Annotated in this window: 50 protein-coding genes, 1 tRNA gene and 4 pseudogenes; 25 read left to right on the top strand and 30 right to left on the bottom strand. The window is 38.5% G+C overall.

Annotation, left to right across the window (positions count from 1 at the left end):
• Positions 1–79 precede the first annotated feature (79 nt).
• The 13 genes and pseudogenes from DV63_RS13285 to DV63_RS13340 all read right to left on the bottom strand — a co-directional run bounded on the left by DV63_RS13285 (position 80) and on the right by DV63_RS13340 (position 11,097).
• Positions 80–997 carry an outer membrane beta-barrel protein gene (locus DV63_RS13285; protein ID WP_000532552.1) on the bottom strand — a complete coding sequence of 306 codons (918 nt, stop codon included), beginning with the start codon at positions 995–997 and terminating at the stop codon, positions 80–82.
• Entirely contained in the window at positions 967–1,953 is a 987-nt protein-coding gene (locus DV63_RS13290) for a tRNA dihydrouridine synthase (protein ID WP_000346187.1), read from the bottom strand. Before DV63_RS13290 ends, DV63_RS13285 begins: the two co-directional genes overlap by 31 nt.
• A 76-nt stretch (positions 1,954–2,029) precedes the next feature.
• Entirely contained in the window at positions 2,030–3,073 is a 1,044-nt protein-coding gene (gene tilS / locus DV63_RS13295; RefSeq protein ID WP_000481238.1) for a tRNA lysidine(34) synthetase TilS, read from the bottom strand.
• A gap of 22 nt (positions 3,074–3,095) precedes the next feature.
• A pseudogene (locus tag DV63_RS13300) lies at positions 3,096–4,164 on the bottom strand (HP0729 family protein).
• 8 nt (positions 4,165–4,172) lie between these two features.
• A complete protein-coding gene (locus DV63_RS13305; protein WP_000491696.1) occupies positions 4,173–4,478 on the bottom strand; it encodes a hypothetical protein in 306 nt (101 codons plus the stop codon).
• A gap of 93 nt (positions 4,479–4,571) precedes the next feature.
• Complete coding sequence (locus tag DV63_RS13310; protein ID WP_001006078.1) at positions 4,572–6,272, bottom strand: LeoA/HP0731 family dynamin-like GTPase; 1,701 nt, start codon at positions 6,270–6,272, stop codon at positions 4,572–4,574.
• Complete coding sequence (locus DV63_RS18705) at positions 6,269–6,499, bottom strand: hypothetical protein (protein WP_017179690.1); 231 nt, start codon at positions 6,497–6,499, stop codon at positions 6,269–6,271. Before DV63_RS18705 ends, DV63_RS13310 begins: the two co-directional genes overlap by 4 nt.
• A gap of 34 nt (positions 6,500–6,533) precedes the next feature.
• On the bottom strand, positions 6,534–7,142 hold the full coding sequence (locus tag DV63_RS18710) for a hypothetical protein (protein WP_017179689.1): 609 nt from the start codon (positions 7,140–7,142) through the stop codon (positions 6,534–6,536).
• Between the two features lie 67 nt (positions 7,143–7,209).
• A complete protein-coding gene (locus DV63_RS18715; RefSeq protein ID WP_017179688.1) occupies positions 7,210–7,365 on the bottom strand; it encodes a hypothetical protein in 156 nt (51 codons plus the stop codon).
• Between the two features lie 65 nt (positions 7,366–7,430).
• Positions 7,431–8,099, bottom strand: coding sequence for an AAA family ATPase (locus DV63_RS18720; RefSeq protein WP_423750045.1), 669 nt, complete (start codon positions 8,097–8,099; stop codon positions 7,431–7,433).
• 97 nt (positions 8,100–8,196) lie between these two features.
• Complete coding sequence (gene rimO / locus DV63_RS13330) at positions 8,197–9,516, bottom strand: 30S ribosomal protein S12 methylthiotransferase RimO (RefSeq protein ID WP_001165888.1); 1,320 nt, start codon at positions 9,514–9,516, stop codon at positions 8,197–8,199.
• A 1-nt stretch (position 9,517) separates the two neighbouring features.
• Entirely contained in the window at positions 9,518–9,979 is a 462-nt protein-coding gene (locus DV63_RS13335) for a phosphoribosyltransferase (protein WP_000559473.1), read from the bottom strand.
• Positions 9,980–9,987: 8 nt separating this feature from the next.
• On the bottom strand, positions 9,988–11,097 hold the full coding sequence (locus DV63_RS13340) for a pyridoxal-phosphate-dependent aminotransferase family protein (RefSeq protein ID WP_031202397.1): 1,110 nt from the start codon (positions 11,095–11,097) through the stop codon (positions 9,988–9,990).
• A 148-nt stretch (positions 11,098–11,245) separates the two neighbouring features.
• Between DV63_RS13340 and DV63_RS13345 the strand changes: the two genes are divergently transcribed.
• From DV63_RS13345 to DV63_RS13370, 6 genes are all read left to right on the top strand, one after another.
• Positions 11,246–11,722 (top strand): phosphatidylglycerophosphatase A family protein, encoded by a 477-nt coding sequence (locus DV63_RS13345; protein ID WP_000357104.1) that lies wholly within the window; start codon positions 11,246–11,248, stop codon positions 11,720–11,722.
• Positions 11,723–11,842: 120 nt separating this feature from the next.
• Positions 11,843–12,886: a D-alanine--D-alanine ligase gene (locus tag DV63_RS13350; protein ID WP_020982420.1), complete on the top strand. Its 1,044-nt coding sequence runs from the start codon at positions 11,843–11,845 to the stop codon at positions 12,884–12,886.
• A complete protein-coding gene (gene estV, locus DV63_RS13355) occupies positions 12,886–13,611 on the top strand; it encodes a lipase EstV (protein ID WP_001129399.1) in 726 nt (241 codons plus the stop codon). Before DV63_RS13350 ends, estV begins: the two co-directional genes overlap by 1 nt.
• Positions 13,598–15,079 (top strand): Mur ligase family protein, encoded by a 1,482-nt coding sequence (locus tag DV63_RS13360; RefSeq protein WP_001191340.1) that lies wholly within the window; start codon positions 13,598–13,600, stop codon positions 15,077–15,079. The genes estV and DV63_RS13360 overlap by 14 nt, the downstream gene beginning before the upstream one ends.
• Before the next feature lie 9 nt (positions 15,080–15,088).
• Positions 15,089–15,574, top strand: coding sequence for an HIT family protein (locus DV63_RS13365; protein ID WP_001164391.1), 486 nt, complete (start codon positions 15,089–15,091; stop codon positions 15,572–15,574).
• A 64-nt stretch (positions 15,575–15,638) separates the two neighbouring features.
• Complete coding sequence (locus DV63_RS13370) at positions 15,639–16,595, top strand: ribose-phosphate pyrophosphokinase (RefSeq protein WP_000647446.1); 957 nt, start codon at positions 15,639–15,641, stop codon at positions 16,593–16,595.
• Positions 16,596–16,635: 40 nt separating this feature from the next.
• On the opposite strand, the gene DV63_RS13375 is transcribed toward DV63_RS13370, so the two are convergent.
• The 4 genes and pseudogenes from DV63_RS13375 to DV63_RS18650 all read right to left on the bottom strand — a co-directional run.
• Positions 16,636–16,712: transfer RNA gene (locus DV63_RS13375), tRNA-Ile, on the bottom strand.
• The gene (locus tag DV63_RS17975) at positions 16,674–17,819 is read right to left on the bottom strand and encodes an FtsW/RodA/SpoVE family cell cycle protein (protein WP_080220040.1); all 1,146 of its coding nucleotides are present in this window, start codon (positions 17,817–17,819) and stop codon (positions 16,674–16,676) included. Before DV63_RS17975 ends, DV63_RS13375 begins: the two co-directional genes overlap by 39 nt.
• A gap of 23 nt (positions 17,820–17,842) precedes the next feature.
• Positions 17,843–18,619, bottom strand: a complete 777-nt coding sequence (locus DV63_RS18725; RefSeq protein WP_371981960.1) for a YcjF family protein — start codon at positions 18,617–18,619, stop codon at positions 17,843–17,845.
• Positions 18,605–19,048: pseudogene (locus DV63_RS18650) on the bottom strand (GTPase); the annotation flags it as partial. The gene DV63_RS18725 and the pseudogene DV63_RS18650, both read right to left, overlap by 15 nt.
• A 140-nt stretch (positions 19,049–19,188) precedes the next feature.
• Here DV63_RS18650 and DV63_RS13385 point away from each other — a divergent pair.
• From DV63_RS13385 to DV63_RS13455, 15 genes are all read left to right on the top strand, one after another.
• Complete coding sequence (locus tag DV63_RS13385; protein ID WP_001127134.1) at positions 19,189–20,172, top strand: RluA family pseudouridine synthase; 984 nt, start codon at positions 19,189–19,191, stop codon at positions 20,170–20,172.
• Complete coding sequence (locus DV63_RS13390) at positions 20,135–21,382, top strand: fibronectin type III domain-containing protein (protein ID WP_000731322.1); 1,248 nt, start codon at positions 20,135–20,137, stop codon at positions 21,380–21,382. The genes DV63_RS13385 and DV63_RS13390 overlap by 38 nt, the downstream gene beginning before the upstream one ends.
• A 10-nt stretch (positions 21,383–21,392) precedes the next feature.
• Positions 21,393–22,571 (top strand): tRNA (guanosine(46)-N7)-methyltransferase TrmB, encoded by a 1,179-nt coding sequence (gene trmB, locus DV63_RS13395; RefSeq protein WP_001119987.1) that lies wholly within the window; start codon positions 21,393–21,395, stop codon positions 22,569–22,571.
• Positions 22,571–23,242: an ABC transporter ATP-binding protein gene (locus DV63_RS13400; protein WP_000111086.1), complete on the top strand. Its 672-nt coding sequence runs from the start codon at positions 22,571–22,573 to the stop codon at positions 23,240–23,242. Before trmB ends, DV63_RS13400 begins: the two co-directional genes overlap by 1 nt.
• Positions 23,229–24,035, top strand: a complete 807-nt coding sequence (locus DV63_RS13405) for an FtsX-like permease family protein (protein ID WP_001094150.1) — start codon at positions 23,229–23,231, stop codon at positions 24,033–24,035. Before DV63_RS13400 ends, DV63_RS13405 begins: the two co-directional genes overlap by 14 nt.
• Positions 24,028–25,230, top strand: a complete 1,203-nt coding sequence (locus DV63_RS13410) for a murein hydrolase activator EnvC family protein (RefSeq protein ID WP_000549256.1) — start codon at positions 24,028–24,030, stop codon at positions 25,228–25,230. The genes DV63_RS13405 and DV63_RS13410 overlap by 8 nt, the downstream gene beginning before the upstream one ends.
• Positions 25,231–25,328: 98 nt before the next feature.
• On the top strand, positions 25,329–25,688 hold the full coding sequence (flaG, locus tag DV63_RS13415) for a flagella length regulator FlaG (protein WP_000245957.1): 360 nt from the start codon (positions 25,329–25,331) through the stop codon (positions 25,686–25,688).
• A gap of 16 nt (positions 25,689–25,704) precedes the next feature.
• Positions 25,705–27,762 (top strand): flagellar filament capping protein FliD, encoded by a 2,058-nt coding sequence (gene fliD / locus DV63_RS13420; protein ID WP_017179773.1) that lies wholly within the window; start codon positions 25,705–25,707, stop codon positions 27,760–27,762.
• Positions 27,763–27,803: 41 nt separating this feature from the next.
• Positions 27,804–28,184, top strand: coding sequence for a flagellar export chaperone FliS (fliS, locus tag DV63_RS13425; RefSeq protein ID WP_001199081.1), 381 nt, complete (start codon positions 27,804–27,806; stop codon positions 28,182–28,184).
• Positions 28,171–28,410 (top strand): hypothetical protein, encoded by a 240-nt coding sequence (locus DV63_RS13430; protein ID WP_001087773.1) that lies wholly within the window; start codon positions 28,171–28,173, stop codon positions 28,408–28,410. The genes fliS and DV63_RS13430 overlap by 14 nt, the downstream gene beginning before the upstream one ends.
• A gap of 52 nt (positions 28,411–28,462) precedes the next feature.
• The gene (locus tag DV63_RS13435) at positions 28,463–29,122 is read left to right on the top strand and encodes a tRNA threonylcarbamoyladenosine dehydratase (protein ID WP_001294148.1); all 660 of its coding nucleotides are present in this window, start codon (positions 28,463–28,465) and stop codon (positions 29,120–29,122) included.
• A gap of 28 nt (positions 29,123–29,150) precedes the next feature.
• Positions 29,151–29,300: a hypothetical protein gene (locus DV63_RS13440; RefSeq protein ID WP_000656219.1), complete on the top strand. Its 150-nt coding sequence runs from the start codon at positions 29,151–29,153 to the stop codon at positions 29,298–29,300.
• A gap of 3 nt (positions 29,301–29,303) precedes the next feature.
• On the top strand, positions 29,304–30,182 hold the full coding sequence (locus DV63_RS13445; protein WP_000562722.1) for a carbon-nitrogen hydrolase: 879 nt from the start codon (positions 29,304–29,306) through the stop codon (positions 30,180–30,182).
• Positions 30,183–30,308: 126 nt separating this feature from the next.
• Entirely contained in the window at positions 30,309–31,622 is a 1,314-nt protein-coding gene (locus DV63_RS13450) for a Na+/H+ antiporter family protein (protein ID WP_000892578.1), read from the top strand.
• Positions 31,622–32,938 carry an MATE family efflux transporter gene (locus tag DV63_RS13455; protein WP_274517907.1) on the top strand — a complete coding sequence of 439 codons (1,317 nt, stop codon included), beginning with the start codon at positions 31,622–31,624 and terminating at the stop codon, positions 32,936–32,938. Before DV63_RS13450 ends, DV63_RS13455 begins: the two co-directional genes overlap by 1 nt.
• 6 nt (positions 32,939–32,944) lie before the next feature.
• On the opposite strand, the gene rny is transcribed toward DV63_RS13455, so the two are convergent.
• Positions 32,945–34,456, bottom strand: a complete 1,512-nt coding sequence (gene rny / locus DV63_RS13460; protein WP_031202414.1) for a ribonuclease Y — start codon at positions 34,454–34,456, stop codon at positions 32,945–32,947.
• On the bottom strand, positions 34,434–35,108 hold the full coding sequence (locus DV63_RS13465) for a 5-formyltetrahydrofolate cyclo-ligase (protein WP_080220039.1): 675 nt from the start codon (positions 35,106–35,108) through the stop codon (positions 34,434–34,436). Before DV63_RS13465 ends, rny begins: the two co-directional genes overlap by 23 nt.
• A 97-nt stretch (positions 35,109–35,205) precedes the next feature.
• On the opposite strand from DV63_RS13465, the gene DV63_RS13470 reads away from it, so the two are divergent.
• Both DV63_RS13470 and ftsY read left to right on the top strand, forming a co-directional pair.
• Entirely contained in the window at positions 35,206–35,763 is a 558-nt protein-coding gene (locus tag DV63_RS13470; protein WP_001220463.1) for a hypothetical protein, read from the top strand.
• Positions 35,764–35,769: 6 nt separating this feature from the next.
• Entirely contained in the window at positions 35,770–36,651 is an 882-nt protein-coding gene (gene ftsY / locus DV63_RS13475; RefSeq protein WP_000481558.1) for a signal recognition particle-docking protein FtsY, read from the top strand.
• A 215-nt stretch (positions 36,652–36,866) separates the two neighbouring features.
• On the opposite strand, the gene DV63_RS13480 is transcribed toward ftsY, so the two are convergent.
• The 4 genes and pseudogenes from DV63_RS13480 to moaA all read right to left on the bottom strand — a co-directional run bounded on the left by DV63_RS13480 (position 36,867) and on the right by moaA (position 39,485).
• Positions 36,867–37,475, bottom strand: coding sequence for an NYN domain-containing protein (locus DV63_RS13480; protein ID WP_001016947.1), 609 nt, complete (start codon positions 37,473–37,475; stop codon positions 36,867–36,869).
• A 447-nt stretch (positions 37,476–37,922) separates the two neighbouring features.
• Positions 37,923–38,159: pseudogene (locus DV63_RS13485) on the bottom strand (YkgJ family cysteine cluster protein); the annotation flags it as partial.
• Entirely contained in the window at positions 38,140–38,280 is a 141-nt protein-coding gene (locus DV63_RS17980; protein WP_238554912.1) for a hypothetical protein, read from the bottom strand. The pseudogene DV63_RS13485 and the gene DV63_RS17980, both read right to left, overlap by 20 nt.
• A 253-nt stretch (positions 38,281–38,533) precedes the next feature.
• Positions 38,534–39,485 (bottom strand): annotated as a pseudogene (moaA, locus tag DV63_RS13495) (GTP 3',8-cyclase MoaA).
• Between the two features lie 86 nt (positions 39,486–39,571).
• Here moaA and mobA point away from each other — a divergent pair.
• Together mobA and flhB are read left to right on the top strand one after the other, a co-directional pair.
• Positions 39,572–40,177 carry a molybdenum cofactor guanylyltransferase MobA gene (gene mobA, locus DV63_RS13500; RefSeq protein WP_000795257.1) on the top strand — a complete coding sequence of 202 codons (606 nt, stop codon included), beginning with the start codon at positions 39,572–39,574 and terminating at the stop codon, positions 40,175–40,177.
• Positions 40,170–41,246 (top strand): flagellar biosynthesis protein FlhB, encoded by a 1,077-nt coding sequence (flhB, locus tag DV63_RS13505; protein WP_000796891.1) that lies wholly within the window; start codon positions 40,170–40,172, stop codon positions 41,244–41,246. The genes mobA and flhB overlap by 8 nt, the downstream gene beginning before the upstream one ends.
• Before the next feature lie 54 nt (positions 41,247–41,300).
• On the opposite strand, the gene DV63_RS13510 is transcribed toward flhB, so the two are convergent.
• From DV63_RS13510 to DV63_RS13540, 7 genes are all read right to left on the bottom strand, one after another.
• A complete protein-coding gene (locus DV63_RS13510) occupies positions 41,301–42,038 on the bottom strand; it encodes a hypothetical protein (protein WP_001012405.1) in 738 nt (245 codons plus the stop codon).
• 18 nt (positions 42,039–42,056) lie between these two features.
• Positions 42,057–43,493, bottom strand: coding sequence for an N-acetylmuramoyl-L-alanine amidase family protein (locus tag DV63_RS13515; RefSeq protein WP_020982422.1), 1,437 nt, complete (start codon positions 43,491–43,493; stop codon positions 42,057–42,059).
• 6 nt (positions 43,494–43,499) lie between these two features.
• The gene (fabX, locus tag DV63_RS13520) at positions 43,500–44,591 is read right to left on the bottom strand and encodes a decanoate oxidase/trans-2-decenoyl-[acyl-carrier protein] isomerase FabX (protein ID WP_000255230.1); all 1,092 of its coding nucleotides are present in this window, start codon (positions 44,589–44,591) and stop codon (positions 43,500–43,502) included.
• A gap of 16 nt (positions 44,592–44,607) precedes the next feature.
• The gene (gene tyrS / locus DV63_RS13525) at positions 44,608–45,816 is read right to left on the bottom strand and encodes a tyrosine--tRNA ligase (protein WP_000436098.1); all 1,209 of its coding nucleotides are present in this window, start codon (positions 45,814–45,816) and stop codon (positions 44,608–44,610) included.
• Positions 45,817–45,839: 23 nt separating this feature from the next.
• The gene (locus DV63_RS13530) at positions 45,840–48,167 is read right to left on the bottom strand and encodes a RelA/SpoT family protein (protein ID WP_001002269.1); all 2,328 of its coding nucleotides are present in this window, start codon (positions 48,165–48,167) and stop codon (positions 45,840–45,842) included.
• Positions 48,154–48,378: a DNA-directed RNA polymerase subunit omega gene (locus DV63_RS13535; RefSeq protein WP_000712202.1), complete on the bottom strand. Its 225-nt coding sequence runs from the start codon at positions 48,376–48,378 to the stop codon at positions 48,154–48,156. The genes DV63_RS13530 and DV63_RS13535 overlap by 14 nt, the downstream gene beginning before the upstream one ends.
• A 41-nt stretch (positions 48,379–48,419) precedes the next feature.
• The coding region (locus DV63_RS13540; RefSeq protein ID WP_020981435.1) for an amino acid kinase family protein at positions 48,420–48,703 on the bottom strand (284 nt) is incomplete at its 5' end.

Consider the following 48,703-nt stretch of genomic DNA (forward strand, 5'->3'; position numbering starts at 1 on the left):
TCTTTGAAATGTTGATTTTTGTAACGATAAAATGATCTTTTGAATTTTATCATCAGTGTTTAATGGGAAAAAAGCCAAACTAAAACAAGAACGCATAACTGACAAAAACTTCTTTATTCCTAAAAACGCTGAAGTTTTGTCGGATCGTTTGTTGTTGCCACACATTGCTAGAGCCAAAGTTTTTCCAACTTTGCGCGCTCAAGCTGTAATAAGGGATTTTTAACCCCACATTGAAGCGGTTGCGCTTGCCTATATACAAAGAACCCCCAAAATTCACAAAAAACCCCCCACCCGCTGCAAAAAATTTATCATCTTGATAGGTGTTTTGGTTTTGATATTGAGAACTCCACAATATTGCGTATTCCACCCCACCCCCACCAAACACGCCTATTTTAAAAAACAGCATTTTTTCTGTTTTTAAAGCGAGTTTTAAAAGGGTGTCTATAGGGAGATTAACAAACATGTTCACGTTCAAACCAAACGCCATGAAATGCCCGTTATTGAATAGGAAGTTTTGGGGGTTTGGGGTTTTTTGCAAATTCAAAGAGCCTTGAGTGTTTGAAGCAGGATCGTAGGTTTTAATCGCGCTTGGGTTATAATTTGTTTGGGATAAAAGGGTATCACCCCCCACTTTTTGACCCAATTGCGCTTTAGCGTATTCTATATCCCCCCACACCCTTAATCCTAAAATATGGTATTTATCAATAGCTATTTCATCGCCTATTTGCCCGGTATAAGACAGGTTTTTACCCCCCTTATAATGGGCTTCTAATTTCTCGCCATAACACACGCTGCTAGGGCAAGTGGGGTTGTCTTTATAAGCTTGTTGCCACATGCTTGTGAGCGCATTAGCCCCTGTGCCTAGCCTAAAACCCAAATAAATGTGGTTTTTCGTTTTAAAAAAAGGCGTTTTTTCAGCGGTATTGCCCCACAAAACCCCCAAACTGGCTAAAAAAACAAGCGCTTTCAAACGCTTTTTTGATTCAATTCTACCCATAATGGCACTTCACTTTGCAACATTTCTTGATTAAAAAATTCCTCTATACTCTCTCGCATGCTCTTTATTTCTGTAAGGGTATTGACGCAGTTGCGAAACGCGCTCGCTTGCATTTCGCCCTTAGCGTAAGCATGCAAATTTTTCCTGAACATGATTACCCCCCTATCCCCATAAAACTCCACCATTTTATCAAAATGTTCTAAAACCAAATCTTTTTTCACGACTGCGGGCAATTTTGTGGTGTTATTTCTGATTTGCCAAAATATCCATGGGGCTCTTAAGGCTGCTCGCCCTATCATTAGCCCATCAGCTTGCGTGATTTGCAAGACTTCAAAGGCTTTTTTCACGCTGTCAATTTCGCCATTGGCTATCACAGGCTTTTTTAAAATCCCTTTCATTAAAGCGATGCTTTCATAATCTATTTTGTCTTTTTGGTATTTGTCGCTTCGTGTCCTCCCATGCACCACCACATAATCCACCGGCGCGTCATTTAAAGCATGAGCGATTTCTTTAGGGATTTTTTGATCAAAGCCCAAACGCACTTTCACGCTTGTGATTTTTTTATTGGTGTTTTCTCTGATGATTTTTAAAAGCTTCACCAAGTGGTCTAAATCCTTTAACAGCCCGCTACCATTACCATGATTAGCCACTTTAGGAGCGGGGCAACCGCAATTAAAATCAATCCCACTCACATGCTCTAAAGCGTTGATTTTTTCAACCGCTTCTTTGACTACGCCCTCTTTAGAGCCTGAAATTTGCACCATGAAATGATCTTCTAAAGGGGATTTTTCTAACATTTTAGAAGTTTTATCAAACGCATACACTAACGAATGCGAGCTCACCATTTCGCTTGTGGTAACATCCACGCCAAATTTTTTCACCACGCTCCTGAAAGGCAAATCCGTATAGCCTGCTAAAGGGGCTAGAAAAAGCCATTTTTTATTCTTAAAGTCCATTCGCTCTCATATCAAAGTTTTTTGCTGTATTTTGACACAATCAAGGTTAAAAAGCGCTTTAAAACTTACCGCTTGATTAAAATGAAGCTCTTTGATCCATTAAACTCTGTTTGAAACGGGTTAAAAAATCATGCGTTGGTTGTTTTAAAAACTCTGCGTATAAAACAGGCCGTAAGCGTTTGGGGATATTCAACCTCCTGGCTCTGTCTTTAAAATCCTTTGGCATGCTTAAAGTTTTTTGGGGTTTAAGAGCGATAAACGCATGCTCTTTATCCTTTTCAATGATGAATTTTTGAGCGATTTCTAGGCTGAAAAAATGGCGTTTGATTTCTTCTTTTTGAGAAAAGCTCAACACATACCCCTTTTGCTTTAAGATTTTATCCACCATAAAAAGCACGTTTTGCGAATATTGGAAAAAAGTGATCCCATGCATTTGTGAAACGGGTGTTAAAGGATAAAGCCACTCTTTTTCTTTATCCAAAAATTTAAAACTTTGGATAATGCCCTTAGAATAATGTTGCATCAAGGAGTTAGCGTAATTTTTCCTGAAAACATTGCGTTTGAATTGTAAAGAAGAATTAGAACTATCTTCAAAAAATTTCAAATCTTTAGCGAGCGTTTTAAGGGTGTCTTTAGGGGTGTAGAGCAAGGGGCGAACAACCGCATAAAACCCTCTTTTTTCATAAGCCTGAAAGCTTAAAAGCGTGTTCAATCCAGATCCTTTGCTTAATTGCATCAAAAACCATTCCAGCCTATCGTTCAAGTGGTGCGCTAAAATCAAATGCTTGTAAGAATGCTCTTTGATCAAAGTTTCAAAAAAATCATAACGGATCTTTCTCGCTTGCATTTCAAAATTGCGCGCGATTTTTTGAGCGTAATGGATATAGCATTTTTTATGGTGTGTTTTTGCGAGTGTTTGAGCGTGTTGGATGATTTCAAGGCGTTGTTTTTGCGTGTTATAATCCACTAAAGCGATGTCAAAAGCGATGTTTTCTCCAACCAAAAGATGGAACAAGCAAGTAGAATCCAACCCACCCGAAAAACCCAATAAATTTTTCCCCTCTCTTAAAGACTCTAAATAGGGTTTTAAATCTCGTGCTATCAAATCGGCATTAAACATAGATTCAATCCATCGCATTTTTTCATGAAACTTCCTTGTGGGTTAAAATGCCTTTTAACAAGCTCACGCCTTCTATGCCTAAAATTTCATTCCTGAGTTTTTCCACTTCATGCAAACCTGGAGCTTTTTTTATGGACGGCTTCATTGCGGATTTTTTGAATGAGGGTGAGACTTTTTGAAAAAGGATAATTGATGAATCGGTTTAAGCTTTCTTCTAAATGGCATTGGACTTTTTCGTGCCTGAGTAAAAATTTAACGCTCCCAAGATTAGGTTTTTGAGTGAAAAAATCTTCAAGTATCAAAGATTTCCCTTGGACTTTATAATCTAAATCATAAAGGTTGGGATCTTTTGCGCAAGCCTTTAAAAGAATTTTTTTAGCAAAATGATAAATTTCGTGTTCTAAAGTTTTAGAGTATTTGACGATGATGCTGGTAAAATCATTCAAAAGATCGTTTTCGCTTTGTAAAAGCTCTAATTCTGCATGGATGATGTTATTGATGCTATCAGGGTGTAAGAGGTAAAAAAGCCTTTTGCCAAAAACAAAACGCATGAAATTTTCTTGCATCATTAAATATTCTTTGCTTTTATACACGCTCAAATAATGCTTTTCATCGCCTAGAAAATAAGAACGCTCTTTTTTTAATCTCACCGGCAAAGGATAGACATAATTATTCCCATAAATGGCGTAAGTGTGGTTGTTGGGCGCGATGAAATTGGCTAAAAATTGATCCCTTAAAAGGCTGAAGTCTTCCCTGACTAATTCCCTTAAATCGCTGATAATAAAAAAGTCTTCCACTTCCAAATTTTTTTCTTTATAATAACTAGGGATCAAACTCTCATCAATATCTTTAGAAACCTTTATCACCTTAGCGGCAAATAAATTAGCGTAATCGGTCAAAAAAAGCTGCAAAAAATTTTTTTCATTGGTGGCTTTGTAAATCTCTTCTAAAGAGTCGTGCTTTTCTTGATCGTTGAGCTTGGATCGGATTTTACCAAAACCCACTTGGGATTTTTCCTGTAAAACGCTTAAATGCTGTTGGATGACATCTTGTTGGTAGTAAGGATTGTAGAGGATTAAAAGGTGGTTCATGCCTTGTCTTACTTTAAGATTTCTTTAAGGTTTTGCTTGATCTCATCAGGATTTTGCTCGTATTCTTGGATGAGTTCTTTTAAAATTTCAAACAATTCGTCAAAATCCTGCGGGTATTCTTTCTTAAAACTCACGATCAAATCCAAAGTCTTACCCGCTTTACTTGATGGATCGTTTTCACCCTCAAAAGCGTTTTTCATATCCAAAACCACACTGGCAATGCGAGCGCTCTGCGCAGGGCTTGAAATGCGTTTACATAAAAATCCCTTAAGCGTATTTGCAAGCTTAAGAGATGAGCAAATTTTAGAAAACATGACCTTTCCTTATTAAAAGATTTAAAACACCGCTTACTAGCCAAAAACTAGCAAGCGTTCTAGCGTTGGCGCATTCGGTATTTTAACACAAATTCAGTCCATTCCTCTTTCAGGCTCAACTTCTATAAAATCTTCGCCGGTTTGAATCCATTTTTCAAATTCTTGATCCAACTCTTGCGTTTTTTTAATTTCTTCTTCAATTTCTTGAAAGGATTTTTCTAGTTCCAACGCGTTCGGGAAACATGTTTGTTTGAATTTGGCTTCATCATTGATGAGAGCTAAAATTTCTTTTTTTTGATTGTCAAAATTGGATTTCATTTCTTCTTTATTTTTTTCAAATTTTTCTATTTTTTGGTATTTGTTATAAGAATCCCATAATTCAAAAGCAATACCAATAAGCGGTAAAGCCTTGTTCAGGTTTCCTGCCAATTTTACAGCGTCCCAAGGTTTGAATTTGAAAGCCAGATCGATGCCCACGAATTTTCCCACAGCCGCTATCCCGTCTCTAACCAGTTTGATGTTAGTCGCATTGATAAACCCGCTTTGATTTAAAAGATTGGTTCCAATTTTCCCCAATGTTCCGGCTTGTTTTTCAAAAGAACTCAAATCGGCACCAAAACTCGTCTCGATTTTAGCCATTTCATTGAAAACCCCTTGCGTTTCTCTTGCAAATGCATTTTGGACTCTTGTTTCTATATTGATACCTTTATCGCCTATTTCTCTCATAGAGAAATCATTAAAGGTTTCTAGGCTGGTGCCAGAAACTTGAGCGATGAGACCGCTAAAATACCTCGTTATAAATTCTCTTAAATTCGCGCGGGCTTGAGAAATTTCGCCCTCTAAATTTTGAATCTCCTTTAGCCTTTTCTCCATCGCTTTATTCAAATCTTCCAATTCTCTCTTAATATCTTGTCGCTCTTGTTTTGCAAGCGGCATTTGCCTATAGATAACATCTTGAATGATGCTTTTTTTGGCTTCTTCTATGATGGTTAATTTCCCGCCATTTTCTTTAATCTTTTTTTGCGTCGCGTCTTGCAAAGTTTTGATATGCGAAAGATTTTGGAATTCTTCTTTATGCTCTAGCCAGTGTTCAACCCCCAAATCATAAGGGTTTGCAGCGACAGCGACAATACTCAAACTCTCTTTTTCTTCTTCGCTTAAAGAAATGAGATTATTTAGTCGGTTTTGAACGTTTTCTTTTTTGATTTTAAATCTTTTGTTGTAATCTTCTTCATCTTTAATATCCGCTTCTTCATCAAAACGGCTGATGACAAAAATCGTCCTAGATAAAAGATTGAGCGTCCTGAACAACCAATTCAAATCGTCCTTATGGCTGTCTTTGATGGGGTTTGACGGGTTGAGCGCGTATAAAATGAGATGGGCTTCGCTGACATATTTTTTGGTAATATCTTTATAGTGCTCTATTTTGCCGCTATCGTGTTCTTTTTGTTTAAACCCGTATAATCCTGGGGTATCAACCAACTCCATTTCATTGTCTATGTCATAGATTTTAACTGCATCGCTTGATTCTTGATGGGCTATCTTCATGCTCTCATCCAAGCGATCGATCCAAGCTGCCGCTATGGATGTTTTTCCTTCAGAAAAACCTCCCACTAAAGCCACTTTCAATTTTTGATCGGCAACATTTTCCATCGCATTACGGATTTTGTCTTTGAGAGACTCTTCAATCTGGATGCCGTATTTCTCTCCAGTATGGATAAAATCAAGCAATTTTTTAAGATTTTCTTGATTCCTCTTTTGATTTGCTTTAAATTGTTCTAGCGTTTCATTCATTGAACGATCCTTTGTTTTAATGTGGTTTTGATGCGATCAGCTAAGCGCCATAAGTCTTCGCCGGCCTTTATTAGCCCTTCCCTCATGCATTTGCGATTATCAACAAGATCGTTAAGCCTAGCTTTTAAGTGTTCAATCTTTCCAAATGTGGCTTTTTTGCCGCTTTCAATCTGGTTTCTCACATCCTCTTCAATTTTTTCACAAACTTTATCTAAATTCTTATCCACTTCTTTTCTTTGTTGGGATTTTTTATAGTCTGAATCAAAAAAAACTCCACACTGATTTAACTATCCCAATTACTCCTAAAACCAATCCTCCAATTAGTGCAATCCCACCTACTACAGGCGTTAGTGAAAGCAAAGCCAAACCTCCTATTGAAGCGAATAAGCCTATTTTATTAATACCGCTATCAATATTGAAATAAAAACCACTATCAATGTTGATGCGATTTAAATTGACTAGAGAATCTTTAATCCTTTCTTCAAATTGTTCAATATCTTTTTTTATCTCTTCAACAAATCGTTCCTTGCATTCATTAGAACGCCGTTTTATGTTTTCACCCGATTTTTCCGTGCCTTTTTGGAGTTCATGTTTAAACATTGTTTTACATTCCTTATTTTCAATACCTTTTTCAATGCGCGCATGCATTTCTTCTCTAAAACCAACTTTGAATCGCTCTTTTTCTTCGGACACTGATTTTTCTAAATTGGATATAAATTTTCCTTTAGAACGATCCAATCTGTCGCAAACTTCTTGGTGGTGGTTCTTTATTTCTCTGATGGTTGGATCGATCTGTCTGTTAATCGTGGTTTTGATCGCTTCTTGTAATTTTTCTATCGCCTTTAAGGCCTTGTTGCAGTTGGATTTCATGATTTTTTTGCGTGAGTTTTTAAGAAGCTCTTCGGCTATAAATCCACCTAATTGTTGGAAACGGCTTTTATAATAATTCTTCCGCTTTAAAAAAATCTAAAAATTTTTGTTTGTTTTTATAAAAATCACTCTCTTGCAGCAACGCTGATGAAAGGCCATAAAAAGCCATTTGGGTGCTGACTATTTGATATCCCTCGTAGTGTTTGCCTAAAATGTTTTTCATTTCTTTATTTAAAATTTTTAAGCTTTCTTTTTCGCTTTCATCAATAAGCCCATCTTTTAAGGCTCTTAGGTTGTTAATTGGCTTATTGTATAGGGTATATATCTCTGTTTGCGAATCAAGTTGCTTTTGAATCTTTTCAATCGTCCCCTCTTTTCCCTCTTCTCCTTTTTGCGGAGGGGTGGGCTTTTTGGTAACGTAAAAAATAGCATGGGCTTTTTGTGTAGCGTTAGAAATTTGCTGAATAACTTTTTTTCATCGCCTTCTATCCCTGGAACATCAAGCAAAGTAAAGGTTTTGTTGCCGTGCTTAAGGGTGTAAGATTTGGTTTCTGTAGTGAAATCGCTCCTCCCATCGCCCATGATCGCTCCATCTTGGAATTTTTCCAGTGTTGAAAGAGCATGCCCGCTACCTCTATGATTTTTCTCTGAATAGAGCCGCTTGAATCGCTCTTGTTCATTCATTTTGCTTCGTTCTTCAAAAAACAGCCTCAAGCATTCAATGAGGGTTGATTTCCCCGCACCGGTTTCCCCATAAAAGGCAATAGTAAAATTTTCCCACTCTTCATTATTTTTTAAACTTTCAAGCTCTTTTAAGCTTTCCAATTCTAATTTTTGAAACACCCCCAACGCTTCTTGGTTGGATTTTTTCAGTCTTTCATCTTTATCATCAGTGTTTTTAAAAATATTTTGGAGCTTTTCAATATTGGCTTTCACATCAAAATAAATGTTTTTCATTTTTGCCTCTTGCCTCAAACGCATTTTTCTGACGCATTTTAACAAAAAAACGCAAACCCCCACGCTCTGGCCACGCTTCTAGCCTTATGGCTAGCCTTTAAAAAGGGCTTAAAACCTTAGCGAGTAAGATATTGTCTTTAAACGCACTAGGCACAATCGTGTAATGCCCGGGTTTTAAAGGGGTGGTTAGTTCGCTGTCGTTGATCAAGATTTCCCCATCCACTTCAGGCGCCCATCTCAAATCCCTAGCTTTGTAAAAATACTCGCCCTCTTTATTTTCCACTAACGCCTTAATGGGCTTATTCAACAAAGCTTTAAAGGAGTTGTTTTGGTGTTTTAAAGCGATTTTATTCAAGGCTTTGATGCGGGCGTTGATGATTTTTTTAGGCACTTTCCCTAAAGAATAGGCATGCGTGTTTTCTTCAGCACTGAAAGCAAAAATATTCAACCGGTCAAACCGAAACTCGTCTAAAAACGCACTCAATTCTTCAAACTCGCCCTCACTTTCTTCCGGATGCCCCACAATGATCGTGCTTCTGATAAAGCTTTCTTTAACCTGCTTCATGGCATTTAAAAGCTTTAAATGGTGCGCTTGACTGGAGTTGCGCCGCATCTTTTTAAGCATGGAGTCGCTGATATGCTGGATGGGCATGTCAAAATAATTTTGGAAAATGGGCGAACTTTCAATCGCGCCAATAAGCTCTAAAGTGGTGCTAGAGGGGTAGAGGTATAAGATTCGAGCACTCTTTAAGGCTTGCTGTTTGTCAATCGCTCTGATGAGCTGGATCAAGCCGTCTTTTTGCCCCTTATCGTATAAAAAGGAGCTAGAATCTTGAGCGATAAAAGTCATATCCTTATAACCCTTAAGAGCCAGATCTTGCACTTCTTTTAAAATGGAGTTTAATTCCCTGCTTTGCAATTTCCCCTTAAAGCTAGGGATAGCGCAAAAAGAGCATTTTTGATTACAACCCTCAGAAATTTTAACATAAGCATGCACGCTCGATCCCGTGATGATGCGCGCGTTATAATGCTCGCTTAAAAACACTTGCTCGCTGAACTGGTTTTGTTTTTTAGCAATCATTATATCAATCTTGTCATAATCGCCCACGCCGGTAAAAATATCCACTTCAGGGATCAGCTCTTTGATTTCATCTTTATAGCGTTCGCTCAAGCACCCGCTCGCAATCAAAATCGCCCCCTCTTTTTTGTCTTTAGCGGCGTTTAGAATGGTTTGGATGCTCTCTTGTTTAGCGCTTTCAATAAAACCGCAAGTGTTGATCAAAATCACATCGGCGTTTTTGGTGTCGTTGGTGAGCGTGTAGTTATAAAGCTTGCCTAACATCACCTCTGAATCCACCAAATTTTTAGAGCAACCTAATGAGATCAGGCAGAGTTGTTTGTTTTCTTTAATTTGCATGTTAATGGCTTTTTAAGTTTTTCAAATCCACTTCCCAAAAGAAATCAATCCATTCAGGAGCGTCTTTTAAAAACGCATCGGCTTTGTATTTTGCGCTTGTTTTTTGGAACAGACTCGCGCTATAAAACTTTTTATCAGGGTGTTTATTTTGCAACACTTTAAGCACCGCTTCTAAAGAATTACCGCTATCTACGATTTCATCTACCACAAGAATGGTTTTCAGACGCTCTTTGATCGTGGGGATATTTTCAATTTTTAGGGCGTTTTGTCGGTTGGTGGTGTCATAAGAAATCGCATTGATGCCATAAACTTCCCTTAAATTCCAGCGCAAACTCAAAAAATGCACTAAAGTCATGCCCCCTCGCATCACGCACACAAGGGCTTCTGGGACACCGCAAATGCGCTCTACTTGTTTGACTAATTCTAGGCTGTCTTTCAAAAAGGTTTCATAAGAATAATGCATTGTGATCCTTAAATTTCATAATATTGCTTCAAAAAGGTTGTATTCGCCGCGCCGTCAAATCCCCTTAAATTCAAATCGTTTAGGGCTAATTCTAGGGCGTTTAAAGCGTAAGCGCTTTTATAAACAGGAATGATCCCCATGTGGTTGATACGAATGAGCGCGTCTTTATAAGGCTCTTGACCGCCCGCAAATTGCACCTGGTATTTTTCTTTTAAAAGGTTCCTCAATTCTTTGGCATGCTCGTTAATAATCGTTGTCATGCTCAAGCTCGGGCTTTTAGGGAAAATCTTTAAACCTAACGCTAAAACGGCTTTTTGAGTGGCCAAAGCGGTTTTTTTAGTCTCTCTATAAAGCGCTTCAAAGCCCCCTAAATTTTGCACCAATTCAAAATAGCGTTGCAACCCTAAAGTGTGTAAAATAGGAGCGGTGTAGCTTGTGGTGTTATTCCTTTGGTTTTTCAATTCGCTCTTTAAATTGAAATAAAACCCCACATTGCGTTCTTCTATGCGTTCAATTGCCTTCTGGCTCAATGCGACTAGGCTCATCGCAGGAGGCAGCATGAACGCTTTTTGACTCCCTCCAATGAGCGCATCAATATGCGTTATTTCTAAAGGCTCAACCCCTAAAGCGGTGATAGCATCTACTATCACAAAAATATTCGGGTTAGTTTCTTTAATCGCTTGAGCGATTTTTTCTACAGGGTGTCGTAACCCCCCACTAGACTCGCATGCTTGAATGCAAAACGCATCAATGTTAGGGTTGGCTTTAAGCGCGTTTAATACCCCATCCACTTGAGCTGGCGTGTCCCATTCATAGACTAATTCATGGGCTTTGATAAAATGGGCTTTAGCGATCTTGCCAAACCTTTCGCCAAACTTGCCCGCATTAACAAAAAGCAACTCTTTTTGACACAAGGAAAGCACGCTCGCTTCCATAGCCCCTGTCCCGCTACTATTTAAAAGCAAGACTTCTTCTAAACCGGTCATTTTTTTTAAATTTTCTCGCACGCTTTGGAAAATCTTTTCAAAATCTTTAGTGCGGTGGTGGGGCATTGGCTGAGAAAAGCTTGAGCGCATCTCTTCGCTAATGGCTACAGGGCCTGGAGTGAAAAGCAACATTTTAACATTAACCTTTAATTTTTGAGAGAATTTAAAAGTTATCATACTAAAACGCGCTTAAAATTAAGCCTTATTGTTTAAGAAAATCGCTTTTTAATGCAAATAAAATGCTAAAATGCCATGATTTAAAAAGAATTTAAGGCAATGATTGGATAAATTTGGTCTTCGTGCGTGTTTTCTGACCCTTTTTTTTAGCGGGTATTCTAAAAAAGCTCCAGGAACGATAGGGAGTTTAGTAGCGTTGTTACTAGGCTTACCTATTTTAATTTTTTCGGCTAACACTTTGTTTTTAGGGGCGGTTTTGATTGGGCTTATCGCTATCGCTCAAATAGATAAGGAAGAAGAAGAGAGCAAGATCCATGACAGCTCTTACATTGTGATAGACGAATTAGTGGGCATGTGGCTGGCGATGGCAATTAGCGGGTTATCGTTAGCGGGCGTGGTTTTGAGTTTTATCTTTTTTAGGATCTATGATATCACTAAGCCCTCACTCATTGGCAAAATAGACAAAGAAGTTAAAGGGGGCTTAGGGGTTGTGGCTGATGACGCTTTAGCGGGTGTTTTAGCCGGATTGAGCGCGTTGTTAGTCATCCATATTTTGGGATTTTTTAACATTAAACTTTAATTTAAGAAAATTCAAAAGCCTTTTTTTAGGTAAATATAGATAGACTTTTAGGTAAATATAGATAGACTTTTAGGTAAATATAGATAGACTTTATTGCAATCGTTTTTAGGGAGTTTGATTGTGGAGTTTTGCGTTTTATTTGGTGGGGCGAGTTTTGAGCATGAAATCAGCATTGTGAGCGCGATTGCGCTTAAAGAAGCACTAAAGGATAGGATTAAATATTTTATTTTTTTAGACGAAAACCATCATTTTTATTTGATTGAAGAATCTGACATGCATTCAAAATACTTCGCTCAAATCAAAGAAAAAAAATTACCCCCCCTAATCCTTGCGCATAATGGTTTGCTCAAAAACTCGTTTTTAGGCGCTAAAACGATAGAATTGCCTTTAGTGATCAATCTTGTGCATGGGGGCGATGGCGAAGACGGGAAATTAGCGAGTTTGTTAGAATTTTATCGTATCGCTTTTATAGGCCCTAGGGTTGAAGCGAGCGTGTTGAGTTATAACAAATATTTAACCAAGCTTTATGCTAAAGACTTAGGGGTAAAGACTTTAGATTATGTTCTTTTGAATGAAAAAAACCGCGCTAACGCCCTGGATTTGATGAACTTTAATCTTCCTTTCATAATCAAGCCTAATAGCGCTGGGAGCTCTTTAGGGGTGAGCGTGGTGAAAGAAGAAAAAGAATTGATTTACGCTTTAGACGGCGCGTTTGAATATTCTAAAGAGGTCTTAATAGAGCCTTTCATTCAAGGAGTGAAAGAATACAATTTAGCCGGTTGCAAGATCAAAAAGGATTTTTGTTTTTCCTATGTTGAAGAGCCTAACAAACAGGAATTTTTAGATTTCAAACAAAAATATTTGGATTTTTCACGCACCAAAGCCCCTAAAGCGAATCTTTCTAACGCCCTAGAAGAACAATTAAAAGAAAATTTTAAAAAACTCTATAACGATTTGTTTGATGGCGCGATCATTCGTTGCGATTTTTTTGTCATAGAAAATGAAGTGTATCTTAATGAGATCAACCCCATTCCTGGCAGTTTGGCCAATTATTTGTTTGATGATTTTAAAACAACGCTAGAAAATTTAGCGCAATCATTACCCAAAACCCCTAAAATCCAAATCAAAAACTCTTATTTGTTGCAAATCCAAAAGAATAAGTAATGGCCAAACGCAGTATCGCTTATTTGGATAGCGTTTTTGACATTTCCTACACTTTTATAGACCACCATAGCCCTTTAAACGCCTTGTTTTTGCATGGTTGGGGGAGCTCTAAGGAAATCATGCAGCAAGCGTTTCAAGGCTGTTTTTTGAATTACAACCATTTGTATGTGGATTTGCCAGGCTTCAATCAAAGCCCTAACGATGAAAAAGTTTTAGAAACTAAAGATTATGCCAATATCATCAACCTGTTCTTAAAAAGCGTGGGTAAAAAAGCGCATGTAGCCTTTGGGCATAGCTTTGGAGGGAAAGTAGCGATCTTGTGTGAAAACGAACAAATTGTTTTGTTGAGCAGCGCAGGGATCTTAGAGCCAAAACCCTTAAAAGTGCGTTGTAAAATCCTTTTAGCTAAAATCTTTAAAAAATTAGGCTTGAATTTAGGGTTTTTGAGGAGTAAGGACGCTATGGGGCTTAATCAAGCGATGTATGAAACCTTTAAAAAAGTGATTAGCGAAGACTTTAGCGATCATTTCAAACGATGCGAGAAAGAAGTTTTATTATTTTGGGGTAAAGATGATAAAGCAACCCCCTTAAGCTCCGCTCAAAAAATGCAAACCTTATTGAAAAGAAGCGCGTTATTCGTTTTAGAAGGGGATCATTTCTTTTTTTTAAACCAAGCAAAAGAGGTTGAAAAACTAGTGGAGAATTATCATCATGCAAAGTCTTAGTTGGCTGAATTTAGCGTTTCGTTGGCTCTTTATAACAGGGCTTGGCTATTATATAATGACTTTATTGCAATGGTATCATTACAGCGTGTTCAGGATCTTAACCAAGCACCATAAAATGCGTTGGCATGGGATTTATTTTTTATGGCCTTTAGGGGTGTTTATCCTATCGTATGCTTTCAAAGTGCCGTATGTTTTGGATTTCTTTTGCGGCGTTATTCAAATACCCATGCTCCTTGTTTGGGCCAAACGCAACGACAAGCCTTTAGTTTTCACGCCAAGGGTGAAGCGCTTTTTTATCTTCTTATTGTTATTTTTGATCTTGCATGAAATCTTAAATACAGAATTAGTCCCTTTGAATGGGGTTTCGCTCGCGCTAGGCTATTTGTGTTTATTCACATTCGTTTTAAGCGCTTCTTTAATCTTTGAAAAAGTCTTATCCAAGCGGTATTTGCAAATTGCTAAAGATAAAATCACCTCTTTAAAGAATTTAAAAGTCATCGCCATTACCGGAAGCTTTGGGAAAACCAGCACCAAAAATTTCTTGCTTCAAATCTTACAAACCACATTCAACGCGCATGCAAGCCCCAAAAGCGTCAATACCCTTTTAGGGCTTGCGAATGATATTAACCAGAATTTAGACGATAGGAGTGAAATCTATATCGCTGAAGCCGGGGCAAGGAATAAGGGCGATATTAAAGAAATCACCCGCCTCATTGAACCGCACCTTGCTGTGGTCGCAGAAGTGGGCGAACAGCATTTAGAATATTTTAAAACTTTAGAAAATATTTGCGAGACTAAAGCGGAATTATTGGATTCCAAACGATTAGAAAAAGCCTTTTGTTACTCTGTAGAAAAAATCAAACCCTATGCCCCTAAAGATAGCCCTTTAACAGACTATTCTAGCCTGGTTAAAAACATCCAATCCACTTTAAAAGGCACTTCTTTTGAAATGCTTATAGACAGCATTTGGGAAAGCTTTGAAACGAAAGTTTTAGGCAAATTTAACGCTTATAATATCGCTTCAGCCATTTTGATCGCTAAACATTTAGGACTAGAAACCGAAAGGATCAAACGGCTTGTTTTGGAACTCAACCCTATTGCCCATCGTTTGCAACTTTTGGAAGTGAATCAAAAAATCATCATAGACGATAGCTTTAATGGGAATTTAAAGGGCATGTTAGAGGGCATTCGTTTAGCGAGTTTGCACAAAGGGCGTAAAGTCATCGTAACACCGGGATTAGTGGAAAGCAATACAGAAAGTAATGAGACTTTAGCGCAAAAAATAGACGGGGTTTTTGATGTCGCTATCATCACAGGGGAGTTGAACTCCAAAACGATTGCTTCCAAATTAAAAACCCCCCAAAAAATCTTACTCAAGGATAAGGTGCAATTGGAAAATATCTTACAAGCCACCACGATTCAAGGCGATTTGATTTTATTCGCTAATGACGCCCCCAATTACATTTAGGAAATGAACATGCAACATTTATACGCTCCTTGGCGCGAAAGTTATTTAAAAGAGAAAAATAAGAGTTGTGTCTTTTGTGAAATTTCTCAAAACCCCACAAAAGATTCAGAAAACAGAGTGCTTTATAGAAATAGCGATCTCTTTGTGGTGATGAACGCCTACCCTTATAACCCAGGGCATTTGTTGATCATTCCCCATGCGCATCAAGCGAGCGTTGAACTTTTAGAAATGAATACTTGGCTGAACATGAATAAATTAGCGCCTAAAATTTTAAAAGCGTTGTATGCTTATGGCGCTCAAGGGATCAATTTAGGTTTGAATTTGCACAGAAACGCCGGAGCAGGGATTCCTGAGCATTTGCACATGCATTTAGTGCCTAGGTTTTTAGGCGATAGCAATTTTATAAGCGTTATCGCTCAAACCAGGGTGTGCGGGATTGATTTAAATGAAACCTATCTTACCTTAAAAAACTTATTAGAAAAGGAGCTTCATTGAAAACAAACGCTTTTAGTTTGGGTGCGCTACAATTGATTTTAATTCATTTTAGGGAGTGTCAGCGATGAAGGCGCGTGGGTTTAAGACAAAGATGCGTGGTTTTAAGATTTTTTCAGGGAGCGCTCACCCTGCATTTGGCAAAGAAGTGTCAAAGCATTTAGGCTTTCCCTTATCCAAAGCGGTGATAGGCAAATTCAGCGATGGCGAAATCAATATCCAAATCAGCGAATCGGTGCGCGGTAAGGATATTTTTATTGTCCAGCCCACTTGCGTGCCGGTCAATGACAATTTAATGGAATTGTTAGTCATGGTAGATGCTTTAAGGCGCAGTTCGGCCAATTCTATCACAGCGGTGTTGCCGTATTTTGGCTACGCCAGACAGGACAGAAAAGCGGCTCCAAGAGTGCCTATCACGGCTAAAATGGTCGCTAATTTGATGCAAGAAGTGGGGATTGAAAGGATCATTACGATGGATTTGCATGCCGGGCAAATCCAAGGCTTTTTTGATGTGCCGGTGGATAATTTATACGGATCTATCGTCTTTAGAGATTATATCCGCTCTAAAGCGTTAAAAAACCCTGTGATCGCTAGCCCTGATGTGGGTGGGGTTACAAGAGCCAGGTATTTTGCCAATCAAATGGGATTAGATTTAATCATCGTGGATAAGCGCCGTGAAAAAGCTAATGAAAGCGAAGTGATGAATATTATCGGCTCAGCAGAGGGGCGCGATGTGATTTTGGTGGATGATATGATTGATACCGCAGGCACGATCTGTAAAGCCGCTTTGGCCTTAAAAGAGCAAGGGGCAACTTCTGTCATGGCGTTAGGCACGCATGCGGTTTTGAGCGGGAATGCGATCAAGCGCATTAAAGAAAGCGCGTTAGATGAAGTGGTGGTAACCAACTCTATCCCTTTAGTTCAAAAATGCGATAAAATCACCACCTTAAGCGTAGCGCCCTTATTTGCGGAAGTGATCAGAAGGATTTATCATAACGAAAGCGTCCAATCGCTTTTCACTTAAAAAGGGGGCAACTAAAAAGAGAATAAAAGAAAAGCGGGAGTGGTGGATTCTGTAGGACTTGAACCTACGACCAATCGGTTATGAGCCGAGCGCTCTGACCAGCTGAGCTAAGAATCCAAAATTCCCAAAAGATGGTTTGCTATTGTATCCAAAAATATAGCGAAAAGCAAGCAGGTTTTCTAAGATCCCAAATAGGATCATAAAGGTGATAAAACTGCTCCCTCCATAGCTGAATAAGGGTAAGGGAATGCCTACCACAGGGGCTAACCCTAAAGTCATGGCGATATTCACGCTGGAATAAACAAAGATTAAAATAGAAATCCCAAGGGCTACAATCTTTAAAAACCAATCGCTGTTGCTCTCAAACAGATAAAAAAATAAATGCAAACTCAAGCCTATATAAATCGCAAAAAGCAACATAGCCCCTAAAAACCCGAAACGCTCCACGAAGTAAGCAAAGATAAAATCGCTCGTTGCGATAGGCAAGAATTTGAATTTGGTTTGTGTGCAAGCTTCTTTAGATTTGCCTAAAAACCCGCCCGATCCTATAGCGATAATGGATTGCATGACATGGTAATTAGGCTTTTCAGAAAGAAAGTCTGCGATGCGCTTTTTTTGGTAATCATGCAAAAAATGATAAGCGATAGGCGAAGCCACTAAAAGAGCGATAAAAAGAGGGAGCCACACCCTAGTCCTTAAGCCCACGATAAGTAAAATCCCAAAACCCATGATCAACACAATAAGAGCCGTGCCTAAATCAGGCTGTTTTAAAATCAAAGCCGCCGGTAAGCAAATGTAAAAACTAAGCTTTAAAAACATGCCCCAATCATAGCCCTTAAAAGGGGGTGGGTTGATTTTAATCAAATGCGCCAATAACAAAAGGATAGCGATTTTCACGGGTTCGCTAGGCTGTAAAGAAATAGAGGTAAAGGGAATGACTAGCCATCGTTGTGCCCCAAGCTTGCTATATCCCATAAAATCCACTAACGCCAATAAAATAACGCACGCCCAATAAAACACAAAGAGCCAGCGATCGAGCTTTCTGAAAGGGATAAAAAACACGATCCAAAAGAGAATAAACCCTATCGCATAATAAACCCCTTGCTTTAAGCTCAAAACCGCGCTGCTCTCAAAAATCAATAAAAAAGAAACCACAAGTAAGGGGATGATAAACACAAAAGGCAAAAGATCAAAATGCATCCAAATCCTTTTGTCTAATGCCATGCGTTTTTCATAACCCCTTGATCTTATGGTTTTAATTTTTTGATTGTATCCAAATTGAGATAATTCTCCTTGAAAAGGGATTTCATCACATCAACTGCAGGCAATTTGACTTCGCCCGTCTCATCATTAAAGCATTTTTCTAGCACTTTCAAATAAGCAAACCCAATGCCTTCTGTGATAGCCACAGCGGTTGCGCTCCCTGCAACACTCCCCACAATAGGAATGAATTTAAGCAAACCATTAACGAGCGTTCTCCCCACTTGCGCAACTGCGGTTACGCCCAACAATCCGGCGATTAATGATGTAGCTACAGATTCTTCCAAATCCATTCCAAAAGCGTCATTCATTTTATAGATCATTCCTCCTTGAATGAGTGAGATAGGGATCGCATCGCTAAAAGGTATGGGGATAAGCCCAGCTGCTCCAGCCGCTGCTGATGCAGCATGGATAATGGTTTTACTTTTATCTATCATAGCTTGTTTTCTTAGTTGGATATTGGCTTTTTGGATCTGTAAGAAATGGTTTTGTTTGTTTTTCTTAGCGTCTATCAAGCATTTTTTCGTTTCGTCTACCAATTCTTCTAAACCTTCAATGGGGACTTCCATCCCTCTAAATGAATATGCAACGGAATTGACCCTCACATAGGCTCTGACAAAACCGCCAAGCCCCCATTCTTCATCTATGATTCTTTTAGTTTCTTGGACAAACGCATCGCCGGCTTTTCCTTGTGTGTTGGTGAAAACGAAAATCGTTGGAATATTCCAATTTTTAGCAAAGCTTAATAACTCTCTCTCTTGAATCCTACCAGAAGTCTCTTTAACGCACAGATACGCCACATCGATAGCCTCTTTTTCATTTTGCGTTTTAAAAGAAGCTTCCTTCTTTTTTAACGCTTTCCATGGTATCTTTATAACCTTTGGCTTCAATGCCTTTAGTGTCCCACAAGATCAAGCCTTTTTCTTCGTCAACATATTTTTCAAGGTGCTGAGTGATGGGTTTTCCTACGCCTGCTTTAGCTATTTCTTCACCAAATAAAGCGTTAATAAGCGAGCTTTTACCCATTCCAGTAGCCCCATGAGCAAAATATTCATGATCGGTCTTTCTTTTTTGATGGCTTCGTGCAGTTTTTGCATATTCAATCCTCCTTCTTTCCCATCAAGCGTGAACGCGTCGCCTAAAAACTTGCGCAAAACACCACTCAGTTTCTCATGATTTTCGTTGTTTTCCATGATAAAACCCCTTTTAAAAATGATTTGAGCTACCCAATGTTGGCACACAGATTATAGCATATTAAACTAATGAGCAGAAACATGATTTTTTAAGGTTTTGAGTAAAATAATGGTTTTTAAAAAAGCAAAAAAGAGTTTGGATGCCAAAAGTTTTTATCGCCCTAACTGATCACAAACGCATTGATGAATTTTTAGCCAAAGAATTGCAAATTTCTAAAAACCAGGCATTGAATTTGATTAAAGAGGGGCTGGTGTTTTGTCAAAAAAAGGGGGTAAAAAAGGGTGGGTTAGCCTTAAAAAAGGGCGATGAAATCACGCTTTTAACGCCACAAATCACGCCCAAACCCTTAAAAAAAGGGCTTGATTTAGAAATAGAAGTCATTTTTGAAGATGAAGACTTGTTAGTGTTGAATAAGCCCCCTAATTTAGTCATCCATAAAGCCCCAAGCGTGAAAGAGCCTACTTTAGTGGATTGGCTGGAATCTAAAAATTACGAGCTTTCTAATTTGGGATTAAAAGAGCGCTATGGGATTGTGCATCGTTTGGATAAGGACACGAGCGGAGGGATTGTCATCGCTAAAAACAATTTTACCCATGTTCATTTGAGCGAGCAGCTCAAAACTAAAATGATGGGGCGCTACTATATCGCTTTGCTTTCAACGCCCTTAAAAGAAGAAAAAATGAGCGTGGAATGCTATTTGACAAGAAACCCCAATAACCGCTTAAAAATGATAGCACTCAAAGCGGCCAAAAAAGAAAATAGCCGTTATTCTAAAAGCGAATTTATCAGCTTGCTGACTTCTCAAAACAATCTTAATTTGATAGGGGCTAAATTGTTCACCGGGCGCACGCACCAGATCAGAGCGCATTTAGAATATTTGAACAGACACATCATAGGCGATAATCTTTACGGGCTTAATCAAGCGCTTTTTAAAGAAGAAATAAGAATCATGCTGCATGCCTATTTGATAGAGTTCAAACACCCTAGAAGCGAGCAAAAACTGCGCTTTAAAGTTCCCCTATTAAAGGATATGTTAGAATATCTTAAAAAAGTTTTTGACAAGGAGAATTTAGATGAGGTCTTGGATGAAGAAAAAATACTTCACGCTTTTATTGCAAAGTAGTGTGGTATTAGCGGTTTTTATAGGGTGTTCTTCTACCAGGAATCATACTTTTTCAGCCCTTAACAATCAAGAAAATACAGACACTAAGCTCCCGGTAGTCCATTCTATTAAAACCATTAACGATGTGAGTTCAGTGGGTTTTGAATGGCCTAAAATCGCTGATACTTATGACATTGATGGGTTTATTTTGTATCGTTTGAAAAAAGACTCCAAGCTTAAAAGAATCGCCACGATTAAAAACCCTTATGCGACCCATTATTATGATGAGGGGCTAGAAACAGAGAGTTCTTACACTTACCAACTCGCTACTTACAAGGGCGATAAAATCTCTAAACTTTCAGATCCTATTTTAGTGAAAACCTCTTTTATCAATCCTGTAGAAAGCGTTTTTGCAAGCCTTGAATACCCTAAAAGCGTGAAAGTCTTTTGGAGTCCGCACCCTAACCCTAGCGTTTCTAAATACATCATTCAAAGGCAGAATAAAGACGGCAAATTTTTGAATGTAGGGGCTGTGAAAAACCGCTTGTTTGTGGAGTATTTTGATAAAGATTTAGAAGATGGGAAAAAATACCGCTACAAAGTCATCGCCGAAAATTTCATGGGGGATAAATCCAGGCCTAGTATCATAGTGGAGGGGAAAACTAAAGATTTACCCAAAGAAATCGCTAATGTTAGAGTGAGCCAAAACCTCACACGACACATTGAATTGAGTTGGGATAAATCCCCCGAAGAAGATGTGATAGCTTACCGCATTTACGCTTCCAATAACCGCAACGATAAATACAAATTCATCGCTCAAACCACCAACACTTCCTATGTGGATAAAATAGAAAAAGACAACCTCACTCGTTATTACAAAGTCGTCGCCCTTGATAAAACGCATCTTGAAGGGGCATTACCCAAAGAGCCTGCCATGGGTGAGACCGCTGACAGGCCCGAAGCCCCTATCATCACTAAAGGGACTATTCAAGACTCTTCAGCTTTCATCCAATGGGAAAATAACCCAAGCGCTAAAATAGCCACTTATGCGGTGTATCGTTTTGAAGCCAACTCTAAAACCCCTTTGCGCTTTGGGAATATCACCAAAAACCAATTCGTGGATAAGGACATGAAAGTGGGCGTGGCTTATCGCTATCAAGTGGTGAGCGTGGATAAAGATGGTTTAGAGTCGCGCCCAAGCAAAGAAGTGCGTTTGTTTTTAGAGCGCTAAAAGGGTTTTAATGCCCCATTTTTTAGCCAAGCTGGATTCTAAACCTTTAAAATACCCCTTAATTGAAGGGGATTTTTGTTTTCATAGGGAATTTTTAAGCTTAAAACACCCCACTAAAAGCTGTGTGTATGCGAGTTTTAAGGATCGCATTTTTTTATTGCAAAAAATCAGGCGAGCGGGTGATTTTTTAATCAAAAGCGAAAAAGCAACGCCCTTAAAAAGAGAGGTTTTAAAACAAGCTTTAAGGATTTATTCGCAATCTTTTGAAGTCATTTCGCATAATTTGCAAGAAAATTCTAAACATGCGAGCGGAAAAAAAGCCCTTGATTTAGGAACTTTTGAAGACTTTATTCAAAAAAATCAAGCCCCTATTTTAGCCGAAATTGGTTTTGGGAGTGGCAGGCATTTGATAGAATTAGCCAAAAACAACCCCACTAAAACATGCTTAGGGATAGAGATTTATACCCCCTCTATCGCGCAAGCGTTAAGGCAAATGGAGTTGTTGGATTTAAAAAATCTGCGCATCTTGCAAGGCGATGGCCGTTTGGTTTTAGAGAGCATGCCAAATCACAAATGCGAGAAAATTTTTGTGCATTTCCCTGTGCCATGGAATGAGAAAAAACACCGTCGGGTGCTAAGCGAAAAGTTTTTAAACGAAGCTTTAAGGGTTTTAAAGCCTAAAGGGTTTTTGGAATTACGAACCGATGATAGCCTTTATTTTGAAGACAGCTTAAAATTAGCCCTAAAAAACTTTAAATGCGAGATAGAAATCAAAAAAAACGCTCAAATACCGGTTGTCAGCAAGTATGAAGCGCGTTGGAACAAACTCAAAAAAGATATTTATGATTTAAGGATTTATTCTTTAGAATTGAATGAAACCCCTTTTCATAATCATGCATTTGATTTTTCTTTTGATACAATAACAATCAGTAAAAAGAGCGTTGGAGCGATTTTAAAAACCCCAAAAATCATCCAAGAGGGGTATTTTGTGCATGTTTGTAATATTTATGAGGATAAGGGGGATTTTTTAGTGGAATTGAGTATGGGGGATTTTGATTGGCCTGTGCGTTTGTTTGTTTTATTAACAGAAAATCAAATTTTTTACCTCAATAAAAGCCCCTTAAAAACCTTAAACAACCACAAAGCGCATCTTTTGCTTCAAAATATCCTAAGCCAAAAGGGAATTTGATGAGTGTGATCATCGCAGCGAACAATCTATGCTTACAATACCAGCAAAACGAACCGGTCATTAAGCATGCTAATTTACGCATCAAACGCAAGGATTTTGTGTTCATTTCAGGGCCTAGCGGGAGCGGTAAAAGCACGCTTTTGCGATCGTTTTATGGGGATTTAAAACTTTTTAGCGGCAAATTAGAAGTTTGCAATACCAACATGAACAACGCTTCAAAATCAACGATTTTAGATTTGCGTAAAAATATTGGCGTGGTTTTCCAAGATTATAAATTGATCCAAGATTACACGATTGAGCAAAACATCAAACTACCGATGGTGATTTGCGGCGTTAAAAAAGAAGAATGCCGCTTGCAGCTAGAAAAACTTTTAGGGCATATTGATTTACGCCATAAGGCTAACCGCTACCCCAAAGAGCTCAGCGGGGGCGAACAACAAAGAGTGGCTATGGCTAGGGCTATGGCGAACTGCCCTGAACTCATTTTAGCCGATGAGCCTACTGGGAATTTAGACTATTATTCTAGCGATAAAATCTGGAGCCTATTAAGGGGCATGAACACGCAATTAAACGCTACGATCGTGGTGGTTACGCACAAATTCCCTAAAAATTTTAGCGCTTATCACCGAAAATTTTATATAGAAGATGGGGAAGTTTATGAATACTCTTAAAAAGCATTTAGCCTTTATCATTCCCCTAGTAGCGTTATTGTTTAGCTTGGAGTGCGTGTTGTTTATCAATCAAGCGATCGCGCAAAAAGAAAAAAAATTGATTGAAGATTATTCAGTCGTGTTGGCCAGCACGCAAAAATTAAGCTTGGAATTGTTGCGTCAAAATTTTAGCGAAATCGTAGCGTTAAAAGAAATTGATCCCAATTACTCTTTAGAACCTCTTCAAAAAACCTTAGGCACAGACGGGCTTAAGGAATTAAGAAAAAATTTACCCTTTTTTTATTCTTTACAACTTTCTGCATTCCCCACTCAAGAGCGTTTAGAAAACATTAAAGAAAAATTGCTCAAAATCCCTGGCATTCAAAAAGTTGAAGTCTTTGCCAAAACTTACATGCAAGTGTATGATCTCTTGAGTTTTATTAAAGCAGCGGTCTATATCTTTGCGTTAGTGGTCTTTGTCTTGTCGGTTTTATTGATGTTTAAGCAAGTCCGTATCTGGATCTACCAATACCATGAGAGGTTGGAGATCATGGATTTATTAGGGGCTTCGGTGTCTTTTAAAAACGGGTTTTTGTATAAAATAGCTTTAATGGATTCTTTAATCGCTAGTTTTTTAGCCCCCATGCTCATGCTCTATACCACTTCGCAAAAAGGTTTTGAAAAAACGATGGATACTTTGGGTATTATAGGAGGCTCGTTTGTTTTAAACCATTTTTTATGGGGATTGCTTTTTAGCCTTGTAATCTCATTTGTTTCTGTTTTACTTGTAGCTTGGAGGACCAGACATGCATAAATTAGGGGTGTTTTTGTTAGCCACCTTACTATCAGCTAACACGCAAAAAGTGAGCGATATTGCTAAAGACATTCAACACAAAGAAACCCTTTTGAAAAAAACCCATGAAGAAAAAAACCAATTGAACAGCCGTTTGAGTTCTTTAGGCGAAGCGATCCGTTCTAAAGAGCTTCAAAAAGCTGAGATGGAGCGCCAAATGGCCGCCTTAAAAAAGAGTCTTGAAAAAAATCGTAACGAAAGTTTGGCGCAAGAAAAAGTCCTAACCAACTACCGCAAGTCTTTAGATCATTTGCAAAAACAGCGATCGTTTTTACAAAAGAGGGTGTTTGATACGCTTTTACAGGATTTCCTTTTTTCACAAGCTCTAAAGGGGCAGAATTTAGCCTCTTCTAACGATGTGATTTTGCAAGTGGCGTTTGAAAACTTGCACCAAAGCACTCTGTCTAAAATGTCGCAACTAAGCCAAGAAGAAAAAGATCTCAATACGCAAGCTTTAAAAGTCAAAAGCAGCATTCAAAAAATCTCATCTGTCATAGATGAGCAAAAAACTCGTGAAGTAACCTTAAAATCCTTGCAAACCGAACAAAATAAACTCATTTTGAGCATGCAAAAAGATTATGCGATCTATAACCAACGCCTAACCCTTTTAGAAAAAGAGCGCCAGAATTTAAACGCCCTTTTAAAACGCTTGAATATCATCAAACAAAACAGAGAAAATGAAGAAAAAGTCAGTTTGAAAAAATCTTCTCAAGCTTTAGAAGTCAAACAAGTAGCGAGCTCTTATCAAAATATCAACACCACGAGCTATAACGGGCCAAAAACGATCGCTCCCTTGAACGATTATGAAGTGGTGCAAAAATTTGGCCCCTATATTGATCCGGTTTATAATTTAAAAATTTTTAGCGAGTCTATTACGCTGGTGTCAAAAACCCCAAACGCTTTGGTGCGTAATGTTTTAGACGGGAAAATCGTGTTCGCTAAAGAAATCAACATGCTTAAAAAAGTCGTCATCATTGAGCATAAAAACGGCATCCGCACGATTTATTCTCAATTGGATAAAATCGCCCCCACCATTAAAAGCGGCATGCGGATCCAAAAAGGCTATGTTTTAGGGCGCATTGATCAACGCTTGGGATTTGAAGTTACCATGAAAGAAAAACACATCAACCCATTAGAACTCATCGCGCGCAATTAAGATTTAACAAATCGTTTTTATTGCCGATATTGGCTAAAGAGTTTATGCAAACAAATAAATCATTATACTTGTATGCATGGAAAAATTTGGAGGTTTTTATGGTCAATGAAGTTCAAGGGATTGGGATTCCCACATCTCACACAAGCGTTCAAACAACCCCCACAAAAGAGATCAGTCGCACAAATACGATAAACACTATTGATGAATCTAAGACAACGATAGACCCTGATCAATACAAACCCAAGCTGGAATTATTGAGCGAGCGTCTGAATGAAGAAATGAAACGCATTGGCACGGATATTAATTTTAGTTATAACGATACGATCAAAGGGTTAGTGGTTTCAGTCAAAGACGCTAATGGGGATAAGGTGATAAGAGAAATACCCTCTAAAGAAGCCGTGGAGCTTATGCAAAGAATGCGCGATGTGATAGGCATTATCTTTGATAAGAGAGGCTAAACATTAGAGGTAAAACATGGCAATAGGTTCATTAAGCTCATTAGGGCTTGGCAGTAAGGTTTTGAATTACGATGTGATTGACAAGCTTAAGGACGCCGATGAAAAAGCGTTAATCGCTCCCCTAGACAAGAAAATGGAGCAAAATGTTGAAAAACAAAAAGCCCTAGTAGAAATCAAAACGCTCCTTTCAGCTCTAAAAGGTCCGGTTAAAACGCTTTCAAATTATTCCACTTATATCAGCAGGAAAAGCAATGTTACAGGCGGTGCGTTGAGCGCGAGCGTGGGGGCTGGCGTGCCTATTCAAGATATTAAAGTGGATGTGCAAAATTTAGCGCAAGGCGATATTAACGAATTAGGGGCAAAATTTTCTTCAAGAGATGATATTTTTAGCCAAGTGGATACCACGCTCAAATTTTACACGCAAAACAAGGACTACGCCGTTAGTATTAAAGCAGGAATGACTTTAGGCGATGTGGCTCAAAGCATCACGGACGCTACCAACGGCGAAGTGATGGGCATTGTGATGAAAACAGGAGGGAATGACCCCTACCAATTAATGGTGAATACCAAAAACACCGGCGGAGACAACCGCATCTATTTTGGCTCACACCTCCAATCCACGCTCACTAACAAAAACGCCCTTTCTTTGGGGGTTGATGGGAGCGGAAAAAGTGAAGTGAGTTTGAATTTAAAGGGGGCTGATGGGAATATGCATGAAGTCCCTATTATGCTAGAACTCCCTGAAAGCGCTTCTATCAAACAAAAAAACACCGCAATCCAAAAAGCGATAGAGCAGGCTTTAGAAAATGACCCTAATTTTAAAGATTTGATCGCTAATGGGGATATTTCTATAGACACTCTTCATGGGGGGGATTCTTTAATCATTAATGACAGGCGTGGGGGAAACATTGAAGTTAAAGGGAGCAAGGCCAAAGAGCTTGGGTTTTTACAAACCACCACCCAAGAAAGCGATTTATTGAAAAGCTCTCGCACGATAAAGGAGGGTAAATTAGAAGGGGTGGTTAGCTTGAATGGCCAAAAACTCAATTTGAGCGCTTTAACCAAAGAGAGCAACACCAGTGAAGAAAACACAGACGCTATCGTTCAAGCGATCAATTCCAAAGAAGGCTTGAACGCGTTTAAGAACGCCGAAGGCAAGCTTGTGATCAATTCTAAAACCGGAATGCTAACGATTAAGGGCGAGGACGCTTTAGGCAAGGCCAGTTTGAAGGATTTGGGTTTGAATGCTGGCATGGTGCAATCTTATGAAGCTTCACAAAACACGCTTTTTATGTCTAAGAATTTGCAAAAAGCGAGCGATTCAGAATTCACCTATAATGGGGTGAGCATCACGCGCCCCACTAATGAGGTCAATGATGTGATCAGTGGGGTTAATATCACTTTAGAGCAAACCACAGAGCCTAATAAACCCGCCATTATCAGCGTGAGCAGGGACAATCAAGCCATTATAGACAGCCTCACTGAATTTGTCAAAGCCTATAATGAGCTTATCCCTAAACTAGATGAAGACACTCGTTATGACGCTGACACTAAAATCGCTGGGATTTTTAACGGCGTGGGCGATATTCGCGCAATCCGCTCTTCTCTTAACAACGTGTTTTCTTATAGCGTGCATACGGATAATGGGGTAGAAAGCTTGATGAAATACGGGCTTAGTTTAGACGATAAAGGCGTGATGAGTTTAGATGAAGCTAAATTGAGTAGCACACTAAATTCTAATCCTAAAGCGACTCAAGATTTTTTCTATGGGAGCGATAGCAAGGATATGGGGGGCAGAGAAATCCACCAAGAGGGCATTTTTTCTAAATTCAATCAAGTCATCGCCAATCTCATAGATGGAGGGAGTGCTAAATTAAAGATTTATGAAGATTCCCTAGACAGAGACGCTAAAAGCCTGACCAAAGACAAAGAAAACGCTCAAGAGCTTTTAAAAACCCGCTACAACATCATGGCGGAGCGCTTTGCGGCTTATGATAGCCAAATCTCTAAAGCCAATCAAAAATTCAATTCCGTGCAAATGATGATCGATCAAGCGGCGGCTAAAAAGAATTAAAAAAACAGAGAGTTATCAATTTTAAAGGATAAAGGAACATTATGCAATACGCTAACGCTTATCAAGCCTACCAGCATAACCGAGTGAGTGTGGAATCCCCAGCAAAACTCATTGAAATGCTTTATGAAGGGATTTTAAGATTTTCTTCGCAAGCCAAACGCTGTATTGAAAATGAAGACATTGAAAAAAAGATTTATTATATTAATAGGGTTACGGATATTTTCACGGAATTGTTGAATATTTTAGATTATGAAAAAGGGGGGGAAGTGGCGGTGTATCTCACAGGCTTATACACCCATCAAATCAAAGTTTTAACGCAGGCCAATGTGGAAAATGATGCGAGTAAGATTGATTTGGTGTTGAATGTGGCTAGGGGGTTGTTAGAAGCTTGGAGGGAAATCCATTCAGATGAACTCGCCTGATGCGTTATTAGATTCCTTTAAAATCGCTCTCATAAAAAAAGATTCTAAGCTTGCCTTTTCATTGATAGAGCGCCTTTCTTTAGAGCAAATAAAAAGCTTAGATTTAGACACGCTTTTAAGCCTTAAGGAAATGATAGCCCAAAGCATTGAACTATTAGAAAAAGAAAAAGAAGAACTGCAATCACAAATGCATAAGGCTAAGAAGATTCAAAAATTTTTGTCTTAGATTTTTTAAACTACGATACAATAAAACCACTATTTTTATTGAAGGCTAAAGATTGTCTGAACCCATAGATAGATTCACACGCATAAGGTGGTTGTTTAAAAACGATTTTGAAAGAATCCGCCAACAAAGGGTTTTAATCTGTGGTGTGGGGGGCGTTGGAGGCTTTGCGCTAGACGCTTTGTATCGTGTGGGGATAGGGCAAATCACTATCATTGATAAAGATGTGTTTGATGTTACCAATCAAAACCGCCAGATTGGATCAGAAAGGATAGGAGAATCTAAAGTGTTGGTGTTGCAAGATCTCTATAAGGGCGTTCAAGCTTTGAATTTGCATGTAGATGAAGCGTTTTTAAATTCATTTAATTTTAGAGATTATGATTACATTTTAGATTGCATGGACGATTTGCCTATTAAAACAAGATTAGCGATAAAATGCCAAAACTTCGCTTACGGGAAATTTATCAGCTCTATGGGGAGCGCGAAACGCTTGAACCCTAAACACATCCAAGTGGGGAGCGTGTGGGAAAGCTATGGCGATAAATTCGGGCGTAAGTTTAGGGATTTTTTAAAAAAACGCCGTTTTAAAGGGGATTTTAAAGTGGTTTTTAGCCCTGAAGTTCCGCATTGCATAGAGCTTGGGAGTTTTAATGCGGTTACGGCGAGTTTTGGTTTGCAAATAGCGAGTGAAGTCGTGCAAGACATTATCCAATAAGGTATTATCAACAATGAAAGGAAGTGGAATGAAAGATTACGAAGACGGATTGGAAGATTTTGAAGAAGAAGAATTAGAGGGCTTTGAAGAAGAAGATGATGAAGAGTATGGGGATTATAAGAATGTCTATGATGATGACGATTATGAAGACTATAACTCTGATTATGAAGAAGAGTGAAAAATGATTTGCGCAAGCGTCCTCCAGCATGCTTATTGCGGCTCTAGAAAAAAAACCATAGAGCATACAGCAAACTTGCTTGAACAAGCGCTAAAAAAACACCCTAAAACCAATTTAGTGGTGTTGCAAGAATTAAACCCTTATAGTTATTTTTGCCAGAGCGAAAACCCTAAATTTTTTGATTTGGGCGAATATTTTGAAGAAGATAAGGCTTTTTTTAGCGCTTTAGCTCAAAAATTTCAAGTGGTGCTGATTGCTTCTTTATTTGAAAAGCGCGCTAAAGGGTTGTATCACAATAGCGCTGTGGTGTTTGAAAAAGATGGATCAATTGCTGGAGTGTATCGCAAAATGCACATTCCTGATGACCCAGGGTTTTATGAAAAATTTTATTTCACGCCGGGGGATTTGGGCTTTGAGCCTATTGTTACAAGCGTGGGCAAATTAGGGCTTATGGTGTGTTGGGATCAGTGGTATCCTGAAGCGGCAAGGATTATGGCTTTAAAAGGGGCAGAAATTTTAATCTATCCTAGTGCGATAGGGTTTTTAGAAGAAGACTCTAATGAAGAAAAAAAGCGTCAGCAAAACGCATGGGAAACTATCCAAAGAGGGCATGCGATCGCTAATGGCTTGCCTTTGATTGCGGCTAACAGAGTGGGCGTAGAGTTAGATCCTAGCGGTGCGATTAAGGGGGGCATTACTTTTTTTGGCTCTAGTTTTGTGGTGGGGGCTTTGGGCGAATTTTTAGCCAAAGCGAGCGATAAAGAAGAGATTTTGTATGCGGAAATTGATTTAGAACGCACCGAAGAAGTGCGCCGAATGTGGCCGTTTTTGAGAGACAGACGCATTGATTTTTATAACGATTTGTTGAAACGCTATATTTAATCGGTCAATCAATTTAAAATTTAAGGTTAAAAAGGATTAAACATGGTAGGTGTGGTTTTTTGCGCTAAACAAGCGCAAAAATTCTATCATTTTTGCGCGGTATTTTCATTTTAATAAGGAGCAAAAATGCTAGAAAATAGCTCTATATGGAGCAATCCTGCCTTTGTAGCTATCATTTGCATGTGCGTTCTTAGCCTTTTAAGGCTCAATGTCATGCTTTCTATGATTAGCGCGACTCTCATAGCAGGACTTATGGGAGGGCTTGGATTGACAGAGAGTTTTAATGCGATGATAGACGGCATGAAAGGCAATTTAAACATCGCTTTAAGCTACATCCTTTTAGGGGCTTTAGCGGTAGCGATCGCTAAAAGCAATCTCATTAAAGTCGCTTTGAGTAAATTAATAGGCTTAATGAATTACAAGCGATCCACTTTTTGCTTTTTGATCTCTTTCATCGCATGTTTTTCGCAAAATTTAGTGCCGGTGCATATCGCTTTTATCCCTATTTTAATCCCCCCTCTTTTGCATTTAATGAACCGGCTAGAATTGGATAGAAGAGCGGTCGCTTGCGCTTTAACCTTTGGTTTGCAAGCCCCCTACTTGGTGCTTCCTGTAGGGTTTGGCTTGATTTTTCAAACCACCATTTTAGAGCAATTAAAAGCTAATGGCGTTAGCTCTACCATAGCGCAAATCACAGGAGTGATGTGGATAGCAGGGTTAGCGATGGTTGTTGGGTTGCTTATGGCTGTATTAACGCTATACAAAAAACCCAGGCGCTACAAAGAAAAATCTTTTAACATAGAAAATTACGCTTCGCTTAAATTAAACTACCATGACTATCTGACTTTTATAGGAGTTATCGTGGCGTTTGTGATCCAATTAGCCACCGATTCGATGCCCTTAGCCGCCTTTTTAGCGTTAGCGATCATCTTACTGGGCCGTGGCATTAAGTTTAAAGAAACAGACTCGCTTATGGATGATAGCGTGAAAATGATGGCGTTTATCGCTTTTGTGATGTTAGTGGCTAGCGGGTTTGGAGAAGTGTTGCAAAAAGTGCATGCGATAGAGGGCTTAGTGAATGCAATCACAAGCGTAGTCCAAGGGAAGCTTTTAGGGGCTTTTTTGATGCTTGTTGTAGGGCTTTTTATCACTATGGGGATAGGGACTTCTTTTGGCACTATCCCTATCATCGCTGTGTTTTATGTGCCTTTATGCGCGAAATTAGGTTTTAGCGTAGAATCTACGATTTTACTCATCGGCATAGCCGCAGCTTTAGGCGATGCAGGATCACCGGCTAGCGATAGCACCATGGGGCCCACTTGCGGGCTTAACGCAGACAACCAACACAATCATATCTATGACACATGCGTGCCGACTTTTTTAGTCTATAACCTCCCTTTGATTGTTTTTGGAGTGGTTGGAGCGTTACTATTAGGCTAATCTATCAAGTTAAGAAAATCTTTTCTTTAGCCTTACCCTCTGGGATCAATGCCTTTTTAGATGTGCTGGTGGTCGCGCTCTCGGTTTTTTTTGTGGGCAAGATTTCGCACCATCACATTGTGGCTTTAGGGGTGGGCTTGCAATTTTTGATGCTTTTTTATGGCATCAATACGATTTTATACACCGGCACTAACGCCATTCTTTCTAGGCTTGTGGGAGCTAGGGATTTTACTCAAATCAACCACGCTTTTTCCAGTATTTTTATAGGAGCGTTTGTGATTTGTTTGGGCGTGCTGTTTGTTTCTTATTTTTTGATTGAGCCTTTTTTAAATTGGATGCAATTACAAGATCCTTCGCGCCAATTGACGCAAGATTATTTAGAAGTCTTAGTTATCGCGCTACCGAGTATTTTTTTAAAAAATGTTTTAGTTTCCGCGCTCGCTAGCTTTTCAGACACCCTAACCCCCTTTATTGTCAAAATCATCATGGTCATCGCATGCATTTTTTTGAATCAAGCCTTGATTTTTGGGGATTTTGGTTTTAAAGAAATGGGGATTGTAGGCTCTGCTTTAGCGAATGTAATTGTCTCTTATTTGGAATTACTCGCGCTTGGCGTTTGGATACAAATCAAAAAAATCCCTTTAAAATTCAAAATAACCTTTCATTTTTCTTTTTTAAAAACCATGTTTAGAGTGGGTTGGCCGGCCGGGTTTGAGCGCTTATTGAGTTTATTTTCTTTAATCCTCTTATCCAAATTTGTAGCGAGCTATGGGGATAAGGTGTTAGCGGGCATGCAAATAGGCATTAGGGTTGAAACCTTTTCGTTCATGCCCGGATTTGGGTTTATGATCGCAGCGATGGTTTTAACGGGGCAAAATTTAGGAGCGAACAAGCCAAAAATCGCCACAGAATACGCGCATTTGATTTTAAAAATCTCTATGGGTTTAATGGGGGTTTTAGGGATTGTTTTAGTCTTATTCGCTAAAGAATTTGCGAGCCTTTTTTCTCAAGATGAAGAAGTTTTGGAAGTGGCGCGATCTTATTTGATCGCTGTGGGCCTCTCTCAAGCCCCCTTAATTGGGTATTTTGTGCTAGATGGAGTTTTTAGAGGGGCTGGCATTTCTAAAGTCTCACTGTATATTAACACCCTAAGCTTATGGGGATTAAGGATCATGCCCATTTACTTGCTTTTAATACATCATTTTAAAGTGGAATTTATTTTTGTAGTGATCGCATCAGAAACTTTTTTGCGCTCATTCATCTACTATAAAGTTTTTTCTAAAGGCATTTGGAAAAGGTGCGGGAAAAAGGCTTAAAAATACTTATTGCTTGAGCGTAGCGGTCGTTTTGAAACGATTTTCTCGCACCACTTGCACGCCCACTTCGCCCACATACTGAGTGCTCTCTTCTATCTTTTTAGCGATCTTTCTGGCAATAATAGGCACTTGATTGTCCCTAACTTGGTTGGATTTGACAATCACTCTTAATTCTCGCCCGCTCTCCATCGCATACGCTTTTTCCACCCCATCAAATTCTAGCGCGATCTCTTCTAAAGCTTGCATGCGTTTAGCGTATTCTTCATCGCTCTTTCTTCTAGCCCCAGGACGCCCTGCAGAAAGCGCATCAGCCGCGCACACGCTCGCGCACTCTACGCTCAAAATCTCTTCATGCCCATGGTGGGCATAAATCGCATTAATCACAACCGGATCTTCTTTATGGCGCTTGCACACCTCAACCCCTAAATTCACATGGTCTCTCCCAAGCTCTTGGGTGAGCGCTTTACCAATATCATGCAAAATACCGGCTCTTCTGGCGAGCTTTTTATCCCCCCCAAGCTGCTCTACAATCAAACCGGCTAAAAGAGCGACTTCTTTAGAATGCTGTAAAGCGTTTTGCCCAAAACTGGAGCGGTAACGCATTTTGCCTATTAAAATTTTAAGCTCATCTTCCATAGCTCCAAGCTCTAATTCTAGCACCACGCTCTCCCCTTCAGAAAGCAATTCTTTTTCCATGTTGCGCGCGACTCTATGATAGACCTCTTCAATCCTGTTAGGCTGGATACGGCCGTCTTCGATTAAAATTTTAAGCGTCTCGCTCGCTACTTCACGCCGAAAAATATTAAAGCTAGACAAACACAATTCGCTGCTGTCTTCGCTAAATTCTATATCCACCCCACTGACTTTTTTAAACGCTTCAATATTTTTCCCGTCTTTGCCTATCACACGACCGATATAATCTGAGCAAGGCAAAGCGATACGAGTTGTTAAATTCTCTGTTGCATAATTACCCGCAAAACGGGCTGTCGCTTCCGCTAAAATGGCATACGATTTTTTCTTGCCCTCTTCTTTGGCTTCTTTTTCATAACGCCTGATTAAGGCGCTTTTTTGCGCTTCTAATTCTTCTTCTAATTGCTCTAAAATCATGCTTTTAATTTCATCTTTGGTATAATCCATGTAATTGAGCATCGCATCTAGCGCTTTGGCTTGAGTTTCTTTACAAACAGCGCACTGTTTTTTAAAGTTTTCTTTTTCTTGTTCTAAAATTTGGCGTTCTTTTTCAAGCTCTTTTTTTTCCTTTTCCAAATAGCGTTTTTCATCTCTTACAAATTCTTTGTGCTGCGCTTCTAAATGCTTCAAATGCGCTTCTTTTTTTTCAAAATGGGTTTGGAGTTGCAAATTTTTGTTTTCATATTGCTGTTGCAATTTGCATTCTTGGCTTTTCATGCGCATCTCTTCAGCTTCCACAAAAGATTTCGCTTGAAACTCCATCAATTTGGCTTTAGCTGAAGCGCCTTTTAAAACGGCTTGCGCTCTAGCGTAATAGATCTTTTTCATCACATAATACATGGCTAGAGCGGTAATCAAACACGCTACCAAGACTTCTAATGAAATGTAAATTAACCCCATGCTCATAATGTTTCCTTTTATTATTCTTCATAACGATACGAGCATTCATATAAAGATCCGCTTCAATGTCATAGGCGTCTGTAAGAACACCATTAGCTATCGCTAACTCCCTACTCACAAACACGATTAAGGGGCGTTTTAGTTGCCTTTTGAATAATGGGGGCAAACTCCTATCATACATGCCTAGCCCAAAACCCACGCGCCTAAAGCTTGTATCCATTCCTAAAATCGGCACGACAATACAATCTAATTTCCGCTTATAATAGTGCGATAAACTCGGCTCATCAAACCACCCCAAACGCCTTAAAGGCAACCTAAAGGGCACGATAGTGAAACCCTCTTTAGAAAAATCAGCGCCTTTTTTGATGCTTTTAGGCAACCACACGCGCTTATTTTTTTGTCTTAACTTCAAAATCAAAGGCCTGATGTCGAGCTCATGCCCTAACGGGCTATACAATAAAATATTTTGATAATCTTTGAGTTTCCAAAATAAAAGCTTGCAAGCCAATTTATCCCTGACTGCTTTATCTTTGGTTGGTTTAGCCCTTTTCAAGCGTTCTTTACAAAAATCTCTAAAAATCGTTTTAATGGTTATAATCCTTAAATTTTAGACTTACATTATAGTATAATTTCAGGTTATTAGTTACCATTTTATTATTCTTAAGGATGTGTTTATAATGAGAATTAAGGCTTATTTTTGGCGTTTTATCGCGCTGGTTTTGATCGTTTTGTTGGGTTTTAGCGCTTGTAAAAATTCTCAAAAATCTCAAGATTCTCAAAACAATACCACCCAACAAGATAGCCCTAAAACCTACACCGCTATGGATTTGAACAACCAAGAATACACGATTATAGGCGATTTAGATTCTCTAAACATCAGCCCGGATTCTAACACCCCTACCCTATTAATTTTAAGTGCTTTAGATGATTCTTTGAAAGATTACGCCCCCACCTTTAACATCTTAAAAAAAACTTTTAAAGATCGTTTGAGGGTGCTTATTTTACTCAATAAACCCTATTCAAGCAATGAAATCAAAGACTTTAATACGCATTCTCAAGCTGATTTTACGATTTTAAACCCTAAAGATACCGCCCTTTTTGATCATTTAAACCATGACGCTTTAAACCATTCTTTTAACATGCTTTTATACTACAAACACCAATTGATTAAAATGTATCAGGGGATCGTGCCAATAGAAATGCTCCAATTTGATATTTCCAATTTAAAGGATTAAAAAACCATGTTTAATTTTTTCAAAAAAATTGTCAATAAAATTAAGGGTGAAGAGGCTAAAGAAAAAAAGCGCCAAAGCGTTCCTAAAGAGGAATTAGAAGAAATTTTGATTGGCTTTGACATCCAATACGATTTGATAGAGAGCTTATTAAAGCATTTAGGCGATTTGATTACGCCCAAGCAATTAGAAGTCGCTTTGTTGCGTTTTGTGCGAGGGGAAAGCTATTACGATAAAACCCGCCTAAAAACCATCACCACAAAACCCTTAGTGCACTTAATCGTGGGGGTTAACGGGGCGGGCAAAACCACAACGATCGCTAAATTAGCCAAGCTTTCTTTAAAACAGCATAAAAAAGCGCTTTTAGGGGCAGGCGATACCTTTAGAGCGGCCGCGGTCAAACAGCTCCAGTTGTGGGGCGAAAAGCTTAACATTCAAGTCATTAGCGCTAAAGAAGGGAGCGATCCAAGTTCTCTAGCTTATAACACCATAGAAAGCGCGATCGCTAAAAATATAGATGAAGTTTTTATAGACACCGCCGGGAGATTACACAACCAGACCAACCTTAAAAACGAGCTTTCTAAAATCGCGCGCACCTGCTCTAAAGTTTTAAAAGACGCCCCCTTTTATAAATTCCTTATTTTAGACGGCACGCAAGGGAGTTCTGGGCTCACTCAAGCCAAAATTTTCCATGAAACTTTGGCGTTAGACGGCGTGATTATGACCAAGCTTGATGGCACTTCTAAAGGCGGAGCGATTTTAAGCGTGCTGTATGAGTTGAAATTACCCATTCTTTATTTAGGAATGGGCGAAAAAGAAGACGATTTGATCGCTTTTGATGAAGAACGCTTTATAGGAGACTTGGTTGATGCGGTGTTTGTGGAACAATAAAAAATACAACTATACCAAATGCGTAAGTATAACATGAACAGTATGATTAAGCAACCTTATGATGAGTTCAATGTTTTCTATAAGGGCGATGATAAAGCACCTTTTGAAAGATTTATTCGAAGAATTAAGATTAAAACATCGCAAAAATAATATAGAAGTTATTACCAATATAGTAAGATAGGAGTTTTAAACTCTTATAACCTTATTCTGAGCACCTATTGATTAATATTGTTATTGTTGTTTTTAATGCCTAATTTATTATATATATCTCCTACTTTTACTTTTTTGATAAAATCACAATGTTTAGTAAGGCTACTCTCTATTTTTTGTTCGAGATCTTCAAAAAGGATAATTTCTGTTTGAATTCCATTTGTTCTAGCCAATTTTAAAGCCGGAGACATATCAGAGTCATATCCTATTAAAACTACCTTTTCTACAAAATGTTTTAAGGAAATTTCTAGCATATCTATTCCAAGGAGCATATCTACTTGTTTTTGAACCACCTCGTTACCAAGCTTAACAAGCTTTCCGAGTCTCAAAGCAGTATGATTTAAACATTCTAGTGTTGACAAGAATTCCAATATATCCTTCTTTTTCTTATGATCATCTAATGGTTTTGCTGTGTAAAAGAATATTCTGTATAGATTTAATAAATCTCTCTCATGATAACTGTCAAAAACACATAAATTACAAAAATCTATAACTTTTTGTGGATTGTTATTGTAATCAAAAAAAAGTTTTTTATCTTTTCCTATTTTTTCAAAAACACCTAGTCTCAAATTTTCAAAATCAACGAAAATTGCTGTTTTTTGTGTATGGTTCATAATTTTTATCCTTTTTATGTGGACAACCAAGGCTACAAGATTAAAGAATGCCCTAGTTGAGTAATATGCTATCTATTATAATAAATTTTTTGTAAGAATTCAAACTTATAGATTTTTTATGCTTCAATTAATTATTGTTTATAATCGTAGAACTATTGGTGAAATAGAGTCTGTTTTTATAGGATATCAATAACCAAATTTAAAAATGCTATTAGCATTTTTTACAATCAATAGTAAAGAGCTTGACGCTAGTCAAGTGATAGCTTTAAAAAGCGGTCTTCTTGAATTAGGGGTTTTTAGTTGGGGGTTGTAGGGGGAATTATTTCAAAAATACTCCTATCCCCTTAAGAGAATGAGTTTTATCATAAAATAGAATAGCTAAAAACCCCTTTTTTTAACAATAAGACCTTGAGTGTTCATATTTAATGAAAATAGAGCTATTTTAGTCTATTCCGTAATAATAACCCTAAAGCTCTTATCAAGGTGGTTTGCTTCTTGCAAAGCGTTACAAATCTCTGCGTTTTTGGCATAAAACTCCTTAAGCGGGATGTGGGAATAAAGCTTTTTGCGTGCTTCATCAACCCTGCAAATTAATGGGCGGGATTCATAAATCTTGCACAGATTGGTTTTTAAATCCAAAAACTTGCACACCCCATTGCCAGCATCAAACCCAAGAAATGACATTCCCATTTCTATCCACCTTGACATAATCAACGAGTTCATGGTTTTTATTAGGCGTGGCATAGTCTGGGAAACGCTCTCCGATCTGAGCCTTTTGATCCACAGAAAGATTGTCATATTGCACCAACCTCTCCCCATTTTCCATAAGGATATTTTGAGCATTAACATGGGCTTGTTCTTTGATTAGGGTAGGCTTATAAGTAACCCCCCGAAAGACGAGAAATAAAAAGACTAGGACTAAAAAAGCTAGGGATAAAAAACGCTAGGACTTTTTCCATAAAGACCTCCTTATTGTTTGATCTTAGCCACTACAACCAAAAATCCTAAACAAACCGCCTTATTTTTAACAAAAAGGTTTAAAATAATCAATATTTTCCCTACCCCCCTGTGTAGTAAAACGCCCTTGTGGGAGTTGCACTGTTTTCATCATTCCACATGTTTTTTTCTGGTTTATTGATGACGGATTGCTTTAAAAGCCTTTTTATATTTTTTGTATCCTTATTCATGATCGCCTCTTTAGCGTCTATGGCGTCTTGATAGTATAAACATGGGCAAATCTTGCCATCAGAAGCCAAACGGATACGATTGCAAGATTGGCAAAAATCATCGCTATGCGGAGCGATAATGCCAAATTGATAGCCATTTTCTAGCGTGTAGATTTTAGAAGACCCTTGTTTGGGTTTTTCTGTCTCAATGATTTGATATTTTTGAGCGATCAAATCTAAAATTTCTCGCTCTTTCAAGCCTTTAACCACACTTTTAGCATGCGTGTTTTCCATAAATTCAATGTAGCGGATTTGTATATGCCTCTTTTTTGCGTATTCCAAAAGCTCTAAGATTTCATCATCATTAACGCTTTTTATCGCAACCGTGTTTAATTTGAGTTTTAAACCCACTTTCAAGGACTCTTCAATCCCTTCTAGCGTCTTTTTGAGAGATTTTTAAAACCCTATCGCTTTTTAAAGAATCCAATGAAACATTCACTCTTGATAACCCGGCCTTTTTTAAATCCTTAGCCATTTTTTTGAGTAAAAAACCATTAGTGCTTAAAACTAACGCCACTTCTTTATTGTAAGCGTGTAGTTTAGCGATAAACTCGTCTAAACCCTTGCGTAATAGCGGCTCCCCACCCGTGATTCTGATTTTTTTAACGCCCTCATCAATGGCGATTTTAAGAAATTCTAAAACATTATCCAAAGGCAATAATTCTTCATTATCAAAAAAATTTAATGGCGTAGCAGGCATGCAATACTGACACCTGAAATTGCATTGTTTGGTTACAGACACCCTAATATAGTCAATCACCCTATTAAAACTATCTACTAACACTCCCTTTTCCCTTATGCCCTTTATTTAAGCTTTTAGTGTAACATAATAAAACAATGACTTAACAACATTAAACAAGGATAGATCTTTTGAAAAACCCTATCATTGATAACATTCCTTGCGTTTTACTGGCTGGGGGCAAAAGCTCTCGTTTCATCATCAATAATATTCAAATCAATAAGGCTCTCATGCCTTTAAAATCGTATTCTAGCCTTTTAGAATACCAATACTCGCGCCTTTTAAAACTTTTCAAAAAAGTTATTATCAGCGCTAAGAAATCGTATGAATTAAACGCTCCCTATCTTTTAGAAAAAGAGAGCGGCCTTTTTTCACCCCTTTTTGGCATTTATAACGCTTTTTTAACGCTGCAAACCCCTTATATTTTTTTTATCGCCATAGATGCACCTTTAGTGTCCTTTGAAAGCATTAAAACCCTTTGTGGGATTCAAAACTTTAGCGTAGTCTATGCTAAAAGCCCCACAAAAGAGCATTATTTGATTTCTTTGTGGCATCAAAATACCCTTAACGCTCTTTTTTACGCTCTTAAAACGCAAAATTATCGCTTGAGCGATCTTGTGAAAAATACCTCTTCTGTCGCTATCAGTTTTAATCAAGAAGAAGAATTTTTAAACCTCAACACCTTAAAAGACTATGAATTAGCCGTTCAAATTTTAAAAGAGAAATCAAATGGCTGAAGAAGAAAAAACCGAACTCCCTAGCGCGAAAAAAATCCAAAAAGCCAGAGAAGAAGGCAATGTGCCTAAGAGCATGGAAGTGGTGGGGGTTTTAGGGTTATTGGCTGGGCTAATGAGTATTTTTGTTTTTTTTATATGGTGGGTGGATGGCTTTAGCGAAATGTATCGCCATGTGTTGAAAGATTTTTCCCTAGATTTTAGTAAAGAAAGCGTTCAAGAGCTGTTTAACCAGCTGGCTAAAGACACTTTTTTATTGCTTTTACCCATTTTAATCATTTTAGTGGTGGTGGCGTTTTTATCCAATGTCTTGCAATTTGGCTGGCTCTTTGCCCCTAAAGTCATTGAGCCTAAATTTTCTAAAATCAACCCTATCAATGGCGTCAAAAACCTTTTTTCTTTAAAAAAGCTCCTTGATGGGAGTTTGATCACCTTAAAAGTTTTTTTAGCTTTTTTTCTGGGGTTTTTCATCTTTTCCTTATTTTTAGGGGAATTAAACCATGCGGCTCTTTTGAATTTGCAAGGCCAGTTATTGTGGTTTAAAAGCAAGGCGTTATTACTCATTTCTTCGCTTTTATTTTTATTTTTTGTCTTGGCTTTTATAGATTTAGTGATCAAACGCCGCCAATACACCAACTCTTTAAAAATGACTAAACAAGAAGTTAAGGACGAATACAAACAGCAAGAAGGGAACCCAGAAATCAAAGCCAAAATCCGCCAAATGATGGTAAAAAACGCCACGAATAAAATGATGCAAGAAATCCCTAAAGCCAATGTCGTGGTTACTAACCCAACCCATTACGCCGTCGCTCTTCAATTTGATGAAGAACACCCTGTGCCTGTGGTAATCGCTAAAGGCACGGATTATTTAGCCATTAGGATTAAAGGTATCGCTAGAGAGCATGATATAGAAATTATAGAAAATAAAACGCTCGCTAGAGAGCTTTATAGGGATGTGAAATTAAACGCCGCCATACCAGAAGAATTGTTTGAAGCCGTGGCGATAGTCTTCGCTCAAGTGGCTAAATTAGAGCAAGAACGCCAAAAACAAAAGATCATTAAACCTCTTTAAGATTTCTTAAACCCGCTTTTAAGCCCCAAAAAGACACTCTAATCAATGAGAGCTTTAATTTTGATGTTCCAAACGCCTTAAAGTGTTATGCACGTATTCTAAAAGCCACCCTAACAAGCCTAAAAAATAAAAACCCAATCGCATGCCATAGTATTCTTTAGTTTGAATGAACATGCTAGAGCATAGCACCACCACGCTAAGCCCCACGATCAAAATAAGCGTGTTAGCGTATTCATACAACCCAAAAAGGCGTTTGTGGTAGATTAAAACCAGTATCAACAAAATAAGAGCGAGTGTAAAAAGGGAAAAATCCACGCAATCAGACACGCTTAAAAATCTAAAACTCTGTAAAGAAGAAGCAAAAACCCACACGATGCAAATATTCATAGAGGGCAAGAAAGATTGCTTCATGCTAGCCCCTAAAAAACGCCACAATAAAGTCGCTAACAGCGCAAAATAGAAAAGATAAAGCACTATTAAAGAATCTTTAACAGGAAAATTCCAAGCGTAGAAAGAAAGGCATAAGATCCCTACGCAAGCGCATTTTTGGCGCGTGAGGGTGAAAGGCTTAACAATAAGCACAAGCAGATAAATTAAAGAAACGCCTATTAACCCCAAGTAATCTAATTTGACAATGAAATCATAAACATGGTTTTCAAACAAAAAAAACAATTGCGAAAAATCATCGCTGAAATGCGAAAGCAACAAAGTTTCCGCATTGAACAAAAACAACAAAAAAAACAATGAAGAAAAAACGACTTTATGCGTGTATATTTTTTGATAAAAATTCATCTACAACCTAATCATTGCCTAATCATTCTTGCTGAAGAAACTATCAATGCCATCAGCAATGCCCTTAGCCAAGATTTTTTGATACGGTTTGCTTTGGATGCGTTTAGATTCTATCGCATGGGAATTATAACCAATTTCTATTAAAATTGAAGGCATTAAGGCCCCGGCCAACACCCAAAAAGGCCCCTCTCTCACGCCCCCATCCACCACATCAGGGTAATTTTTGCGGATACTTTGGAGCATGCCGTATTGCACATCAATCGCCAGTTTGTTAGAGACAATCAGTCGCTGCGTGTTCAATGAATTTAAAAGCAAACTTTTAGAAAAATAATCCATCAAATTCACATCGTCTTTATTTTCTTGCTCAGCCACTTTCCTAGCCCTTTCGCTCCTTGCGGTGGATAAAAAATAAGTCTCTATGCCATGAGCGTTAGAAGTGGAATGCTTGGGGATGGAATTGGCATGCACTGAGATGAATAAATCCGCGCTTTTTTTATTGGCTAATTCCGTGCGAGCCACTAAATCAATATAAATATCCTTATCCCTTGTCAATAAAACACTATAGCCTCTTTTTTTGAGCTCTTTGTGTAAAAACTTCACCACTTCTAAAACAATGTCTTTTTCACACACCAAATTCGCGCTCATCGCCCCGCAATCTTTCCCCCCATGCCCAGCGTCTAAAACGATCTTTTTGTGTTTTTTGCGTTTGGTTTTGATGAGAGTTTCATTTTTTTCTGCTATAAAAACTTGGTTCTTACTCTCATTTTCTGCTTCTTTTTTAAGAATTTCTTTTTTAAGAATTTCTTTTTTAAGAATTTCTTTTTTAAGAATTTCTTTTTTAAGAATTTCTTTTTTAAGAATTTCTTTTTTAAGAATTTCTTTTTTAAGAATTTCTTTTTTAAGAATTTCTTTTTTAGCGCTCCTTTCGTTCAATGGAGAATGCGCATGCTTTGAGTGCGCATGCTTAATTGGCGTTTTTTCTTTGGTCTCTTTAGACTTTTTGGCCTCTTTTTTAATGGGCTTAGGGGTGGGTTTTGGCGTTGTGTGTTTGAGTGCATGGTGTTTGGGTGGTTTTAACACCATTTGATGCCTAATTAAGGGCTTTTTCTCCACGATAGAAACATAGAGCTTGTCTTTAAGGATTTTAATCTCATAAGTCATCTTAGGAGCATAGCCGATAACCACTCGCGCTAATTTAGGGCTGAATTGCGCGATCGTGATGGACGATTGTTTAGAAAATTGGTAATGCTTTTTAGGAATGGTTAAAACGGCTTCTAATTCCAAATAACTCTTGAAATTTTTGAGCGGAACTTCTTTGAATTTTTTAATTTCTTGATTGAACAGAATTTTAACGCTGCTAGAGCCAAAAGGCACAATGTTGATAATTTTAAGGGTTGTAGCACAAGCAAAATGCAACCACAAAAGACATGTAACAACCCCTAACCTCACAAGCACTACAAATTAACCCTCTGTAAGCTCTTTAATCAATTCATGCACGCTGATAATCTTATCCACTCTATAGCCATTAGCCCCAGTAAAATAAAGCCCCTCTTCTCTGTTCCCTAAATAACTGCGCCCCAAACCATCAGCGATACAATAGCCCACCTTTTTAGCCTCTTCACCTCTGTTACAAGGCGCTACACAATTGCTCACGCATGCGATTTTGGGCGCGTTACCCTCTTCAATGCGCTTGATCACTCCCGTATTAATAGCCCTAGCCGGATAGCCTACAGGCGATTTAATGAGTAAAATATCTTCTTTTTTGAGCGTGGGCAAAAGATCGGCATACGCTTTAGCATCGCATTCTTTCGTGCCTAAAAAACGAGTCGCCATCTGCACCCCACTCGCTCCAAGACTCAACATGGTGTCTATATCCTTCCTATCCCAAATCCCCCCAGCAGCGATGATAGGGATATTCCCCCATTCCTTAGAAGCTTCCACGACTTTAGGCACTAAGTTTTCTAATCGGAATTCTTCTTTGAAACAATCTTCGTATTTAAAGCCCTGATGCCCCCCACTCAAAGGCCCTTCCACAATGAATGCGTCCGGGATTCTTTTATAGCGATCGCTCCATCTTTTACAAAGGATTTTTAAAGCCTTCGCTGAAGAAATAATAGGGATGAGTGCCACATCGCTAAAATCCTTAGCGAATTCAGGCATGTTGGTGGGCAAACCAGCCCCTGTAATAATGATATTCGCTCCCGCTTCACAAGAATCCCTTAAAACACGGCCATAGTCATTGATAGCGTATAAAATATTCGCCCCTAAAGGCTTGTTCCCACAAATTTTCCTAGCGTTTGCAAAAATCTCATTCAACGCTTTTTTGGAGTAAAAATTCAAAGCTTCAAAGGGTTTTTTAGCCACAATCCTTTCTACAAAACGCATGTTTTTATAATAACCAGTCCCTACGGCTGAAATCACTCCTAAAGCCCCTTCTTTGGCAACATTTCCAGCTAGTTCATCCCAGCTAATCCCCACACCCATTCCCCCTTGAAAGATAGGGAATTTTATGGTGTGCTTACCGATTTTTAGCGGTTTGAGTGTTGATACCATAGCTCTTTCCTTAATATTAGTTAATATTTAATTTCATAAATCTTTTCTTACCAAGCTGTATAACATAATTTCCTTTAACAAAACGATAACTCTCATTTTTTATCACTTCTTGATTAATCTTTACCCCTCCCCCTTGAATATCGCGCCTGGCTTGTGAAGTGGATGGGCAAAAGCCAATCTGTTTTAAAACATCTAAAATCCCAACCCCCTCATCAAAATCGCTCTCTGATAAAATTTCAGGCAAAAGGTTTGCGCTAAACACTTTAGAAAATTGCTCTTTAGCCTTGAATGCTTGATCATTATCATAATAACGAGCCACGATTTCACCAGCGAGATCCTCTTTAACGGCTTTAGGGTGCAAGGTCTGATTTAAAATACCATGTTTTAAGTCTTCAATTTCTTCTAAAGTCTTAGCGCTCAAAAGGGTGTAGTATCGCCACATGAGATCATCGCTCACGCTCATGATCTTCCCAAACATCGCATTAGGCTCTTCAGTGATCCCCACATAATTCCCCAAGCTTTTACTCATTTTTTGCACCCCATCAAGCCCCTCTAATAAAGGCATGGTAATGATAGACTGCTCTTTATTCAAGCCGTAAGCTCGTTGCAAAAAACGCCCCACCAGCAAATTAAACTTTTGATCATTGCCCCCAAGCTCAATATCCGCATCCATCGCCACTGAATCATAGCCTTGCAACAAAGGGTATAAAAATTCCACGATGCTAATGGGGCGGTTTTCTTTATAGCGTTTAGCAAAATCGTCCCTTTCTAGCATTCTAGCGACTGAAAACTTCGCACACAATTCTATCATGCCCTTTGCGCCTAAAGCATCCAACCAAGTGGAATTAAAGCACACTTCGGTGTGTTTTTGATCTAAAATTTTATAGATTTGCTCTTCATAAGTTTTAGCGTTTTCTAAGACTTGCTCCCGGTTTAAGGGCTTCCTCGTTTCATTTTTCCCTGTAGGATCGCCTATCATAGCGGTAAAATCCCCAATCAAAAACTTAACCCTAGCCCCATATTGCTGCAATAAAGCTAATTTTTGGATCAAGACCGTATGCCCTAAATGCAAATCGGGAGCGGTAGGATCAAACCCGGCTTTAACGATAAAGCGTTCATTGGTTTCGTAATATTTCCTCACCAGCTTTTCAATGTATTCTAATCCAATGATTTCATTAGCGCCTCTTTTGATCTCTTTTAAGGCGATACTGACTTTTTGTTCCATGTTTATTCCTTAATTAGGGCTTATTATGACTCATAAGCGTCATCTAGACTGGATAATTCTACAATCCTATCCTGATATTTGCGATTGATTAAGGCTCTGATCCAATCCGCCTTATCCGTAGCTATTTCAAAACTCACTTCACAATGGCTAGAATACTTGTCTTTATAGCCCAAATAAGACACGCCCACAATGTTGCATTCATTCCTGTTTAAAAAAGTTAACAAACCCGCTAAAACCGACTTTTTTTCGCCTAAATAAAACATCATTTTATAAATCGTTCGATCCCGCTTGTGCCATTCTATATGAACCATAGGCGCTTTAGCGTCCACTTCCGCCATCGCTTTTTTGCAAAATTTATGGTGCGCAACCGCTTTTGGATCTTTTAAATCCGTTACAATCGCAATGATTTCATCGCCATATTTAGGGTAACAACAATCATTCAATAATACCTGTTTGATTTCTAAAGCGTTGCTGGAACAAACGCTAAAATGTTCTAATTCCTTACACTGCCACTGCCGGTTTGGGGCTAAAAAATTCAAAACGCTGGTTTTAAAACCCAAATACCTTAAACCTCGAGTCCATAAACTCATCTCTTGGTATTCTAAAATCGCATCTTCTTTTAAAGAAAACACCTTATTTTCAATTTCTTCAGTGAGTTTGGCTAAATTTTCAAAGCTTCTCATCGCTTCTGTTAAGGTGGTCTCCACCCCACAATCTATTAATTTTTTTTCAAAGTTTTTATAATCTTTCAAATCCACATCTTCAAAAACAGAGCGCCCAAAAAAAGTCGATAAGATATTAATCATGCTCTTAGTGTCAATTTCTTTCAAGCGGTTTCTTCTTTGGATGCGCAAATGGTTTTTAGCCTTAGAAGTTTTAAGCTGATCCATCCAAATGAAACGAGGTATTATTTTATCGCCTTTAACGATTTTAACCACATCCCCGCTTCTTAATTCCTGATTGAGTAAGGCTTTTTTACTATTGATATAAGCGTCCGTGGCTTTATCGCCCAAATCGCTATGCACCATGTAAGCAAAATCTAAAGCAATCGCTCCCACCGGTAAGGTGTAAGTGTCCCCATGGGGCGAAAAAACGACAATATCTTCACGATACAAATCGTTCTTGGCGAGTTCGTAAAATTCCTTAGGGTCGTTTTTCAAATCGCTGTCATGGTATTTAAAATTTTGCAACCACCTCATGCCCTCATGATGATCTTCATTATCCACGCCCCCAGCTTTATACTTCCAGTGGGCTGAATTACCATACTCCGCCCCCATATGCATATCAAAGGTGCGGATCTGCACTTCATAAACAGAAGACTCATCAAAAATGGTCGTGTGTATCGTCTTATAGCCATTTTCTTTGGGCAAAGCGATGTAATCTTTAAAACGAGAGACAATGGGTTTGAAATTCAAATGGATAATCCCTAAAACTTTATAGCAATCAATCGGGTTTTTCAATAAAATCCTAATCGCTAACAAGTCTAAAATTTCATCAATATTGACTGCGCCCTTTCGTTGCATCTTAAGATAGATAGAATAAGGGCGTTTCACCCTTGTAACGAGTTTAAAATCCGAATGGCTAAACCTGCTATCAAAAAGTTTTTTTTCTAACTTGCTCGCAAAAGCGTTGAGTTTTAAGAGTAAAGACTGCTTGTTTTTGTGTAAATATTCCTTGATATTTTTATACTCTTCTGGATAAATATAATAAAAGCTCTTGTCTTCTAATTCATTTTTGATTGAAGACATGCCCAATCGGCTCGCTATGGGGGCATACACCGCTAGAGTCTCTTTAGAAATACGCACTTGCTTGTCATGAGGCAAGGCGTCTAAGGTGAGCATGTTGTGCAACCTGTCGCTAATTTTTACCACTAAGGCTCTTGGATCTTGTATCGCGCTAATTAAAATCTTTCTAAAAGTGAGTGCTGAAACCACCATTCTGGGATCTTGAGAGCTCACTCCTAACTCTTCTTTCCTGATTTCAGTGATTTTGGTGAGCGCATCCACTAAATTAGCCACATCTTGCCCGAATTCTTGCTCAATCGTTTCAATCTTACAGGGCGTGTCTTCTACCACATCATGCAAAAGCGCAGCGCACACCATCGCCTCATCGCCCCCACAAAACGCTACCAAGCTCGCCACACAAATAGGATGGACAATATAAGGCTCGCCGCTTTTTCTGTATTGCCCCTTATGGCTTTTGGCCGCTAAATTCAGGGCGTTTTCAATTTTGGGCGTGGAATCAATTAAAGTCCTTAAGATTTCAATGCCGCCCTTTGGGGTCGTAACTTTTTTGATAACATCAAGAATCCGTAAGAATCCGATATCAACGGATTTATCAATTTCGTTCATCTATCCTGTCTATATCAATTTTCCCTTCAGCGATTTCTCTGATGGCAATATCCACTAATTTATGGCGCTTAGGGTCCATATTCACTAAAGTTTTGGCTCCGGCGTTTAATTGCTTCACACGAGCGAAAACCAAATTGTCTAGCATGTAGCGGTCGTTCCCGATATTTTTTAAGGCTTGAGCGACTAAACTCTCTGTTCTCTCTTTTTTCAAACTGATCCTTTTATTTTGAGTTCTATCCGATTTTAAAGGGCTTATTTTACCATAGAAAAGACGCCTTGTTGGTGCTTGATCACTTGCAACAAATTCCCTTTTTTGAACATGTTACACACCACAATGGGGAGCTTATTGTCTTTAGCTAAAGAAATAGCGGTATCGTCCATCACTTCAATATCCCCTATCAAGGCATCGTTATAGCTTAAAGTGTCTAATTTCTTAGCGTCTTTAAACTTGTTAGGGTCTTTGTCGTAAATGCCATCCACTTTAGTCGCTTTAATGATTAAATCCGATCCAATTTCAATCGCTCTTAAAGTGGCAG

The organism is Helicobacter pylori FD535 (assembly GCF_000296015.2).
Classification (GTDB): domain Bacteria; phylum Campylobacterota; class Campylobacteria; order Campylobacterales; family Helicobacteraceae; genus Helicobacter; species Helicobacter pylori_CT.

What these genes read in the sequence shown, in the direction of transcription:
- DV63_RS13365 (WP_001164391.1), top strand. Translation starts at nt 15,089, where the DNA reads ATGCAACATTTATACGCTCCTTGGCGCGAAAGTTATTTAAAAGAGAAA.
- tyrS (WP_000436098.1), bottom strand. Translation starts at nt 45,816, where the DNA reads ATGGAACAAAAAGTCAGTATCGCCTTAAAAGAGATCAAAAGAGGCGCT.
- DV63_RS13390 (WP_000731322.1), top strand. Translation starts at nt 20,135, where the DNA reads ATGAAGAAAAAATACTTCACGCTTTTATTGCAAAGTAGTGTGGTATTA.
- DV63_RS13360 (WP_001191340.1), top strand. Translation starts at nt 13,598, where the DNA reads ATGCAAAGTCTTAGTTGGCTGAATTTAGCGTTTCGTTGGCTCTTTATA.
- DV63_RS13285 (WP_000532552.1), bottom strand. Translation starts at nt 997, where the DNA reads ATGGGTAGAATTGAATCAAAAAAGCGTTTGAAAGCGCTTGTTTTTTTA.
- DV63_RS13385 (WP_001127134.1), top strand. Translation starts at nt 19,189, where the DNA reads ATGCCAAAAGTTTTTATCGCCCTAACTGATCACAAACGCATTGATGAA.
- DV63_RS13410 (WP_000549256.1), top strand. Translation starts at nt 24,028, where the DNA reads ATGCATAAATTAGGGGTGTTTTTGTTAGCCACCTTACTATCAGCTAAC.
- DV63_RS13335 (WP_000559473.1), bottom strand. Translation starts at nt 9,979, where the DNA reads ATGCATTATTCTTATGAAACCTTTTTGAAAGACAGCCTAGAATTAGTC.
- DV63_RS13445 (WP_000562722.1), top strand. Translation starts at nt 29,304, where the DNA reads ATGATTTGCGCAAGCGTCCTCCAGCATGCTTATTGCGGCTCTAGAAAA.
- DV63_RS13340 (WP_031202397.1), bottom strand. Translation starts at nt 11,097, where the DNA reads ATGTTGCTTTTCACTCCAGGCCCTGTAGCCATTAGCGAAGAGATGCGC.
- estV (WP_001129399.1), top strand. Translation starts at nt 12,886, where the DNA reads ATGGCCAAACGCAGTATCGCTTATTTGGATAGCGTTTTTGACATTTCC.
- rny (WP_031202414.1), bottom strand. Translation starts at nt 34,456, where the DNA reads ATGAAAAAGATCTATTACGCTAGAGCGCAAGCCGTTTTAAAAGGCGCT.
- fliD (WP_017179773.1), top strand. Translation starts at nt 25,705, where the DNA reads ATGGCAATAGGTTCATTAAGCTCATTAGGGCTTGGCAGTAAGGTTTTG.
- DV63_RS13470 (WP_001220463.1), top strand. Translation starts at nt 35,206, where the DNA reads ATGAGAATTAAGGCTTATTTTTGGCGTTTTATCGCGCTGGTTTTGATC.
- DV63_RS17975 (WP_080220040.1), bottom strand. Translation starts at nt 17,819, where the DNA reads ATGGCATTAGACAAAAGGATTTGGATGCATTTTGATCTTTTGCCTTTT.
- rimO (WP_001165888.1), bottom strand. Translation starts at nt 9,516, where the DNA reads ATGCAAATTAAAGAAAACAAACAACTCTGCCTGATCTCATTAGGTTGC.
- DV63_RS13530 (WP_001002269.1), bottom strand. Translation starts at nt 48,167, where the DNA reads ATGAACGAAATTGATAAATCCGTTGATATCGGATTCTTACGGATTCTT.
- flaG (WP_000245957.1), top strand. Translation starts at nt 25,329, where the DNA reads ATGGTCAATGAAGTTCAAGGGATTGGGATTCCCACATCTCACACAAGC.
- ftsY (WP_000481558.1), top strand. Translation starts at nt 35,770, where the DNA reads ATGTTTAATTTTTTCAAAAAAATTGTCAATAAAATTAAGGGTGAAGAG.
- flhB (WP_000796891.1), top strand. Translation starts at nt 40,170, where the DNA reads ATGGCTGAAGAAGAAAAAACCGAACTCCCTAGCGCGAAAAAAATCCAA.
- DV63_RS13310 (WP_001006078.1), bottom strand. Translation starts at nt 6,272, where the DNA reads ATGAATGAAACGCTAGAACAATTTAAAGCAAATCAAAAGAGGAATCAA.
- DV63_RS13430 (WP_001087773.1), top strand. Translation starts at nt 28,171, where the DNA reads ATGAACTCGCCTGATGCGTTATTAGATTCCTTTAAAATCGCTCTCATA.
- DV63_RS18710 (WP_017179689.1), bottom strand. Translation starts at nt 7,142, where the DNA reads ATGAAATCCAACTGCAACAAGGCCTTAAAGGCGATAGAAAAATTACAA.
- DV63_RS13290 (WP_000346187.1), bottom strand. Translation starts at nt 1,953, where the DNA reads ATGGACTTTAAGAATAAAAAATGGCTTTTTCTAGCCCCTTTAGCAGGC.
- DV63_RS13400 (WP_000111086.1), top strand. Translation starts at nt 22,571, where the DNA reads ATGAGTGTGATCATCGCAGCGAACAATCTATGCTTACAATACCAGCAA.
- DV63_RS13370 (WP_000647446.1), top strand. Translation starts at nt 15,639, where the DNA reads ATGAAGGCGCGTGGGTTTAAGACAAAGATGCGTGGTTTTAAGATTTTT.
- tilS (WP_000481238.1), bottom strand. Translation starts at nt 3,073, where the DNA reads ATGTTTAATGCCGATTTGATAGCACGAGATTTAAAACCCTATTTAGAG.
- DV63_RS13480 (WP_001016947.1), bottom strand. Translation starts at nt 37,475, where the DNA reads ATGAACCATACACAAAAAACAGCAATTTTCGTTGATTTTGAAAATTTG.
- fabX (WP_000255230.1), bottom strand. Translation starts at nt 44,591, where the DNA reads ATGGTATCAACACTCAAACCGCTAAAAATCGGTAAGCACACCATAAAA.
- DV63_RS18715 (WP_017179688.1), bottom strand. Translation starts at nt 7,365, where the DNA reads ATGAAAAACATTTTAGGCAAACACTACGAGGGATATCAAATAGTCAGC.
- DV63_RS13405 (WP_001094150.1), top strand. Translation starts at nt 23,229, where the DNA reads ATGAATACTCTTAAAAAGCATTTAGCCTTTATCATTCCCCTAGTAGCG.
- DV63_RS18720 (WP_423750045.1), bottom strand. Translation starts at nt 8,099, where the DNA reads ATGAAAAACATTTATTTTGATGTGAAAGCCAATATTGAAAAGCTCCAA.
- DV63_RS13305 (WP_000491696.1), bottom strand. Translation starts at nt 4,478, where the DNA reads ATGTTTTCTAAAATTTGCTCATCTCTTAAGCTTGCAAATACGCTTAAG.
- trmB (WP_001119987.1), top strand. Translation starts at nt 21,393, where the DNA reads ATGCCCCATTTTTTAGCCAAGCTGGATTCTAAACCTTTAAAATACCCC.
- DV63_RS13440 (WP_000656219.1), top strand. Translation starts at nt 29,151, where the DNA reads ATGAAAGATTACGAAGACGGATTGGAAGATTTTGAAGAAGAAGAATTA.
- DV63_RS13510 (WP_001012405.1), bottom strand. Translation starts at nt 42,038, where the DNA reads ATGAATTTTTATCAAAAAATATACACGCATAAAGTCGTTTTTTCTTCA.
- DV63_RS13450 (WP_000892578.1), top strand. Translation starts at nt 30,309, where the DNA reads ATGCTAGAAAATAGCTCTATATGGAGCAATCCTGCCTTTGTAGCTATC.
- fliS (WP_001199081.1), top strand. Translation starts at nt 27,804, where the DNA reads ATGCAATACGCTAACGCTTATCAAGCCTACCAGCATAACCGAGTGAGT.